This is a genomic window from Agrobacterium sp. SOY23, from assembly GCF_027212525.1.
In the GTDB taxonomy this organism is placed as follows: Bacteria; Pseudomonadota; Alphaproteobacteria; order Rhizobiales; family Rhizobiaceae; genus Agrobacterium; species Agrobacterium tumefaciens_I.
Genome location: NZ_JAPWDT010000009.1, coordinates 56413 through 113611, shown reverse-complemented (window position 1 = coordinate 113611; position 57199 = coordinate 56413). Strand labels below are relative to the sequence as shown.

The 57199-nt window shown below is 59.9% G+C and carries 56 protein-coding genes (2 of these 56 running past the window's edge); 18 read left to right on the top strand and 38 right to left on the bottom strand.

The window, feature by feature from the left end:
- From O3S81_RS22920 to O3S81_RS22910, 3 genes are all read left to right on the top strand, one after another.
- On the top strand, positions 1–440 hold the 3' portion of the coding sequence (locus O3S81_RS22920) for a translocation/assembly module TamB domain-containing protein (protein WP_269346978.1). 3721 nt of this gene lie to the left of the window's left edge; 440 of the gene's 4161 nt are visible here — the last part of the coding sequence; the start codon falls outside the window, past its left edge; the stop codon is at positions 438–440.
- Between the two features lie 168 nt (positions 441–608).
- A complete protein-coding gene (locus O3S81_RS22915; protein ID WP_003504949.1) occupies positions 609–1085 on the top strand; it encodes a chemotaxis protein CheW in 477 nt (158 codons plus the stop codon).
- 379 nt (positions 1086–1464) lie between these two features.
- The gene (locus tag O3S81_RS22910; RefSeq protein ID WP_442864983.1) at positions 1465–3201 is read left to right on the top strand and encodes a methyl-accepting chemotaxis protein; all 1737 of its coding nucleotides are present in this window, start codon (positions 1465–1467) and stop codon (positions 3199–3201) included.
- A 138-nt stretch (positions 3202–3339) separates the two neighbouring features.
- Here O3S81_RS22910 and fdhD read toward each other — a convergent pair whose 3' ends face one another.
- From fdhD to O3S81_RS22870, 8 genes are all read right to left on the bottom strand, one after another.
- Positions 3340–4155, bottom strand: coding sequence for a formate dehydrogenase accessory sulfurtransferase FdhD (gene fdhD, locus O3S81_RS22905; RefSeq protein ID WP_269346970.1), 816 nt, complete (start codon positions 4153–4155; stop codon positions 3340–3342).
- Between the two features lie 347 nt (positions 4156–4502).
- On the bottom strand, positions 4503–4913 hold the full coding sequence (locus tag O3S81_RS22900; RefSeq protein WP_269346969.1) for a F0F1 ATP synthase subunit epsilon: 411 nt from the start codon (positions 4911–4913) through the stop codon (positions 4503–4505).
- A gap of 130 nt (positions 4914–5043) precedes the next feature.
- Positions 5044–6498 (bottom strand): F0F1 ATP synthase subunit beta, encoded by a 1455-nt coding sequence (gene atpD, locus O3S81_RS22895; RefSeq protein WP_269346967.1) that lies wholly within the window; start codon positions 6496–6498, stop codon positions 5044–5046.
- A gap of 23 nt (positions 6499–6521) precedes the next feature.
- Complete coding sequence (locus tag O3S81_RS22890; RefSeq protein WP_269346965.1) at positions 6522–7400, bottom strand: F0F1 ATP synthase subunit gamma; 879 nt, start codon at positions 7398–7400, stop codon at positions 6522–6524.
- Between the two features lie 30 nt (positions 7401–7430).
- Complete coding sequence (atpA, locus tag O3S81_RS22885; RefSeq protein WP_004443771.1) at positions 7431–8960, bottom strand: F0F1 ATP synthase subunit alpha; 1530 nt, start codon at positions 8958–8960, stop codon at positions 7431–7433.
- Positions 8960–9526 (bottom strand): F0F1 ATP synthase subunit delta, encoded by a 567-nt coding sequence (locus O3S81_RS22880; RefSeq protein WP_269346960.1) that lies wholly within the window; start codon positions 9524–9526, stop codon positions 8960–8962. The genes atpA and O3S81_RS22880 overlap by 1 nt, the downstream gene beginning before the upstream one ends.
- Before the next feature lie 261 nt (positions 9527–9787).
- A complete protein-coding gene (locus O3S81_RS22875; protein WP_269346958.1) occupies positions 9788–10174 on the bottom strand; it encodes an AGROH133_08824 family phage infection protein in 387 nt (128 codons plus the stop codon).
- 80 nt (positions 10175–10254) lie between these two features.
- Positions 10255–12471, bottom strand: coding sequence for a primosomal protein N' (locus tag O3S81_RS22870; RefSeq protein WP_269346956.1), 2217 nt, complete (start codon positions 12469–12471; stop codon positions 10255–10257).
- A gap of 120 nt (positions 12472–12591) precedes the next feature.
- On the opposite strand from O3S81_RS22870, the gene O3S81_RS22865 reads away from it, so the two are divergent.
- Positions 12592–13539 carry a tyrosine recombinase XerC gene (locus tag O3S81_RS22865; RefSeq protein WP_269346955.1) on the top strand — a complete coding sequence of 316 codons (948 nt, stop codon included), beginning with the start codon at positions 12592–12594 and terminating at the stop codon, positions 13537–13539.
- An 80-nt stretch (positions 13540–13619) separates the two neighbouring features.
- On the top strand, positions 13620–14717 hold the full coding sequence (locus O3S81_RS22860; protein WP_269346953.1) for a TraB/GumN family protein: 1098 nt from the start codon (positions 13620–13622) through the stop codon (positions 14715–14717).
- 4 nt (positions 14718–14721) lie between these two features.
- On the opposite strand, the gene O3S81_RS22855 is transcribed toward O3S81_RS22860, so the two are convergent.
- From O3S81_RS22855 to sdhC, 16 genes are all read right to left on the bottom strand, one after another.
- Positions 14722–15189 carry a DUF2867 domain-containing protein gene (locus O3S81_RS22855; RefSeq protein ID WP_269347076.1) on the bottom strand — a complete coding sequence of 156 codons (468 nt, stop codon included), beginning with the start codon at positions 15187–15189 and terminating at the stop codon, positions 14722–14724.
- A gap of 87 nt (positions 15190–15276) precedes the next feature.
- Complete coding sequence (locus tag O3S81_RS22850; protein WP_269346950.1) at positions 15277–15777, bottom strand: cytochrome b; 501 nt, start codon at positions 15775–15777, stop codon at positions 15277–15279.
- A gap of 127 nt (positions 15778–15904) precedes the next feature.
- Complete coding sequence (gene lpdA / locus O3S81_RS22845) at positions 15905–17311, bottom strand: dihydrolipoyl dehydrogenase (protein ID WP_269346949.1); 1407 nt, start codon at positions 17309–17311, stop codon at positions 15905–15907.
- Between the two features lie 67 nt (positions 17312–17378).
- Positions 17379–18023 (bottom strand): LysE family translocator, encoded by a 645-nt coding sequence (locus O3S81_RS22840; protein ID WP_269346947.1) that lies wholly within the window; start codon positions 18021–18023, stop codon positions 17379–17381.
- 10 nt (positions 18024–18033) lie between these two features.
- The gene (locus O3S81_RS22835) at positions 18034–18444 is read right to left on the bottom strand and encodes an MAPEG family protein (protein WP_269346945.1); all 411 of its coding nucleotides are present in this window, start codon (positions 18442–18444) and stop codon (positions 18034–18036) included.
- A gap of 22 nt (positions 18445–18466) precedes the next feature.
- Positions 18467–19696 (bottom strand): 2-oxoglutarate dehydrogenase complex dihydrolipoyllysine-residue succinyltransferase, encoded by a 1230-nt coding sequence (gene odhB / locus O3S81_RS22830; RefSeq protein ID WP_080792490.1) that lies wholly within the window; start codon positions 19694–19696, stop codon positions 18467–18469.
- Between the two features lie 53 nt (positions 19697–19749).
- Entirely contained in the window at positions 19750–22746 is a 2997-nt protein-coding gene (locus O3S81_RS22825) for a 2-oxoglutarate dehydrogenase E1 component (RefSeq protein WP_269346942.1), read from the bottom strand.
- A 175-nt stretch (positions 22747–22921) separates the two neighbouring features.
- The gene (sucD, locus tag O3S81_RS22820) at positions 22922–23824 is read right to left on the bottom strand and encodes a succinate--CoA ligase subunit alpha (protein ID WP_269346940.1); all 903 of its coding nucleotides are present in this window, start codon (positions 23822–23824) and stop codon (positions 22922–22924) included.
- 17 nt (positions 23825–23841) lie between these two features.
- The gene (gene sucC, locus O3S81_RS22815; RefSeq protein WP_269346938.1) at positions 23842–25035 is read right to left on the bottom strand and encodes an ADP-forming succinate--CoA ligase subunit beta; all 1194 of its coding nucleotides are present in this window, start codon (positions 25033–25035) and stop codon (positions 23842–23844) included.
- A 33-nt stretch (positions 25036–25068) separates the two neighbouring features.
- Complete coding sequence (gene mdh, locus O3S81_RS22810) at positions 25069–26031, bottom strand: malate dehydrogenase (RefSeq protein ID WP_065114269.1); 963 nt, start codon at positions 26029–26031, stop codon at positions 25069–25071.
- Between the two features lie 178 nt (positions 26032–26209).
- Positions 26210–27373, bottom strand: coding sequence for a cell division protein ZapE (zapE, locus tag O3S81_RS22805; protein ID WP_269346935.1), 1164 nt, complete (start codon positions 27371–27373; stop codon positions 26210–26212).
- Between the two features lie 92 nt (positions 27374–27465).
- Positions 27466–28008, bottom strand: a complete 543-nt coding sequence (locus tag O3S81_RS22800; RefSeq protein ID WP_080853029.1) for a protease inhibitor Inh/omp19 family protein — start codon at positions 28006–28008, stop codon at positions 27466–27468.
- 205 nt (positions 28009–28213) lie between these two features.
- A complete protein-coding gene (locus O3S81_RS22795) occupies positions 28214–28993 on the bottom strand; it encodes a succinate dehydrogenase iron-sulfur subunit (protein ID WP_003523509.1) in 780 nt (259 codons plus the stop codon).
- A gap of 15 nt (positions 28994–29008) precedes the next feature.
- Positions 29009–30850 (bottom strand): succinate dehydrogenase flavoprotein subunit, encoded by a 1842-nt coding sequence (sdhA, locus tag O3S81_RS22790; RefSeq protein ID WP_149742089.1) that lies wholly within the window; start codon positions 30848–30850, stop codon positions 29009–29011.
- Between the two features lie 7 nt (positions 30851–30857).
- On the bottom strand, positions 30858–31238 hold the full coding sequence (gene sdhD, locus O3S81_RS22785) for a succinate dehydrogenase, hydrophobic membrane anchor protein (protein WP_003504989.1): 381 nt from the start codon (positions 31236–31238) through the stop codon (positions 30858–30860).
- Positions 31239–31249: 11 nt separating this feature from the next.
- A complete protein-coding gene (gene sdhC / locus O3S81_RS22780) occupies positions 31250–31642 on the bottom strand; it encodes a succinate dehydrogenase, cytochrome b556 subunit (RefSeq protein WP_006310797.1) in 393 nt (130 codons plus the stop codon).
- 304 nt (positions 31643–31946) lie between these two features.
- Between sdhC and O3S81_RS22775 the strand changes: the two genes are divergently transcribed.
- Positions 31947–32315 (top strand): hypothetical protein, encoded by a 369-nt coding sequence (locus O3S81_RS22775; RefSeq protein WP_269347075.1) that lies wholly within the window; start codon positions 31947–31949, stop codon positions 32313–32315.
- Here the strand turns inward: O3S81_RS22775 and O3S81_RS22770 are convergent, their stop codons facing one another.
- From O3S81_RS22770 to tsaD, 5 genes are all read right to left on the bottom strand, one after another.
- Entirely contained in the window at positions 32316–32960 is a 645-nt protein-coding gene (locus O3S81_RS22770; protein WP_269346925.1) for a class I SAM-dependent methyltransferase, read from the bottom strand.
- Between the two features lie 7 nt (positions 32961–32967).
- Positions 32968–33411, bottom strand: a complete 444-nt coding sequence (locus O3S81_RS22765; protein WP_269346923.1) for an EVE domain-containing protein — start codon at positions 33409–33411, stop codon at positions 32968–32970.
- A 6-nt stretch (positions 33412–33417) separates the two neighbouring features.
- Positions 33418–33711, bottom strand: coding sequence for a YciI-like protein (locus O3S81_RS22760; RefSeq protein ID WP_269346921.1), 294 nt, complete (start codon positions 33709–33711; stop codon positions 33418–33420).
- A gap of 89 nt (positions 33712–33800) precedes the next feature.
- Entirely contained in the window at positions 33801–34784 is a 984-nt protein-coding gene (locus O3S81_RS22755; protein ID WP_269346919.1) for an NAD(P)H-dependent glycerol-3-phosphate dehydrogenase, read from the bottom strand.
- The gene (gene tsaD / locus O3S81_RS22750; protein ID WP_269346917.1) at positions 34784–35881 is read right to left on the bottom strand and encodes a tRNA (adenosine(37)-N6)-threonylcarbamoyltransferase complex transferase subunit TsaD; all 1098 of its coding nucleotides are present in this window, start codon (positions 35879–35881) and stop codon (positions 34784–34786) included. The genes O3S81_RS22755 and tsaD overlap by 1 nt, the downstream gene beginning before the upstream one ends.
- Positions 35882–35954: 73 nt before the next feature.
- Here tsaD and hemC point away from each other — a divergent pair, with 73 nt between their 5' ends.
- The 6 genes from hemC (at position 35955) to O3S81_RS22720 (ending at position 42005) form a co-directional block, all read left to right on the top strand.
- Positions 35955–36884: a hydroxymethylbilane synthase gene (gene hemC, locus O3S81_RS22745; RefSeq protein WP_269346915.1), complete on the top strand. Its 930-nt coding sequence runs from the start codon at positions 35955–35957 to the stop codon at positions 36882–36884.
- Positions 36885–36888: 4 nt separating this feature from the next.
- On the top strand, positions 36889–37629 hold the full coding sequence (locus O3S81_RS22740) for a uroporphyrinogen-III synthase (protein WP_269346913.1): 741 nt from the start codon (positions 36889–36891) through the stop codon (positions 37627–37629).
- A 73-nt stretch (positions 37630–37702) separates the two neighbouring features.
- Complete coding sequence (locus O3S81_RS22735) at positions 37703–39160, top strand: COG4223 family protein (RefSeq protein WP_269346911.1); 1458 nt, start codon at positions 37703–37705, stop codon at positions 39158–39160.
- Between the two features lie 4 nt (positions 39161–39164).
- Positions 39165–40781, top strand: coding sequence for a heme biosynthesis protein HemY (locus O3S81_RS22730; RefSeq protein WP_269346909.1), 1617 nt, complete (start codon positions 39165–39167; stop codon positions 40779–40781).
- Between the two features lie 14 nt (positions 40782–40795).
- Entirely contained in the window at positions 40796–41284 is a 489-nt protein-coding gene (locus O3S81_RS22725; protein ID WP_269346907.1) for a tellurite resistance TerB family protein, read from the top strand.
- Complete coding sequence (locus tag O3S81_RS22720) at positions 41274–42005, top strand: glutamine amidotransferase (RefSeq protein WP_269346906.1); 732 nt, start codon at positions 41274–41276, stop codon at positions 42003–42005. Before O3S81_RS22725 ends, O3S81_RS22720 begins: the two co-directional genes overlap by 11 nt.
- Positions 42006–42017: 12 nt before the next feature.
- On the opposite strand, the gene O3S81_RS22715 is transcribed toward O3S81_RS22720, so the two are convergent.
- Complete coding sequence (locus O3S81_RS22715; RefSeq protein WP_269346904.1) at positions 42018–43250, bottom strand: MFS transporter; 1233 nt, start codon at positions 43248–43250, stop codon at positions 42018–42020.
- Between the two features lie 246 nt (positions 43251–43496).
- Here O3S81_RS22715 and O3S81_RS22710 point away from each other — a divergent pair, with 246 nt between their 5' ends.
- Complete coding sequence (locus tag O3S81_RS22710) at positions 43497–43787, top strand: YggT family protein (RefSeq protein WP_269346902.1); 291 nt, start codon at positions 43497–43499, stop codon at positions 43785–43787.
- Positions 43784–44089 carry a DUF167 domain-containing protein gene (locus tag O3S81_RS22705; protein ID WP_269346900.1) on the top strand — a complete coding sequence of 102 codons (306 nt, stop codon included), beginning with the start codon at positions 43784–43786 and terminating at the stop codon, positions 44087–44089. The genes O3S81_RS22710 and O3S81_RS22705 overlap by 4 nt, the downstream gene beginning before the upstream one ends.
- Positions 44090–44095: 6 nt before the next feature.
- Here the strand turns inward: O3S81_RS22705 and ppa are convergent, their stop codons facing one another.
- From ppa to O3S81_RS22685, 4 genes are all read right to left on the bottom strand, one after another.
- Entirely contained in the window at positions 44096–44629 is a 534-nt protein-coding gene (gene ppa, locus O3S81_RS22700) for an inorganic diphosphatase (protein WP_269346898.1), read from the bottom strand.
- 134 nt (positions 44630–44763) lie between these two features.
- Positions 44764–45270: a GNAT family N-acetyltransferase gene (locus tag O3S81_RS22695; RefSeq protein WP_269346896.1), complete on the bottom strand. Its 507-nt coding sequence runs from the start codon at positions 45268–45270 to the stop codon at positions 44764–44766.
- 214 nt (positions 45271–45484) lie between these two features.
- Positions 45485–47305, bottom strand: a complete 1821-nt coding sequence (gene typA / locus O3S81_RS22690) for a translational GTPase TypA (RefSeq protein ID WP_269346894.1) — start codon at positions 47303–47305, stop codon at positions 45485–45487.
- A 150-nt stretch (positions 47306–47455) separates the two neighbouring features.
- Entirely contained in the window at positions 47456–49516 is a 2061-nt protein-coding gene (locus O3S81_RS22685; protein ID WP_269346892.1) for a M3 family metallopeptidase, read from the bottom strand.
- A gap of 265 nt (positions 49517–49781) precedes the next feature.
- Between O3S81_RS22685 and O3S81_RS22680 the strand changes: the two genes are divergently transcribed.
- Together O3S81_RS22680 and O3S81_RS22675 are read left to right on the top strand one after the other, a co-directional pair.
- Entirely contained in the window at positions 49782–50240 is a 459-nt protein-coding gene (locus O3S81_RS22680) for a MarR family winged helix-turn-helix transcriptional regulator (protein WP_269346890.1), read from the top strand.
- A gap of 5 nt (positions 50241–50245) precedes the next feature.
- The gene (locus O3S81_RS22675; protein ID WP_269346888.1) at positions 50246–51442 is read left to right on the top strand and encodes a multidrug effflux MFS transporter; all 1197 of its coding nucleotides are present in this window, start codon (positions 50246–50248) and stop codon (positions 51440–51442) included.
- A 53-nt stretch (positions 51443–51495) separates the two neighbouring features.
- Here the strand turns inward: O3S81_RS22675 and O3S81_RS22670 are convergent, their stop codons facing one another.
- A complete protein-coding gene (locus O3S81_RS22670) occupies positions 51496–52719 on the bottom strand; it encodes an argininosuccinate synthase (RefSeq protein WP_269346887.1) in 1224 nt (407 codons plus the stop codon).
- Positions 52720–53034: 315 nt separating this feature from the next.
- On the opposite strand from O3S81_RS22670, the gene O3S81_RS22665 reads away from it, so the two are divergent.
- A complete protein-coding gene (locus O3S81_RS22665; RefSeq protein ID WP_269346885.1) occupies positions 53035–53889 on the top strand; it encodes an SDR family NAD(P)-dependent oxidoreductase in 855 nt (284 codons plus the stop codon).
- 131 nt (positions 53890–54020) lie between these two features.
- Entirely contained in the window at positions 54021–54668 is a 648-nt protein-coding gene (locus O3S81_RS22660; protein WP_269346883.1) for a LysE family translocator, read from the top strand.
- Positions 54669–54707: 39 nt separating this feature from the next.
- Here the strand turns inward: O3S81_RS22660 and O3S81_RS22655 are convergent, their stop codons facing one another.
- The 3 genes from O3S81_RS22655 to O3S81_RS22645 all read right to left on the bottom strand — a co-directional run.
- A complete protein-coding gene (locus O3S81_RS22655) occupies positions 54708–55502 on the bottom strand; it encodes an ABC transporter ATP-binding protein (protein ID WP_269346881.1) in 795 nt (264 codons plus the stop codon).
- Complete coding sequence (locus O3S81_RS22650) at positions 55499–56380, bottom strand: ABC transporter permease (protein WP_269346879.1); 882 nt, start codon at positions 56378–56380, stop codon at positions 55499–55501. Before O3S81_RS22650 ends, O3S81_RS22655 begins: the two co-directional genes overlap by 4 nt.
- A gap of 106 nt (positions 56381–56486) precedes the next feature.
- Positions 56487–57199, bottom strand: the 3' portion of a protein-coding gene (locus O3S81_RS22645; RefSeq protein WP_269346878.1) for an ABC transporter substrate-binding protein. The gene runs 241 nt beyond the window's last position; 713 of the gene's 954 nt are visible here — the last part of the coding sequence; its start codon lies beyond the right edge, outside the window; it ends in the stop codon at positions 56487–56489.

Genomic DNA, 57199 nt, shown 5'->3' with positions numbered 1-57199 from the left:
CGACGATCACCGTGTCCGTTTCCGGCAATGCCAACGACCCTACCTTCGCCTTCTCCTCCGCCCCGGCGCTGCCGCAGGATGAGGTTATGGCGCAGCTGATCTTCGGGCAATCCATGTCGAAACTCTCGGCCCTGCAGATCGCGCGGCTGGCCGATGCCGCCGCCCAACTGGCCGGCGGACGCTCCACCTCGTTGTTCGACAAGCTCAGAAGCAATCTCGGCGTCGACGATCTCGATATTTCGACCGATTCCGAAGGGCAGGCCCGCGTTTCCGCCGGCAAGTACCTCAATGAAAGAACCTATCTCGAGCTGCAGCAGAGCGGTGAATCCGGTGCAAAGGCGATCATCAACCTCGATGTCGGGCGTGGCGTGAAGCTGCGCGGCGAAGCGGGCGGCAATGGCGAAGGCGCAGCCGGCATATTTTACGAGAAGGAATATTGAGACGGCTTCGCATTTAGGTTTGCGAAACCATCTCATGTTACGAATCTTCCATTGAAGACGGAAATATTGTTTCCGGCTGTTCAGGCACCAGGCAGAACGCCAAATCCGCATATGCAAGTGTCGGTGCACTTGCGCCGGCCTCCACAGCGAGCATTGGGAAGAATTCTGATGGCAATGATTAACTCTACCAATTTTGGCGGTGAGACGCTCGAAATCATCGCATTCCGCCTGCATGATCAGGAGTTCTGCGTGAAGACGACCACCATCCGCGAAATTCGCGGCTGGGCGCCTTCCACGCCCATTCCCCACGCGCCGAAAGACGTCATCGGCGTCATGAACCTGCGCGGTTCGGTCATTCCGATCATCGATCTGGCTCACAAGCTTGGCATGAAGAGCACCGTCGCCAATGAAAGAAGCGCGATCGTGGTGGCCGAAGTGCACAACATGGTCATCGGCATGCTGGTCGACCGCGTGTCCGACATTCTGACGATCCCGGCAAATCAGGTCCAGCCGGTTCCGGAAATCTCGGCCTCCTTCGACAAATCCTATTCCGAAGGCATCATTGCCAACGAACATGGCATGATCTGCTTCCTGAACCTCGCGAAAATGTTCAAGGGAACCGAAGCGGAAGATCTCGCCGCTTAATCAGGCGTGTAACCTGAAGCGCCGATTGCATCCTGATGCAGGCTTTTCACGGCCCCTATCGAGAACTGAACCAGACCGCCGGAGCATCCGCCCGGCGGTTTTTATTTTGCGCCTGTTCCGCAAATGTAAATAAGAACATTTTAATATTATGAATATCTAATATTAAAAGCCGACGAATAGTATTCACCCGCATGAGGGCCCGATAGCTGACGGAGGCTTTAAAGTCGCAAGTGCCTGTACGCCGCCTTCGGTGGCAAACCTGTTCGTTGTTCAACATGATACGGCGCAGACTGCACCTTCCGTGCGACAAGCCGCGCCGTTGGCCGATATTTGGGGGACGTTAATGCTGGGGTTAGGGAAAAGCGCAGATAACCGAAATATGCTCGATGCGATATCCAGATCGCAGGCGGTCATAGAATTCGATCTCAAGGGTAATATTCTCACGGCAAACCGCAATTTCTGCACGGCGCTCGGTTATGAACTCGCCGAAATCGTCGGCAAGCACCACCGCATCTTCTGCGATGGCGACTTTGTCGCCTCGCGCGCCTATCAGGAATTCTGGGAATCTCTTGCCCGTGGTGAATTCCAGGCCAAGGAATATCGCCGCATCCGCAAAGACGGCTCGGTCATCTGGATCGAGGCCTCCTACAATCCCGTCTTCCGTTCGGGAAAACCCTATAAGGTGATCAAGATCGCCACCGATATCACCGCCAAGAAAATCAGAGCGGTGGAAGACGCCGGCAAGCTGGAGGCACTCTCCCGCTCGCAGGCCACCATCGAATTTTCTCCTGACGGCACGATCATCACCGCCAATCCGAATTTCTGCGCCGCAGTAAATTACGACCTCAAGGAAATCGAGGGCAGGCATCATCGCATGTTCTGCGATCCCGCCTATGCGGCGACATCCGACTACGCCAATTTCTGGCGGCGGCTGGCCTCCGGTGAATTCATCTCGGACGAATTTGTTCGTTACGGAAAGAACGGCAAGGAAATATGGATCCAGGCCGCTTACAACCCCGTGCTGGACGAGGCTGGCAAGGTGGTGAAAGTGGTGAAATTCGCCACCGACGTGACACCCCGCATGAGTGCCATCGCCGTTCTGGCCGAGGCCCTGCGGGCGCTGGCCGAAGGTGATCTCGTGCAGCGCCTCGATACCGGCTTCGTGCCGAGCATGGAGAAATTGCGACAGGACTTCAACGAAGTGGTCGGCAAGCTTCAGGCCACCATGCAGACCATCGCCCATAATGCCTCGACCATCGCTTCCGGCTCGGGTGAAATCCGCATAGCCGCCGATCAACTCTCACAGCGCACCGAACAGCAGGCCGCCTCGCTGGAAGAGACGGCCGCCGCACTGGAAGAAATCACCACCACCGTTACCGATGCCAGCCAGCGCGCCGGCGAGGCCGGGAAGCTGGTGCTGCGGACGCGGGAACATGCCGAACACTCCGGCGACATCGTTCAGCAGGCGATTTCCGCCATGGATGCGATTTCCCGATCCTCTGGAGAAATCACCAACATTATCGGCGTCATCGACGACATCGCCTTCCAGACCAATCTTCTGGCGCTGAATGCGGGCGTCGAAGCCGCCCGCGCCGGGGAGGCCGGCAAGGGCTTCGCCGTCGTGGCACAGGAGGTGCGGGAACTCGCGCAGCGGTCCGCCGTCGCGGCCAAGGAAATCAAGTCCCTCATCAACACATCCCGCGAACAGGTCGCCAATGGTGTCGACCTTGTCGGCAGAACCGGTGGCGCCCTTAAGGATATTCAGTCCCAGATGGGCGAAATCGACGCCAATGTCTCGGCCATCGTCGAGGCATCGCGCGAACAGGCGAACGGGCTCCGGGAAATCAATCAGGCCGTCAACGTCATGGACCAGGCGACCCAGAAAAACGCCGCCATGGTGGAAGAAACCACCGCCGCCAGCCATGGTCTCGCCAATGAAGCGGAGAACCTGCATGAATTGCTGCGGCAGTTCAGAATATCACACGAGGCTTCTGTATCCCCTACCCGGCCGGCTGACAAAAAGCCAGCGGTCGTGACCAGACTGCCGGTGCAGCAGCCACGATATGCCACGCCGAGATCTCACGGAAATGCTGCAGCCGAATGGGCGGAATTTTAGGCCGCATCTGAAACCGGAGGCCGCCGGAAAAACGGCGGCCACACCACCAGAGCGTTTTCGCTTTTTCCAAACGCGATAACGCTCTGACACATTTCACTTCCGGACGGAAAACAGAGGTCCGACCTTCCCGGCAATGCGCTATAGAATGATGCGCTCCGCGCGGGTGAAGATTTCAAACTCCTCACCCCGCACCAGCGCGACAAGGGTGACTCCCGCCTTCTCCGCCGTTTCGATGGCGAGAGCCGTGGGCGCCGAGATCGCCGCCAGAATGGGGCTGCCGAGAATGGCCGTCTTCTGGACCATCTCCACCGACAGGCGGCTGGTGACGGCCACAATGCCCGCATGGGAAGGCAGTTCCGCATTGATGACCGCACCCGCCAGCTTGTCCAGCGCATTATGGCGACCGACATCCTCTCGCGCCGCAAGCAGCCCCTTCCGCGCATCGTAGAAACCCGCGCCGTGAACAGCCCGCGTCTCGCGATTGAGACTCTGCGCCTCGTTCAGCGCTTTCATCGCGGCAACGATGTCATGACCGCCGACTGAGATTTTGACGTCGTTCAAATCCGGCACCACACGAACCGCTTGCTCTATGGATTCGATACCGCAAAGACCGCAACCGACCGGGCCGGCCATATGCCGCCGTCTTGCCCGCAGGGCATCGGCATTGGTATCCTGCAAATCCACCTGAACATCGTAGCCCTGCCCGGCCTCCACCACTTCGATGGCGCGGATGTCCGCCTTCACCGATATGATACCCTCAGTAAGGCTGAACCCCACCGCGAAATCGACCAGATCGGCTGGACTGGCCATCATCACGGCATGGGTGCTGCCACCATAAGAAAAGGCAACCGGCACCTCCTCAGGCACCGCCCGCTCGCCCTCGGTTACTCCCCCTTCCCGCAGAGCGGTTCTTGCGACCCTTCGGTAACTTGCCTTTGTCGACACGGCGATCATTCCTCCATGATGAAAAAACGCCTTGCTTCGCTTGCGATCGAAAGGCAGCGTTTCTTTCCGACATCACATCTAGCCTATAGCGCCGAGAAGCGGAATCGGTTTCCCCAAGCATGCTTCGCTAAAGCGGGACTGTTGGCCGCGCTCTACGTCGTCGTCCTTGCTCCGTTTGCCGACATGAGTCGCGACGCTCGGACCGACTGGGCCAGTTGACATGCAGCCACGTGGCGGCTGGTGTGTTTCACACATGTGAGGACAGGCAGCGCCAAAAACAAAAAAGCGACCGAAACGGCCGCTTTCTGTTTTAAGTTTTTTGTGGGCAGTCATTCTTTCGAACCCGCCCGGTGCTTTCAAGCAGCGACGAGAACCTCATGCAGGTTCGTCAGCTCATAGAGGTGCTTTTCAAGCTTGGTCAGATGTTCGTGGTGATGATTGCCCTCTTCGATTTCGGCCTTGGCCGCATCGATACGCTTCTGCAGCGTGTCGGGAGACATATCATCGGCCGAAATCGCGGATTCGGCGAGAAGCGTGCAGCCGGTCGGAAGAATATCGGCAAAACCGCCGAAAACCACATATTTATGGGTCTCGCCGGAAGCGAATTTCACCGTTACCAGACCCGGCTTGATCGTGGTCATCGTCGGCGCGTGATTGGCCAGAACGGTCATTTCACCCAGCGTAGCCGGGATGACGACTTCCGTAACCGTTTCGGAAACGAGCAGACGCTCCGGGGAAACGAGATCGAATTTGAAACTGTCAGCCATGGCTATTCACTTCTTTTCAATTACGCGGGCGTCACGGACTTGTCTTTTACACCGTAGGCGAAAGCCGTTCTGGTTTCGCCGTCATTGGTTGGAAGGCGCGCGGTAAAACCACGCGCCCGCCAATTCATAATCAGGCAGCCTCGGCAGCCAGCTTCTTCGCCTTTTCGATGGCTTCTTCCATCGAACCGACCATGTAGAAAGCAGCTTCCGGCAGGCTGTCGTATTCGCCGTTGACCAGGCCCTTGAAGCCCTTGATCGTGTCTTCGAGAGCAACGAGCTTGCCCGGCGAACCGGTGAAGACTTCGGCAACGAAGAACGGCTGCGACAGGAAGCGCTCGATCTTGCGGGCGCGTGCAACCGTCAGCTTGTCTTCTTCAGACAGTTCATCCATGCCGAGGATGGCGATGATGTCCTGGAGAGCCTTGTAACGCTGCAGGGTCGACTGAACCTTACGAGCCACTTCGTAGTGCTCTTCGCCGACGATCATCGGGTCAAGCATACGCGACGTGGAGTCGAGCGGGTCAACAGCCGGGTAAATACCCTTTTCGGCGATCGAACGCGACAGAACCGTCGTTGCATCAAGGTGTGCGAACGAGGTGGCCGGAGCCGGGTCGGTCAAGTCGTCGGCGGGAACGTAAATGGCCTGAACCGAGGTGATCGAACCCTTGGTCGTGGTGGTGATACGTTCCTGCATCTGGCCCATGTCGGTTGCGAGCGTCGGCTGATAGCCCACGGCCGAAGGAATACGGCCGAGCAGAGCCGACACTTCCGAACCAGCCTGCGTGAAGCGGAAGATGTTGTCCACGAAGAACAGAACGTCCTGACCTTCGTCACGGAAGTTTTCAGCGATCGTCAGACCGGTCAGAGCGACGCGGGCGCGGGCACCCGGCGGTTCGTTCATCTGGCCGTAAACCAGCGCGGCCTTGGAGCCTTCGCCACCACCGAGCTTGTTGACGTTCGACTCGATCATTTCGTGATAGAGGTCGTTACCTTCGCGGGTACGTTCACCCACGCCGGCGAATACCGAGTAACCACCATGCGCCTTGGCGACGTTGTTGATCAGTTCCATGATGAGAACGGTCTTGCCAACGCCGGCGCCGCCGAACAGGCCGATCTTGCCGCCCTTGGCGTAAGGAGCCAGAAGGTCGACGACCTTGATGCCGGTGACGAGGATCTGCGCTTCGGTCGACTGCTCGACGTAAGAAGGTGCATCCTGGTGGATGGCGCGCTTCTTGGCCGTGGTGATCGGACCGGCTTCGTCAACCGGTTCACCGATGACGTTCATGATGCGACCGAGCGTTTCCGGACCGACCGGAACTTCGATTGGCGCGCCGGTGTTGGTGACGGCCTGACCGCGGACCAGACCTTCGGTCGAGTCCATGGCGATCGTGCGAACGACGTTCTCACCGAGATGCTGCGCGACTTCCAGAACCAGGCGGTTGCCATTGTTCTCGGTTTCGAGCGCGTTCAGGATCGGAGGCAGTTCGCCTTCGAACGCCACGTCGACAACAGCGCCGATAACCTGGGTAACCTTGCCCGCGCCGTTCACCGCTGCGGTTTTCTTGGGGGTAGCTGCCTTAGCCATTATCCTTACCCTCTTTCCTTACCTCAGAGCGCTTCCGCGCCCGAAATGATTTCAATGAGTTCCTTGGTGATCTGAGCCTGACGCTGACGGTTGTAGGAAAGCGTCAGCTTGTTGATCATCTCACCGGCATTGCGCGTTGCATTGTCCATCGCGCTCATCTTGGCGCCCATTTCACCGGCAACGTTTTCGAGCAGAGCCCGGAAAACCTGAACCGAAATGTTGCGCGGAATAAGGTCTTCCAGAATAGAAGCCGCATCGGGCTCATATTCGTAGACGGCGTTCTGCGTCGCGGCATCCTCTTCCACAACGGGCGTTGCGGCCGGGATGAGCTGCAGGCCGGTCGGGATCTGGCTGATGACGGACTTGAATTCCGAATAGATCAGCGTGCAGACGTCAAACTCACCCGCGTTGAAGAGCGAGATCACCTTCTTGGCGATCTGGTCGGCGTTTTCAAAACCGACCTTCTTCACTTCGCGCAGTTCGACGCGCTCGATGATGTTGGCTGCAAATTCGCGGCGAAGGCTGTCGTAACCCTTCTTGCCAACCGTGATGATCTTGACCGTCTTGCCTTCCGAAATCAGCTTGCGGGCGTGATCGCGGGCAAAACGGGAAATCTGCGAGTTGAAACCGCCGCAAAGACCACGTTCAGCCGTGCAGACGACGAGCAGGTGCACGTCGTCCTTGCCGGTGCCGGTCATCAGCGCCGGAGCAACGTCCGCCTCGACCGCCGTGGCGATGTTGGCAAGAACGGCGCTCATGCGCTGAGAATAAGGCCGGGCGGCCTCCGCAGCTTCCTGGGCGCGCCGAAGCTTCGCCGCGGCGACCATTTTCATCGCCTTGGTAATCTTCTGCGTCGCCTTTACGGAGGCAATGCGGTTTTTCAGATCCTTTAGTGAAGGCATCCGTTATCCGTCCGAGTAAAAGAGCCCTGATTACGAAAAAGACTTGGCGAAGCTATCAAGAGCGCCCTTGAGCTTGCCCTTGGTATCGTCGCTGATAGCCTTTTCCGTGCGGATGGTGTCGAGGATCGCCTTGCCTTCCGACCGGAGGTAGGAGAGCAGGCCCTGCTCGAACTTGCCGACCTGTGCGACCGGAACCTTGTCGAGGTAACCGTTGACACCGGCGAAGATCACCGCAACCTGCTCTTCCGTCTTGAGCGGAGAGAACTGCGGCTGCTTCAGAAGCTCGGTCAGGCGTGCACCGCGGTTCAGCAGGCGCTGCGTGGAAGCGTCAAGGTCCGAGCCGAACTGGGCAAAAGCGGCCATCTCGCGATACTGGGCGAGTTCACCCTTGATCGAGCCGGCAACCTGCTTCATCGCCTTGATCTGGGCGGCAGAGCCAACGCGCGAAACCGACAGACCGACGTTAACAGCCGGGCGGATACCCTGATAGAACAGGTCGGTTTCAAGGAAGATCTGGCCGTCTGTGATCGAGATCACGTTGGTCGGAATGAAGGCCGAAACGTCGTTACCCTGGGTTTCGATGACCGGCAGAGCCGTCAGCGAACCGGCGCCCATTTCGTCGGAGAGCTTTGCAGCGCGCTCGAGAAGACGGGAATGCAGGTAGAAAACGTCGCCCGGATAAGCTTCACGGCCCGGAGGACGGCGCAGCAGAAGCGACATCTGACGATAGGCAACGGCCTGCTTGGAAAGGTCGTCGTAGCCGATGAGAGCGTGCTTGCCGTTGTCACGGAAGTATTCGCCCATGGCGCAGCCGGCAAACGGTGCCAGATACTGCATCGGAGCCGGATCGGAGGCGGTTGCAGCAACGATGATCGAATACTGCAGCGCGCCGCGCTCTTCGAGAACCTTCACGAACTGGGCAACGGTCGAACGCTTCTGACCGATAGCGACGTAGACGCAATAAAGCTTGTCGCCGTCGGGACCATTGTCGTGAATGGCCTTCTGGTTCAGGATCGTGTCGAGAATGATCGCGGTCTTGCCGGTCTGGCGGTCGCCGATGACGAGCTCGCGCTGGCCGCGGCCAACCGGGATGAGGGCATCGATGGCCTTGAGGCCGGTCGACATCGGCTCATGAACCGACTTGCGCGGAATGATGCCGGGAGCCTTGACGTCAACGCGCGAACGCTTGGCGGCATTGATCGGGCCCTTACCGTCGATCGGGTTGCCGAGCGCGTCAACGACGCGGCCGAGCAGTTCCGGACCAACGGGAACGTCAACGATAGCGCCAGTCCGCTTTACGGTGTCGCCTTCCTTGATGTCACGGTCCGAACCGAAGATAACCACACCGACGTTGTCGGCTTCGAGGTTGAGCGCCATGCCACGGATGCCGCCCGGGAACTCGACCATTTCGCCGGCCTGAACATTGTCAAGGCCATAGACGCGGGCGATACCGTCACCGACGGAAAGCACCTGACCGACTTCCGAGACTTCCGCCTCGTTGCCGAAATTTTTGATTTGATCTTTCAGAATTGCGGAAATTTCCGCGGCGCGGATATCCATCAGCCAACCTCTTTCAGTGCAAGCTTAAGGGTGGAAAGTTTGGTGCGAAGAGACGTATCGATCTGGCGGGAGCCGACCTTGACGATCAGGCCACCGAGGATCGAGGGATCGACGGTAACGGAAACCGCCACATCCTTGCCAGTAACGCTCTTCAGCGCCGCCTTCAGTTCAGTTTCCTGCGCCTCGTCGAGCGCATGTGCCGAGGTGACCTCGGCGGTGATTTCGCCGCGGTGGGCGGCGGCAATGGTGCGGTAGGCGCGGATCATGCCGGGAACGGCAAAGAGACGGCGGTTATTCGCAACAACCTTGAGGAAATTGAGTGCGAGACCGCCGATGCCGGCCTTTTCGCAGATCGCGGTGATTGCCTTGAACTGATCCTCGGCGGAAAACACCGGGCTCGCAACCAGACGCTTCAAATCGTCGCTTTCGTCGAGAAGTGCGCCAAACTTGTCCAGTTCGGCCTGAACCGCTTCGACCGTACCCGCTTCCAAAGCAAGCTCGAAAAGCGACGACGCATACCTTTCCGCTACACCGGATGTTCCCTGGGAGGTCTCTGCCACGGGCACTTTTTCCCTGCTAATCGTCCAAGACCATCAGCGATGGGGCTCCACCGCATCAAATTCTTGAAATCGTTTCAATTTCCCCGAAAAAGACCGGAATTCCCCCCTGCCTTTTCCCAATTTCGCGGTCCGTCTAGCATAGGACGCCGGGACTCGCAACACGCGTAATAGCGGAAAGCGCCGTTTGGGCAAGGGGGAATGCGTTTAAATTTTCCGATTTCGCTCAGGATGCGGCGCATGTGCGGCACAAAAGCCAAAAAGCCCGCCTCAGACCAGCCCGAAGACGTAGCTCAACGCAAGTGCGGACAGCAGAAAGTGTACAACCAGAAGTAAGAAATTCCGCATGGTTGCGCCACCGTCCGACAATATGGAGAGAATGCCGCCGAAGACGCTGAGGCCGAATGCGGCACCAAAGGCGAGATAGACCATCGGCTGGGCGAGAAGCAGGGCGGCGGCACCGAGGCCGAGATAAAACCCGGCAAGCGACGAGCGCACGAGCGCGTAACCATCCCTGCGCTCACCGGCCGGCTGCAGACCGAAGGCACGAAGCGTCAGCCCCGGTGCAAACATGAAAAACAGGCCGATGACCGCCGATACGACCGCTGCACCGAAGGCCAGTTGCTCGCCAAACTCGGCCGGAAAATAAAACTCCATCTCGTTCCCCAAATCATTGTGTTGTTCGCTCGCGTTATGACACGGTCATGACAACGGGAAAACGCCCTCTTTGGCAAAGTTCAAAGGAAACTTTGCGGATCGATATCGAGCTGCACATGCACGCTGCCCCGCTCCTTCGGACCATTGGCCAGCAATGTACGGAGAAAAGACTGCATGTCGGAATTGCGCCGCCCGTGCACCAGGAGACGAAAACGGTGGCGGCCGCGGATGAGCGCGAGCGGCGCTTCCGCCGGGCCGAGCAGCATGATGCCGGTGACCTGCGGGGCTGCGGCCCTTAAACCACGCGCATGGGTTTCCGCTTCCCCGCGCGTATCGGCGGAAACGATGATCGAGGCAAGGCGGCCGAAGGGTGGCAGCACGGCCTTTTCCCGCTCCACGATCTCCCTTTCGTAAAAGGCCGAGGCATCACCCGAAACGATCGCCTGCATCACAGGGTGCTGCGGCTGGTAGGTCTGCAGCAGGCCATGGCTCTTCAACCCCGTTCGTCCGGCGCGGCCGGTCACCTGCGAGAGCAGCTGGAAGGTTCGCTCCGCCGCGCGCGGATCGCCATTGGCAAGGCCGAGATCGGCATCGACGATGCCGACGAGCGTCATCAGGGGGAAGTTATGCCCCTTGGCAACGAGCTGCGTGCCGATGACGATATCCGCCTCACCCTTGACGATGGCCTCCAGCTCCAGCCGCAGCCGCTTGACACCCATGAGATCGGAAGAGAGCACGATGGTGCGGGCCTCGGGAAAATGTTTCTCCACCTCCTCGGCAATGCGCTCCACCCCCGGCCCGCAGGCCACCAGATGATCGAAGGTTCCGCATTCCGGGCAATGGTCGGGTGTCGGCTCGTTATGGCCGCATTGATGGCATTGCAATTGATTGCGGAAACGGTGCTCCACCAGCCAGCTGGAACATTGCGGGCACTGGAAACGATGGCCGCAGACCCGGCAAAGCGTCAGTGGCGCATATCCGCGACGATTAAGGAAGAGGAGAGACTGCTCCCCCTTCTCGATCGTCTTGCCGATGCCCCGCAGCAGGACGGGTGAGAGAAATCCTCCCCTTTCCGGCGGATGGCGGCGCATATCGACAAGATGCAGGTCCGGCATCGCCGCATCACCGAAACGCGTATGCAGGTGAATGGTATTGTATCGCCCCGAACTGCCGTTGACCTGGCTTTCCACCGACGGCGTGGCCGAGACCAGCACGACAGGGAATTCGGCGATACGCGCCCTCACCACAGCCATGTCGCGGGCATTATAAAAGACGCGATCTTCCTGCTTGTAGGCAGGGTCATGCTCTTCATCGACGATGATGAGACCGAGATTATCGAAGGGGAGGAAAAGTGCCGAGCGCGCGCCGGCCACCACCTTCACCTCACCCGTCACCGCCTGCCGCCAGACCTTTTCGCGCATGCGCGGCGACAGATCCGAATGCCATTCCGCCGGTTTCGCGCCGAAACGATCCTGAAAGCGCTCGAGAAACGCCGCCGTCAGGGCGATTTCCGGCAGCAGGATAAGGACCTGCTTGCCCTGCCTCAGCGTTTCGGCCACCGCCTCGAAATAGACCTCGGTCTTGCCGGAGCCGGTGACGCCGTCGATCAGCGAGACATGAAAACCGCCCTTGCGCACATCTTCAAGTATCTCCGATGCTGCCTGCCGCTGCGGACCCTCCAGACGCGGCTCGACATAGTCAGGGTCGGGCTCGGGCACCACTGGCGGCGCGGGCAGGAAAACCGTCTCGAACACGCCCTGCTTCACGAGACCGTCGATGACGCTGGTCGAGACGCCGGCGGCATGGGCAAGCCCGCTTTTCGTCCAGCCGTGGCCTTCGGCCGCCAATTCCATCACCCGCTCGCGGGCGGGGGTCAGGCGCTCCGGCCTGCCTTCGGTCAGCCGCAGCCCCTCGATCATCGGCTCGGGATCGAAGGCGGCGGGCGCGCGCAGCGCCATGCGTGCCACGAGGCCGGGCGGAGAAAGCGTATAGGCCGCAACCCAGTCCACGAAGCGGCGCATCTCCGCCTTCAACGGCGGGCACTCGAAACTCTTGGTGATGGGCCGCAGCTTCTTCGGATCGACGCCCTTCTCACCAGCATCGTCCCACACCACACCGAAGACCTGCCGGGGGCCAAGCGGCACCTGCACGACGGAACCGGTCTCGACCACCATATCCTCCGGCACGGCATAGCTGTAAGGCCCGGGCGCCGGCATGGGCACCAGAACGGGCACCGTGCGCGTGGGCGACGGCGGGTCGAACAGAGCCCCAAACAGATCGGACGAATCTTTTGCCATGATGTGGCGACCATGCCCCGGCGACAGGAAAAAGGAAACCGCCCGGATGTAGTGGGCGCGCCCGGCAAAGTCTACCTCTTAACCAAATACTGACCATAAGCGCATAGTTTCGGGTATGGAATGGAGCGCCGCGTGACCGAAATCCTGACATTTGCCGAACCCGATCTCCTGAACGAGCGCCAGTCCTGGCTCGTCGCCCTTGCCGGCGAGCGCCGCCTTGCCGACAATACCGTCGAGGCTTATGAGCGCGACACGCGCCAGTTCCTGACATTCCTCACCGGCTATAATGGCAAGCCAGCCGCCATAAGCGATATAACCGATCTGCGCCCCGTCGATCTTCGCGCCTTCCTGGCCAACCGGCGCAAGGAGGGGGCCGGCGCGCGGTCGCTCGGACGGCATCTGGCCGGCCTGCGCTCGCTGTTGCACCACCTGCAGAAAAAAGGTCTCGTCAACGCGGCGGGCGCCACCGCCATGCGCGCACCAAAACAACCAAAATCCCTGCCGAAACCGCTGACCGACCGGCAGGCGCTGAAAATCACCACGGCCGAAGCGCAACTGAACGAAGAACCGTGGATTGCCGCCCGCAACGCCGCGGTCCTTTCACTGCTTTATGGCTGCGGCCTGCGTATTTCCGAGGCGCTCAGTCTCACGCCCACCGATTTCCCGCCCGGCACCCGCAGTCTGCGTATCACCGGCAAGGGCAACAAGACGCGGATCGTGCCGTTGCTGGCAGTGGTCACGGAAGCAGTCGATGCCTACAGGAAGCTCTGCCCCTATGCTCTGGCGGCGAATGAACCGATGTTCCTTGGCGCGCGCGGCGGCAAGCTGCAACCCGCCATCATCCAGCGGGAAATGCAGAAGCTGCGTGGCGCTTTCGGCCTGCCGGAAAACGCCACCCCGCATGCGCTGCGCCATTCCTTCGCCACCCATCTTCTGGCCGGCGGTGGGGATCTGCGCACCATTCAGGAACTGCTCGGCCATGCGAGCCTCTCCACCACACAGGTCTATACCGGCGTCGATACCGCGAGACTGCTGGAAATCTACGACAACGCCCATCCGCGCGCATGAAGCAGGAAATGGTTAACCATAAACATTAACCAGACGTCCAAGCCACCGTTCTATAAGCGAACAAGAACCGGATTGGACCGATGCACAGCCTGATAAAACCTCAAAATCTCACCGCCACCCTGATGGGCAAAACCGGCGACGCCCTGCTCTGGCTGCTGGCGGCCCTGCATGTCACCGCCGTTGCCATCCTGCTCATGACCTTGCTGTCGCTGGGTCAAGCGGAAGCCGCGGAGCAGAATATCACCTGCACGGGCAGCGACATTCTCGTGGAGATGCGCAAGACCGATCCGGAAGCTTTCGCAAAGATCGAGCAGGAAGCGGTCGCCATCCCGAACGGCAAGGGCAATTTCTGGCGCATCGAAAAGGCAGGCACGGCCCCATCCTATCTTCTCGGCACCATGCATGTTACCGATCCGCGTGTTCTGGAAATGCCGGCCGCCGCCAGCCCCGCCTTCGAAAAGGCCGCAACGGTGATCGTGGAGTCGGACGAGATCGTCGACGACAGGAAGGTCGCGGCATCGCTGCTGGGCAAGCCCGAACTCACCATGTTTCTGGATGGCAAATCGATCACCGACATCCTGTCGGCCGAAAATGTCGCCCGCCTGGAAAAGGGTCTCAAGGAACGCGGCATTCCGCTGAATGCGGTTTCGCGGATGAAGCCCTGGATGCTGTCGAGCTTCGTCGCCCTGCCCGCCTGCGAATTCGCCCGCAAGGCGACCGGCCTCTCCTTTCTCGACAAGAAGCTGGCCGAAGACGCGATTGCGGATGGAAAACGGCTTGTTGGCCTTGAGACCATGGTCGAGCAGCTGACGGCCATGTCCGAACTGCCGATGGAGTTTCATCTTCAGGCGCTGATCGAAACGCTGGAACTCGGCGACCGCATGGACGACGTGATGACGACCATGACCGATCTCTATGTCACCGGCGATATCGGCATGACCATGCCCATGCTGAAAAGCCTGGACCCAAAGAAGGCCGCAGCGGAAAGCGAGCAGGGCTACGCCGCCTTCGAACAACGCATCATCACCGATCGCAATCACGTCATGGCCGACAGGGCCACCCCCGAGCTTGCCAAGGGCAATGTCTTCATGGCCGTCGGTGCATTACATCTGCCGGGTGAAGAAGGCCTTGTCGAACTGCTGCGCGCAAAGGGTTTCACACTCACGCGGGTTGACTGAACGACTAGGTCCCGCTGTTGGCAGGTCGGACATCGCTGCAGAACGGCCGCATCGTCGCCGGCACGATACGGCGGTGAAACGGCCCGACGGCAAGAAGATAAAGCCGCCCGAACAGGTTCTTGCACCGAACGATGGTGGTGACACTCACCAGCTGGCGGCTTCCCTTTTCTTCGAGGTCAACGACGATCCTGAAATCCAGATGGCGGTCATCGAAGCCCAGCACGGTCCGTTCCGGTGTGGAAAACAGGACCGGAAATCCGCCCGCCGAAGCGTCAGCCACCAACTCGACCGTTTTTAAGCCGAAAAGCGAAACGATACGGTTTCGAAGTGCCATCAGCCCGCTAATCCATGCCGGAGGATGATCGAGAAGAAGCCTGCTCACATCGAGCGAGGTCACTCCCGGCGTCATCATCTCTCCCTGAAAGCGATCTCGCCAGTCGGCGCCCGGCAATATGTCTTCGCTGTTTCGCATCTCTGTACCCCAGCCGCCCGGTGCGGCAAGGACCACCATCGTCTTTTTCCAACGGGGCGGAAACGCGACAAACCGCCGCTCGGACCCCTAGCCGTGCGTCATGCGCTTCAGGAGGTTGGTGCGCCAGTAGAACTGGTGAACCAGAACGGCGGCGACATGGCCGGCGATCAGCACCCACATCAGCACCTTGAACGGGCCGGAATGCAGTTGCCCGGCCGGCTGCGCGCCGAAGTAATAAGCGGCGATGCCGGATAGCGGCAGAACGAAGAACAGGGCGTAGAAGGTGAAATGCGCTACCTTCGCGGCGATCTGAAACGGCCGCGGCTCTTCGGCCGGATGCGGCGGCACGCCCTGGAAAAAGCGCAGACTGAGACGCAGGACCGCAAGCAACAGGATGGCGAAGCCGACATAGGCATGGATATTGGCCGAAGAAATCTGATCCGGCGTCAATGTTTCGCCCCGTCGCATCAGCCGGTAGGCATGGGCCATGGCGTCGGGAAACAGCAGATTGAAGAGGATCAGAAGCGCCATTGCCCAATGAATGGCACGCTGCGGAACGGAAAAGGAAACTTGACTGGAAGATGCCATTTTATTGCCTTTTATCAAAAGGTTAGACAGGCTATGGCACATAGTATGAAAAACCCCGGCCTGCATGGCAAGCCGGGGTTCAACAGATGACTGAAATTTAATATTCGAACGTTGGGCTCAACGCCGATCACATGTGGATCGGCTTGAAGAACGTCGCAAGTGCTGCTTCCTTGACGGCTTCCGACATGGTCGGGTGCGCATGGCAGGTGCGGCCGAGATCTTCCGAAGAACCGCCGAACTCCATCAGCACGGTGATCTCGTGGATCATTTCGCCAGCACCGAAACCGACGATGTGGCCGCCGAGAACCCGATCAGTTTCCTTGTCGGCAAGGATTTTCACGAAACCATCCGTCACCTGCATGGCGCGAGCGCGGCCATTGGCGGTGAAGGGGAACTTGCCGACCTTGTAGGCGATGCCAGCGGCCTTCAGTTCCTCCTCGGTCTTGCCGACGGAAGCGATTTCCGGCTGCGTGTAAACGACTGCCGGAATGACGTCGTAGTTCACGTGGCCACGCTGGCCGGCGAGAATTTCGGCAAGCGCAACGCCCTCGTCTTCGGCCTTGTGCGCCAGCATCGGGCCCTTCACCACGTCGCCGATCGCATAGATGCCATCGACATTGGTCTTGAAATGGCTATCGATTTCGACGCGACCGCGGCTGTCCAGCACAACGCCTGCTTCCGCAAGGCCGAGACCTTCGGTGTAGGGCTTGCGGCCAGTGGAGATCAGCACGACATTCGCTTCCAGCGTTTCGGCAGCGCCGCCCTTAACCGGCTCGAACACCACCTTTGCACCGGCGGCGGTCTTTTCAACGGCCGTCACCTTGGCGCCGAGCTTGAAATCGAGACCCTGCTTGGCGAGCAGACGCTGCGACTGCTTGGAAACTTCGCCATCCATGCCGCCGAGAATGTTGTCGAGATATTCGACGACGGTGACCTTCGCGCCAAGGCGCGACCAGACCGAACCGAGCTCGAGGCCGATGACGCCACCGCCAACGACGATCAGCTTTTCCGGAACCTTGGAAAGGGCGATTGCGCCGGTGGAGGACACGATGACGGTTTCATCGATATCGACCTTGACACCGGGAATGCCGGCAACGTCAGAACCGGTGGCGATGACGATGTTCTTCGCCTCGATTTCCTGTGTCTCACCCTTGTCGTTGGTGACGGAAACCTTGCCGGCGGAAACCACCTTGCCGGTGCCCTGGAAGGCATCGATCTTGTTCTTCTTGAACAGGAAGGACACGCCGTCGACATTGGCCTTCACCACGCCGTCCTTGTGCGCCATCATCTTTTCAAGATTCAGCTTCGGTGCTGCAACTTCGATGCCGAGCGAATCGACGCCGTGGGCGACATGGGCGAAGGTTTCGGACGCATGCAGCAGCGCCTTGGACGGGATGCAGCCGACATTGAGGCAGGTACCGCCATAGGTCGCGCGCTTTTCGATGACGGCGACCTTGAGGCCGAGCTGTGCCGCCTTGACCGCGCAAACATAACCGCCGGGGCCTGTGCCGATTACAACTACATCATATGCCATGTTCGTTTTCCTGATTGATGTCGGGCAAGATGCGGGATCATTGCCCTGCTTGCGTTTGACCTGAAACTCAGGCCGCTTTTTCCGTTGCGAGTTTTATACCGAGTGCGATGAAGACCACACCGCTGGTGCGGTCGATCCATTGGCTGGCGCGCTGAAATGCGGCGCGCATGCGTGGCGTCGTCATGAACAGGCTGACACCGACGAACCACAGGATGAGGCAGCTTGCCATAACGAGACCGTAGCCGAATTTGATGGCGACCGGCGTGTGGGCGTGAACCACCGTCGAAAAGATCGACAGGAAGAAAAATACCGGCTTGGGGTTGAGCGCATTGGCGGCGAAGCCGAGCGTGAAAGCCTTCAGGGCGGTCTGGCTGCTCTTCATCTGAACGCCTGCCTCATCTTCCGCGGCAGGCAACTCGGTCTTGCCGGCGCGCAACGCCTTGATACCGATGTAGATGAGATAGGCAACGCCGAGCCATTTGACGATATTGAAGAGATAGATCGACTGGGAAATGATGAGGCCAAGTCCGAGGATCGTATAGGTGACATGGAACATCAACGACGTTCCCACACCGAAGCTGGTGATGATGGCCTGTTTGCGCCCATGCACCATGGCCTGACGCATCACCATCGCAAGATCAGCCCCGGGGGAGACGATCGCGAAGGAGAAGATCGCCATCAGGGATGCGAGTTCGATGAGATATTGATGCATAGGCTCAACCTCAGATCAGCGCGACAAGCATGAGGACCAGACCGCCAAGGGAAACGACCCACGCGATCGACCGCACATAGGGAACGCCTGCAAGATAAAGCGGGATGTAGACGAGGCGCGCCACGGTCCATATCCAGCCGCCCGTCAGCCCCCAGCCTGAGGCATCGCCGACGATCGCAAGAGCGAGAACCAGACCGACGAAAGCCGGATAGGTCTCCCGAAAATTATCCGAGGCGCGCTGCGCGCGTCCCGCAAAAACCCCTTTGAAATCCAGACGCACATCACGCGCGCCCGCATTCCAGGCAAGGCCAACTTCCCGCGTGGCGGACATGGCCTGAAGGCAGATATGCAGGAGAAGAAGAATAACGCTGAGCGCCAGCAGGAACACGAAAGGTCCATTCCCGCCGGCCAGGTTTTCCATCCCTCTTCTCCCCTATCCAGTCTTAGAGATCGAGAACCAGACGTTCCGGATCTTCTAGGCTCTCCTTGACGCGAACGAGGAAGGTCACGGCTTCCTTGCCGTCAACGATACGGTGATCGTAGGAGAGCGCAAGATACATCATCGGACGGATGACGACCTGACCGCCGATAGCGACCGGGCGCTCCTGGATCTTGTGCATGCCGAGGATACCCGACTGCGGTGCATTGAGGATCGGCGAAGACATCAGCGAGCCGTAGACGCCACCATTGGTGATGGTGAAGGTGCCGCCCTGCATGTCGGCCATGCCGAGCGAACCGTCGCGGGCTGCCTTGGCGAGGCGGCCGAGTTCCTTTTCGACGCCGGCGATGGAGAGCTGGTCGGCATCGCGGATGACGGGAACGACGAGACCCTTGTCGGTGCCGACAGCCATGCCGACGTGACAATAGTTCTTGTAGATGATGTCCGTGCCGTCGATTTCAGCGTTGACGGCCGGCAGTTCCTTCAGCGCGTGGGTGACGGCCTTGGTGAAGAAGCCCATGAAGCCGAGCTTGACGCCATGTTTCTTCTCGAACACGTCCTTGTAACGGTTACGCAGGTCCATGACCGCACTCATGTCCACTTCGTTGTAAGTGGTGAGCATGGCGGCGGTGTTCTGCGCATCCTTCAGGCGACGTGCGATCGTCTGGCGCAGACGGGTCATCTTCACGCGCTCTTCGCGAACCTGATCCTGCTCGGCCGAAACCGGACGGGGAGCAGCAACCGGTGCCGGGGCGGCGGCAGGCGCCGAAACACCCTTGGCGACGGCGGCAAGAACATCGCCCTTCAGAACCTGGCCACGCTTGCCGGAACCGTCGACCTGATCGGCAGACAGGTTGTTTTCAGCAAGCAGCTTGCCAGCGGCGGGTGCCGGCGGCATGGCGCTGGCAGCCGAAGCAGCAGGTGCCGGTGCGGCAGCGGCCGCAGCGGCAGGCTTTGCCGGTTCTGCTGCCGGTGCGGAGGTCGCAGCGCCGGCGGCACCTTCGGCGATCTGGCCGAGAAGCGCGTCGAGACCGACGGTCTCGCCGTTCTGCGCAACGATTTCGGTGAGAACGCCGGACGCAGGCGCCGGGACTTCTACGGTAACCTTGTCGGTTTCCAGTTCAACGAGCGGTTCGTCGGCCTTGACGGTATCGCCGACCTTCTTGAACCAGGTGCCGACGGTCGCTTCGCTGACGGATTCGCCGAGGGTTGGTACGCGGATTTCAGTGGCCATGATCTAGTTCCGTTATTCAGGTGTCTTTTTTGCGGGGCGATGCGGGAGAGTTCTCACTCTCCCAGCGCGTCTTCCAGGAACGCAGCAAGCTGCGCCAGATGCTTGGACATCAGGCCGGTCGCCGGAGAGGCGGCAGCCGGACGGCCCGTGTAACGGACCTTCTGGTACTTGGCGTCGATATGCGCCAGAACCCACTCCAGGTAAGGATCGATGAACGACCACGCACCCATGTTCTTCGGCTCTTCCTGGCACCAGACCATCTCCGCATTGCGGAAGCGCGACAGCTCGTTGATGAGAGCCTTGGCCGGGAACGGGTAAAGCTGTTCGACGCGCAGCAGGTAGATATCGTCGATGCCACGCTTTTCGCGTTCCTCGAGCAGATCGTAATAGACCTTGCCCGTGCACATGACGACGCGGCGGATCTTCGAATCCTTCTGCAGCTTGATCGGACCGTCCTTGATGACCTCCGCATCGTCCCACAGGAGACGGTGGAAGGAGGACTCGCCCGCCAGTTCGGCCAGCGAAGAGGTGGCGCGCTTGTGACGCAGCAGCGACTTCGGCGTCATCAGGATCAGCGGCTTGCGGAAGTCACGCTTCACCTGGCGGCGCAGGATATGGAAGTAGTTTGCCGGCGTCGTGCAGTTGGCAACCTGCATGTTGTCTTCAGCGCACATCTGCAGCCAGCGCTCCAGACGGGCGGACGAATGTTCCGGACCCTGACCTTCGTAACCATGCGGCAGAAGGCAGACGAGACCGGACATGCGCAGCCACTTGCGTTCACCCGAAGAGATGAACTGGTCGAACACCACCTGCGCGCCGTTGGCGAAGTCGCCGAACTGGGCTTCCCAAAGGGTCAGCGCATTCGGACGGGCCAGCGAATAGCCATATTCGAAACCAAGAACGGCTTCTTCCGAAAGCATCGAGTTGATGACTTCGTAACGGGCCTGGGTCGGCGAAAGGTTGGCGAGCGGAATATAACGCTCTTCGGTTTCCTGATCGTAGAGAACCGAATGACGCTGCGAGAAGGTGCCGCGTTCGCAATCCTGACCGGAAAGACGAATCTTGTGGCCGTCGGCAACGAGCGAACCGAAGGCAAGCGCTTCCGCCATTGCCCAGTCGATGCCTTCACCCGTCTCGATCATCTGCGAGCGGTTTTCCATGAAGCGCTGGATGGTGCGGTGGGCGCTGAAACCTTCCGGAATGGTCGACAGCTTCTTGCCGATTTCCTTGAGCTGCTTCATCGGCACGCCGGTCTTGCCACGACGCTGCTCATCGGCATTGTCGGCGGCGCGCAGACCCGACCACTGACCATCAAGCCAGTCGGCCTTGTTCGGCTTGTAGGACTGGCCTGCCTCGAACTCCTGCTCAAGATGAGCGCGCCAGTCGGCCTTCATCTTCTCGAATTCGCCTTCGCTGATCAGACCTTCGGCGATCAGACGGTCGGCATAGATGCGAGCGACCGTCTTGTGAGCGCGGATGACCTTGTACATCTTCGGCTGCGTGAACGCCGGCTCATCGCCTTCGTTATGGCCGAAGCGGCGGTAGCAGAACATGTCGATGACGACAGGCTTGTGGAACTTCATGCGGTATTCGGTGGCAACCTTGGCCGCATAGGTCACCGCTTCCGGATCATCGCCGTTAACATGGAAGATCGGCGCTTCGATCATCTTGGCAACGTCGGACGGATAGGGCGACGAACGCGAGAAGGCCGGGTTCGTCGTGAAACCGATCTGGTTGTTGATGATGAAGTGCATGGTGCCGGCAACGCGGTGACCGCGCAGGCCGGAAAGGCCGAGAATTTCAGCAACCACGCCCTGACCCGCAAAAGCGGCGTCGCCGTGCAGAAGCAGCGGCAGCACCTTGGCGCGTTCGGAAAGCGGAATGATATCGCCGTCCCAAACCTTGGCCAGCTGGTCCTGCTTGGCGCGGGCCTTGCCCATGACGACAGGGTTGACGATTTCAAGGTGCGACGGGTTAGCCGTCAGCGACAGGTGAACCTTGTTGCCGTCGAATTCGCGGTCGGAAGACGCACCGAGGTGGTACTTCACGTCGCCCGAACCTTCAACGTCGTCAGGCTTGAACGAACCGCCCTTGAATTCGTGGAACACGGCGCGGTGCGGCTTGCCCATGACGTTGGTCAGAACGTTCAGGCGGCCACGGTGGGCCATGCCGAGAACGACTTCTTCCAGGCCTTCCTGGCCGCCGCGCTTGATGATCTGCTCGAGCGCCGGGATCAGCGATTCACCGCCATCGAGGCCGAAACGCTTGGTGCCCTTGAAACGCACGTCGAGGAACTGCTCGTAACCTTCGGCTTCGACCAGCTTGGACAGAATGGCCTTCTTGCCTTCAGCCGTGAAGGCAACGCCCTTGTCCGGACCTTCGATGCGCTCCTGAATCCAGCCTTTTTCTTCCGGGCTGGACATGTGCATGAATTCGACGCCGATGGTGGAGCAGTAGGTGCGCTCCAGAATATCGATCATCTCGCGCACCGTCGCATATTCGAGGCCGAGCACGTTATCGATGAAAATCTTGCGGTCGTAGTCGCTTTCCTCGAAGCCATAGGACTTCGGAGACAGCTCGTTGTAATCTTCAACCGCGACCGCGATGCCGAGCGGATCGAGCTTGGCGTGCAGGTGGCCGCGCATGCGGTAGGCGCGGATCATCATGATGGCGCGAACGCTATCACGGGTCGCCTGCAGCACTTCGGCTTCGCTGACCGGCTTGCCGGTGTCGGCGCTCTTGGCCTCAGCCTTCGCCTGAACCTTCTTTTCGATGGCCTTTTCGACCGTGGCCCAGTTGCCGTCGAGTGCGGAAACCAGTTCGCCATTTGCCGGGATAGGCCAGTTGGCGCGCTTCCAGGAGGCGCCCTTGGCCGCCTTCTTCACGTCTTCCGGGTTATCGGACAACGCCTTGAAGAAGCTCTGCCACTCCGGCGACACGGAAGAGGGGTCCTCTTCGTACCGGGCATAGAGCTGCTCGATATAGGCTGCATTCGCGCCGTCCAGAAACGACGTGATCTGAAACTGCTCGTTCGCTTCTTGCCTTGCCATTGTGTTCTTGCGGACTTGTCCGTCCGCCTCCTCGATGCCGTTAGGGCCGTTCGCCGGCCTGCCGCTTTGATTATTGCTGTCTGCCGCCGGAGCGGTATGCCGTCTGTCTGTCTTCTTGCGGCATCGGGCAGCGCAGCGTTGAAGCCGCGCCGCCCGTTACCGGTCTCATGTGGTCTCAGCCCTTGAGGACTTCAACCAGCGTCTTGCCGAGGCGCGCCGGGGAAGGCGAAACCTTGATGCCGGCTGCTTCCATGGCTGCGATCTTGGACTCTGCGTCGCCCTTGCCGCCGGAAACGACAGCACCGGCGTGGCCCATGGTGCGGCCCTTCGGAGCGGTGCGGCCTGCGATGAAGCCGGCCATCGGCTTCTTGCGACCCTTCTTGGCTTCGTCGATCAGGAACTGTGCCGCATCTTCTTCAGCCGAGCCGCCGATTTCGCCGATCATGATGATCGACTGCGTGGCTGCGTCAGCGAGGAACATTTCCAGCACGTCGATGAACTCGGTGCCCTTGACCGGGTCGCCGCCGATGCCGACAGCCGTCGTCTGGCCGAGGCCTTCGTTGGAGGTCTGGAACACGGCTTCATAGGTGAGCGTGCCGGAGCGCGAAACGATACCGACCGAACCCTTGCGGAAGATGGAGCCCGGCATGATGCCGATCTTGCATTCTTCCGGCGTCAGGATGCCGGGGCAGTTCGGGCCAAGCAGGCGCGACTTGGAACGGTCGAGGCGAGCCTTGACGCGAACCATGTCCATGACCGGGATACCTTCGGTGATGCAGGTGATGAACGGAATTTCCGCATCGATGGCTTCGATGATGGCATCTGCTGCACCTGCCGGCGGAACATAGATCACGGATGCGTCTGCACCGGTCTTTTCCTTGGCTTCGGCAACCGTTGCGAAGATCGGCAGGCTTTCGCCCTTCGATCCGGTCCAGGTTTCGCCACCCTTCTTCGGGTGAATACCGCCAACCATCTGCGTGCCGTAGTAGGCAAGCGCCTGTTCGGTGTGGAAGGTACCGGTCTTGCCGGTCAGACCCTGAACGAGGATCTTGGTGTCTTTATTAACGAGAATAGACATTATTTCCGGTCCCTCAATTAGCCGTTGATCGCCGCGACGATCTTCTTGGCTGCGTCGTCCAGATCGTCAGCAGCCGTAATCGCAAGGCCCGATTCGTTCAGGAGCTTCTTGCCAAGTTCGACGTTGGTGCCTTCGAGGCGAACAACGAGCGGAACCTGCAAACCGACTTCCTTCACCGCGGCGATAACGCCTTCGGCGATGACGTCGCACTTCATGATGCCGCCGAAGATGTTGACGAGGATACCCTCGACCTTCGGGTCAGCCGTGATGATCTTGAAGGCTGCAGCAACCTTCTCCTTGCCGGCGCCGCCGCCGACGTCGCAGAAGTTAGCCGGCTCTTTGCCGTAAAGCTTGATGATGTCCATCGTCGCCATGGCAAGACCTGCACCATTGACCATGCAGCCGATGTTGCCGTCGAGCGCCACATAAGCGAGGTCCCACTTGGAGGCTTCGATTTCCTTGGCGTCTTCTTCGGTCTCGTCGCGCAGCGCCTTGACGTCGTCGTGACGGAACAGCGCGTTGCCGTCGAAGGACATCTTGGCGTCGAGAACGCGCAGATGGCCATTTTCCATGACGATCAGCGGGTTGACTTCGAGGAGCGCCATGTCCTTCTCGTTGAAGGCCTTGTAGAGGATCGGGAAGAGCGACTTGGCATCTTCCGCGGCAACACCCTCAAGCTCGAGAGCCTTGGAGATCGCAGCAACGTCGGCGTCGGTTACGCCCTTTTCCGGGTTGATGGCGATGGTGTGGATCTTTTCGGGCGTGTCGTGGGCGACAGCCTCGATGTCCATGCCGCCTTCGGTGGAAACCACGAATGCGACCTGGCCGACGGAACGGTCAACCAGCAGCGAGCAGTAAAGTTCGCGGGCAATGTCGGCGCCGTCTTCGATGTAGAGACGGTTGACCTGCTTGCCGGCGTCGCCCGTCTGGGCCGTTACCAGCGTGTTGCCGAGCATGTCCTTGGCATGGGAAACGACTTCGTCGATCGACTTCGCCAGACGAACGCCGCCCTTGGCGTCGGGGCCGAGTTCCTTGAACTTGCCCTTGCCGCGACCGCCAGCGTGAATCTGGCTCTTGACGACGTAAAGCGGGCCGGGAAGCTGCTTTGCAGCAGCTTCGGCTTCTTCGACCTTGAGGATGGCGACGCCTTCAGCAACCGGCGCGCCGTAGCCCTTCAGAAGAGCCTTGGCCTGATATTCGTGAATATTCATGGAATAATCCCTGTTTGGAGCCGCTTGGAGCTATTACTTCAGCGACGGAGCGATGTTGACGCAGGCTTCGCAAAGACCAGCGACAGCGCCGACGGATTTCTGGAAGGCGGCCTCTTCTTCCTTGTTCAGTTCGATCTCGATGATGCGCTCGATACCGCCGGCACCGATGATGGTGGGAACGCCGACATACATATCGTCAACGCCATACTGGCCCGACAGATGGGCAGCGGCGGGCAGAACGCGCTTCTTGTCCTTGAGGTAGGATTCAGCCATTTCGATCGCCGAAGCAGCCGGAGCGTAATAGGCGGAACCGGTCTTCAGCAGGCCGACGATTTCCGCGCCACCGTCACGGGTGCGCTGGATGATCTGCTCGAGGCGCTCGGCGGTCAGCCAGCCCATCTTGACGAGATCGGTCAGCGGAATGCCGCCAACGGTGGAATAACGTGCAAGCGGTACCATCGTGTCGCCGTGACCGCCGAGAACGAAGGCAGTGACGTCCTGAACCGAAACGTTGAATTCTTCAGCCAGGAACAGGCGGAAACGGGCGCTGTCGAGAACGCCGGCCATGCCGACGACCTTGTTCTTCGGCAGGCCGGAGAACTTCTGCAGGGCCCAGACCATGGCGTCGAGCGGGTTGGTGATGCAGATCACGAAAGCGTTCGGGGCATATTTCTTGATGCCGGCGCCGACCTGTTCCATGACCTTGAGGTTGATGCCGAGCAGATCGTCGCGGCTCATGCCGGGCTTGCGGGCAACACCGGCGGTGACGATGCAGACGTCTGCGCCTTCGATGGCGGCGTAATCGGAAGCGCCGGAGAGCTTTGCATTGAAGCCTTCAACCGGGCCGGACTGGGCAATATCCAGACCCTTGCCCTGCGGGATGCCGTCGGCGATGTCGAAGAGGACGATATCGCCCAGTTCCTTCAGGCTGGCGAGATGCGCCAGCGTGCCGCCGATCATGCCAGAACCAATAAGTGCAATTTTTTTGCGAGCCATCGAATGCTTCCTCTTGAGCTTCAATTCAATTTCACCGCGCCAAACCGGCAGCCAAATTGTCGCACTTCGATTAACCCCATTGGCCAAAATTGGCAACAGATTCTTTTGTGGTGAATATTTTCAATCGTTTAGATCATTATTTTCTTACGTAAACGTAAGAAAATACGTCACGAAAGTGTCAAACTTTCTGCCGTTTCTCGTGGTGTAGCGCCAGATAATCAGCACTGCGCATTTCAAACAGGCGCGAGGCAGTGCGATCGAATTCGAAACCTTCCGTCCCCTTGCGCTTGCCGAGCAGGTCTTCCGGCATGGCCGCGGCAGAAGCAAAAAGCCTGACGCTGTGATCGTAAAGCGCATCGATGAGGATGATGAAGCGCTTGGTCTCGTTACGCTTGTCCGCGTTCAGGAGCGGGATATGGTCAACGAAGACCGTATCGAAACGGTTGGCGATGGCAAGGAAGTCGGAAGCGCCGAGCGGCTTTTCGCAAAGGTCGGAAAAGGAAAAACGGGCAATCCGGCCGCTGGCGCGCGGCACCAGAATGGAACGGCCCTTCATGGGGATCTCGGTTGGCGCAACGAGGTGACCGGCAATCATGTGCCGCCAGGCCATGTCCATCGCCTGATCCGCTGAGCCGTCAAGCGGCGTGACGTAGACCGGCAGGCTTTCCAGCTTCTCCATCCGGTAGTCTGTCGGGCTATCCAGCGTTACCACTTCGACATGCTTCTTCAGCAGATCGACGAAGGGCAGGAACAGGCCGCGATTGAGACCGTCCTTGTAGAGATTATCCGGCACGACGTTGGAGGTCGTCACCAATGTACAGCCATTGGCAAATAGCTCGCTGAACAGGCGCGCGAGGATCATCGCATCGGCAATATCCGTGACGGTGAACTCATCGAAGCACAGAAGTTCGGCTTCCGCCAGAAGCTGGGCGGCGACGGGCGGAATGGGATCGGCCTGTTTGGTTTCGCCATTCTTCAGTTTCTGCCGGTGTGCATGCACGCGATTATGCACATCCGCCATGAATTCATGAAAATGGCAGCGCCGCTTGGAAGAGACGGGCGCCATCTCGTAAAACATGTCCATCAACATCGTCTTGCCACGGCCGACGCTGCCATAGACATACAATCCCTTGACCGTCGTTGCCGGGCCGGACTTGCGGGCGAACATCCAGCCGAGCGCGCTCTTTTTCTTGGCGGGCTTGCGTGCCTTCAGATCGGCAAGAATGCGGTCGAGATGCGCCGCTACGCCAAGCTGGGCAGCATCGGCCTGCAAGGTGCCAGCTGCCGTCAATGCGTTGAGCTGTTCAACGACACTATGATTGTAATCAGGCAATGGCTTCATGAAAAAGCGCCTCGGTCGCGGGCGCAACAAAGCACCCGCGAGGAATGGAATGGCTCACAACAAGGAAGGCGATCCGGCTGCACCGGAAATGCTCATCGGCTGAGGCTGAGTGGCTGGCCACTATTGGTCGTGCCGTCAAAACGCGCATCGGCGCTCTTGTAGACACGGCCGATCGTATCACCGGAACGGTTCTTGAAGAGGACCATCTTGCCGGACACTTCCCAGGAGCCCATCGCCGTCAACTCGCCCGAGCAACCGCGCGTGCCGCCACGCGAACCGCTGCCCAGGTTGGTGAGCGTCAGGAACATGTCGCAATTGGCGCCGCCATTGGAGACACGCCAGTTGCCGACCATGGATTCCTTGGTGACATCAAGTGCGGCTGCCGGCGGAGCGGCGGAAGCAACATTGGTGCCGCCGGGAGCTGCCGAGGCAGGCGCCGACGGGAACTGGCCGCCGGTGGCACCACCGGGCGGCGGCAGGGCGCCGGACTGAACGGAGGGAACCGGCTGCGCCTGCAATGGCGGCGTATAACCGGGATTGTTGCTGCCGTTGTTGTTGTAATCGTAGGAGGTACGTTGGCAACCGGCGAGAGTCATCACAACCGCAAGGCCCGTCACCACATATCTGAATTGCATATCAAGCTCCCGATTCTCTCGCTTCAGGAAAGACCATGATCAAACAAGAAGGCTGAATTATTACCAAAGCCTTATCTTGCGCAAGCGATGGCCGGGATAATTACCATTTCGGTCGATTTTTACCGAATTTTCCCAGGCCCGGTTGTAAAAAGAGCCGCGGCAGAGACCGCGGCCCGGATTGATTGCCGTTACCAGCGAATCGCCTTTAGACGCGACGCTCGACCATCATCTTCTTGATTTCGGCGATCGCCTTGGCCGGGTTCAAGCCCTTCGGGCAGGCCTGCGCGCAGTTCATGATGGTATGGCAGCGATAAAGGCGGAACGGATCCTCGAGATTGTCGAGACGCTCACCCGTTGCTTCGTCGCGGCTGTCGATCAGCCAGCGATAGGCCTGCAGCAGAACGGCGGGACCGAGGTAGCGGTCGCCATTCCACCAGTAGCTGGGACAGGAGGTGGAGCAGCAGGCGCACAGGATGCACTCGTAAAGACCATCCAGCTTCAGACGGTCCTCATGGCTCTGCTTCCATTCCTTGGCGGGCGTCGGCGAAACCGTCTTCAGCCAGGGCTCGATGGAGCGGTGCTGGGCGTAGAAGTTCGACAGGTCAGGAACGAGGTCCTTCACAACCGGCATGTGCGGCAGCGGATAAACCTTCACCGTGCCGTTAATCTCTTCCATGCCCTTGGTGCAGGCGAGCGTATTGGTGCCGTCGATGTTCATCGCGCACGAACCGCAAATGCCTTCGCGGCAGGAGCGGCGCAGCGTCAGCGTCGGGTCGATATTGTTCTTGATGTAAAGCAGTGCATCGAGAACCATCGGCCCGCAATCATCGACATCGATGTAATAGGTATCGATGCGCGGGTTCTGGCCGTCATCCGGGTTCCAGCGATAGATGCGGTATTCGCGCACATTCTTGGCACCATCCGGCTTCGGCCAGACCTTGCCTTCGCTGATCTGGGAATTCTTGGGGAGAGCGAGTTCAACCATATCCAGTTCCTCAAATCAGTAGACGCGCGCCTTCGGCTCGATCTTTTTCGGATCGATGCCGTCGGCGATCAGGTCGGTGTGGACCGGGCGGTAGTCGAGCTTCACGTCGCCTTCCGGGCTGACCCAGGCAAGCGTGTGCTTGCGCCAGTTCACATCGTCGCGACCGGCGAACGGACCGTCGACGAAATCCTCGCGGGCGTGCGAACCGCGGCTTTCCTTGCGTGCTTCCGCGCCATAGACCGTGGTGATCGCATTGGCCATGAGGTTATGCAGCTCGAGCGTCTCGACCAGATCGGAGTTCCAGACCATCGAACGGTCGGTGACCTTGACGTCGGGCAGTTCCTTCCAGATGGCCGAAAGACGCTTGCAGCCGCTTTCCAGCGATTCCTGCGTGCGGAACACGGCCGCATCGTCCTGCATGGCGCGCTGCATCTTGTCGCGCAGCACCGCCGTCGGCGTCGAGCCATTGGCGTAACGCAGGCCGTTGAAGCGGTCCATGATCCTGTCGCAGGCGGCCGTATCGAGCGCGGGCACCGGCTCGTTGCGGTCGATGATCTGCGCAGCGCGGATCGCAGCGGCGCGGCCGAAGACCACGAGGTCGATCAGCGAGTTGGAACCGAGGCGGTTGGCACCATGAACCGAGGCGCAACCGGCTTCGCCGACAGCCATCAGGCCGGGCGCGATGCGTTCCGGGTTGTTGGCATCGGCATTCAGCACTTCACCCCAATAGTTGGTCGGAATGCCGCCCATATTGTAGTGAACCGTCGGCAGAACCGGGATCGGCTCGCGCGTCACGTCGACGCCGGCGAAAATCTTCGCGCTTTCGGAAATACCCGGAAGACGCTCATGCAGGATCGCCGGATCGAGGTGATCGAGATGCAGGAAGATGTGATCCTTGTTCTTGCCGACGCCGCGGCCTTCACGGATTTCCATCGTCATGCAGCGCGAGACAACGTCACGCGAGGCAAGATCCTTCGCCGATGGCGCATAACGCTCCATGAAGCGCTCGCCTTCGGAGTTGACGAGATAACCGCCTTCACCGCGTGCGCCTTCGGTGATCAGGCAGCCTGCGCCATAAATGCCGGTCGGGTGGAACTGGACGAATTCCATGTCCTGGAGCGGCAGGCCGGCGCGGGCAATCATGCCGCCGCCGTCGCCGGTGCAGGTGTGGGCAGAGGTCGCCGAGAAATAGGCGCGGCCGTAACCGCCGGTCGCCAGAACCACCATCTTGGCGGCAAAGCGATGGATCGTGCCATCATCGAGGTTCCAGGCGACGACGCCCGTGCAGCGGCCGTCTGCCGACATGATGAGGTCGAGCGCGAAATATTCGATGAAGAATTCCGCATTGTTGCGCAGCGACTGGCCATAAAGCGTGTGCAGAATGGCGTGGCCGGTACGGTCGGCGGCGGCGCAGGTGCGCTGCACCGGCGGGCCTTCGCCGTAATTCTGCATGTGACCGCCGAACGGGCGCTGGTAAATCTTGCCCTCGGCATTGCGCGAGAAGGGCACGCCGTAGTGCTCCAGCTCATAGACCGCCTTCGGCGCTTCCATGGCAAGATATTGCATCGCATCGACGTCGCCCAGCCAGTCGGAGCCCTTTACGGTGTCGTAAAGGTGCCACTGCCAACAGTCGGGCGTCATATTGGTGAGCGATGCGGCGATGCCGCCCTGCGCCGCGACCGTATGGGAGCGCGTCGGGAAAACCTTGGTGATGCAGGCCGTGCGGAAACCCTGTTCCGCCATGCCGAGCGTTGCGCGCAGACCCGCGCCACCGGCGCCCACCACGATCACGTCATAGGAGTGATCGACATAGGTGTAGGCCTTGCCATTCTGGGAAGGTGAACTGATCGATGCCATGGCGGACTTATCCTGCGAATGCGATTTTCAGAATGGCGAAGATGGAAAGACCGCCAATCAGGATCGCGAAAAACGTATTGAGCATCAGAAGAACGAGCTTCGAAACCTCGGCGTGAACGTAGTCTTCGATGATGACCTGCATGCCGAGCTTCATATGGATGAGGCCGGAGACCAGCACCAGAGCCATGATGACCGCAACGAGCGGGTTCGACAGCGCGGCGACGACTTCCGGATAGGGCGCACCGGCATATTTGATGAGGAAGATTACGAAGAAGATCAGCAGCGGAACGTTGGCGACCGCTGTGACGCGCTGGCGCAGGAAATGGTCGGTGCCTTCCTTGGCGGAGCCGAGGCCGCGAACCTTTCCGAGGGGTGTACGCATATCCATGAAAAATCTCCTCAGCGCACGATCAGGACGATGACCCAGATCAGCGCGGTCAGACAGATCGACGCGACCCACGAGGCCTTTGCCAGCTTGGTGGTAAAGTGCTTGTCGAAGCCATGCCCCAGATCCCACATGAAGTGGCGAAGGCCGCCCAGCATGTGGTGGACCAGAGCCCAGGTATATCCGATCAGGATAAGCCTGCCGATGATCGTGCCCATCGCCCAGTTGACCCAGTCGTAATAGGCAGGGCCCGAAGCGAGCGCGATCAGCCACCAGGCAACCAGAAGCGTTCCGAAATAAAGTGCACCGCCCGTGATGCGGTGCACGATGGATGCAACCATCGTCGGAATCGGCTTGTAAATTTGAAGATGCGGCGACAGAGGCCGGTTATTTGTCACATTCGCCATCAGAACCTCGCGGCGTTTTCCCGTGCGCCCGTAAGATCGGACGCCCCCAAGCAACAGCACATGACGAAAGAATGTGCATTGCACCAACCGCGACGTTTAATCACATGGGGGCGTCACCACAAGCATATTTCATGACCGATTCGAATTTAATCGATTGGTTCACGAATTTTTTTTGGATTTTTTCATGTCAAAATAAAAAATCGAGCGTTTCCAAGATTTACGCCCTCAAAATATTTACCTTTACGTAATTCAGAAAAGGTGTAATTTACGATTGGTTAACCTCGAAAACCGGAGCATGAAGCTCATGTTACAGCGCCGAATCGCCGCCCTGACCATGATGGTCGCAGGCGCTATTTTTACCTTCGTGCCGCCGGTAGCGGCAGAGGATTTTTATGGCCGCCACCAATATCGTCACCATCAATCCGAGGTAAGCTTCTCCACCGATGGATTGCCATCCGCCCTCCCCGGCGGCACCTATGTTGGCGGCATATCGGCGCTGCGGGTGCGCGGAAACGGCAATTATTTCGCGATCAGCAGCGGATTTTCGCGAAGAAGTGTAACGGATAGAGCGGGCGTACAACTAGCCCCCAAGGCGAAAATCATCTCTGTCCATGCCGAAAACGCAGACGATGCCTGCGCATACGAACATGGCGTCTGCATCATCAGGCCCTGATCAAATAAAACGCCACACCGTGGTCTTCTTCACTTCGCTGTCTTCAAGCGCCCGCGTCACCGGCACCTGATAGGTCGCCTCGGGGTGAAGCCGCTCCTTGGGCAGATAGGCCCGGCCCGGATCGCCGACGAGCACACTCACGCCCTTTTCCGTCAATTCCAGAAACCATGGCACGAGACGGTCGGCGAAGGCACGGTCGTAAAACACGTCCCCCGCCAGCAGAACATCCGCCTCGACCGGCTTTCCGACCAGGTCGAGCCCCGTAAAGCCGATATCCACGCCATTGAGCGCCGCATTCAACCGAATGGCCGTTTCCGTCCACGGATCGATATCGGCGGCCAGAACTTCACGGGCGCCGGCCTTCGACGCCGCGATGGCGACCAGTCCGGAGCCGCTGGCGAAATCCAGCACGCGCTTGCCGCAAACGCTTTCAGGATGATCGAGAACATAGCGGGCAAGCCCCTGCCCACCAGCCCAGGCAAAGGCCCAGAAGGGCGGCGGCAGGCCGACCGCCTCCAGCTCCTCCTCCGTCTTCAGCCACAGCCCATGGGCTTCGGTGGCGAGATAAAGACGTAATTCCGGCACATGCGGCGGGCGCATGATGGCGGCATTGTCGAGAATGAAGCGTTCGGGATCGGTCCTCACCGAAGCATCAATCCGGCGATTTCGGCGGATTGGCAAGACCGCCCATGCGGCAGACCTCGAGATATTCCTCTTCCGTCACCGGCTGCACGGAAAGGCGCATGGACGTCACCAGCGACATCTTCGCCAGCTTCGGATTGGCCTTCACATCCTTCAGAGAGACCGGCTGCGGCACATCGCAGACGGCGCGGATATCAACGCAATCCCATTTCAGATCGCCTTCGGCGGTCGAATCCGGATGCGACAATGCGCAGACTTCGACGATGCCGACGACATCAAGCCCCTCATTGGAGTGATAGAAGAAACCCTTGTCGCCGATTTTCATGGCGCGCATGTTGTTGCGGGCCTGATAGTTGCGCACGCCGGTCCATTCTTCGCCCGCCTCGCCCTTGGCCTTCTGCATTTCCCAGGACCATTTGAACGGCTCGGACTTGTAAAGCCAGTAATTTGCCATGTCCGGTCACGCCCCCGGATTGTTGAAGACCCAATTATAGGGCTTCACATCCACGCTTTCGAACAGACCGGCCTTGGCATAGGGATCGGCATCGGCGATAGCCTTCGCCGCGTCGATATCAGCCGCTTCCACGATGACGAGGCTGCCATTCGGTTTGCCTTCGGCATCGAGAAACGGGCCGGCAATCTTCAATTTACCCTCGGCGTTCAGCGTGTTCAGGTGCTCCAGATGGGCCGGACGCGTCTCCATGCGCACGTTCAGATGGCCGGGCTTGTCCTTGCAGATAAAGGCAAACAGCATTTTCGTCTCCTCGTTAAAGCATGTCTCCCAAAAGTGTCAGCGGTTTTGGGACCAGGACATGCGTAGAATATTATTCGACCGCCCCACCCTCATTCGGTGGTGATCGGCCGTGTCATCAATTGTTGCATGGCGCTCGCCACATCCAGATTGCCATCGATGATGGCGGCCACCGCCTGCGTCACCGGCATGTCGACAGCGTGCTGTTCGCCAAGCCTGGCGGCGACGGTTGCCGCAAAGGCGCCTTCCACCAGCCCGCCGGACATGTCCTTGCCCTCACCCCGACCAAGCGCGATGCCGAAACGCAGGTTGCGCGACTGGTGGCTGGTTGCGGTCAGCACCAGATCGCCGAGGCCGGAAAGTCCGCGCACCGTATCAGCCTTGCCACCCATGGCGACGATGAGGCGCGACATTTCCGCGAGCCCGCGCGAAATCAGCGCCGCCCGGGCGGAATCGCCAAGGCCAGCGCCTTCGACGATGCCGGCGGCAATGGCGAGAACATTCTTGAGTGCGCCACCAAGCTGCACGCCGATGCGGTCGGTCGAGGCATAAAGCCGGAAGGTTCTGCCGGAAATCGTGGTTGCCAGCCGTTCGGCAACCGCTGCATCTTCCGCCGCAATAGCCATGGCCGTCGGCAATCCGCGCGCTATATCGGCAGCAAACCCCGGACCGGACAGAACCGCGATCGGATGATGCGGCAGTTCCAATTCCAGAAGTTCCGTCAGCAGACGGCCGGAATTGCGGTCAATACCCTTGGCACAGGTGACGACGATAGAGTCATTAGCCAGATAAGGACCGTAATGGCGGGCGGCATCGGCATGGGCCTGCGAAGGCATGGCGAAGAGGACGATATCGGCACCGGTCAGCACATCCGGCTCGGCGGAAAATTCAAGCGCATCCGGCAGGTCCACGCCTGGGAGTGCCGCCTCGTGTACCCGGTCGCTCCTGAGATCGGCCATCAAGGCCGGATCGCGGCCGAGCAGGGTTACATCATGCCGGTTCTCCAGCGCGATAACGACGGCGAGCGCAGTTCCGAAGGCGCCGGCGCCTACGACGACGATTTTTTCCCGCTGCATCAGGCCTTGGCTCCCCTTTTACCGAAACCGATCAATGTCTCGGCGCTGCCATCAAGCGGCCAGCGCGAGCGCGGCGGAATTTCCAGCGGATCGGCTTGCCTGCCATCCGCCATGCGCTCCAGCCCGGCCCAGGCGATCATCGCGGCATTATCGGTGCAGAGCCGATGCGGCGGTGCGACGAAACGAAAGCCATGGGTGTCGCAAAGCGACTGCAGGGTCTGGCGGATTTCCTGGTTGGCCGCGACGCCGCCGGCCACGACCAGTGCAGGCGTGGTCTCCAACTGCGGAAACTCTCGGCTGAACCGCGCAAGGCCACGGCCGATACGGTCTTTCAGGGTGCGTGACACCGCCTTCTGGAAGGAGGCGCAGATATCGGCGATATCCTGCTCCGAAAGTGGTGCGATAGCGGTCGCGGCCTGCCGCACTGCTGTCTTCAAGCCCGAGAAGGAAAAGTCGAGCCGTGTTTCACCCACCATCGGGCGGGGAAGCGTAAAACGGTCCGGGTCACCTTTCGCCGCCGCTTTCTCCACGGCAGGCCCACCGGGATAGGGCAGGCCCAGAAGCTTCGCAGTCTTGTCGAAGGCCTCGCCCAAAGCGTCATCGATGGTGGTTCCCCAGCGCTCGTAGTCGCCCACCCCGCGCACCAGCACCAGCTGGGTGTGGCCACCGGACACCAGCAACATCAGATAGGGAAAAGACAGACCGTCGGTCAGCCGCGCCGTCAGCGCATGGCCTTCCAGATGGTTGATGGCGTAAAGCGGCTTGCCGGCCGCCTTGGCGATGGCCTTGCCCGTCATCAGCCCCACCAGCAGGCCGCCGATGAGACCGGGGCCGGAGGTGGCGGCGACGGCATCGACATCCGCAAGGGTCACACCCGCCTGCTCCAGCGCTTCCTCCACCAGCGTATCCAGCGCCTCGACATGGGCACGGGCAGCAATTTCCGGCACCACACCGCCATAGGCGCTGTGTTCCTCAAGCTGCGACAAAACGACGTCGGAGACGATCTCGCCGCGCCCGTCCGCATGCCGAACCACTATGGATGCAGCGGTTTCGTCACAGCTGGTCTCTATGCCGAGGATACGAAGAAAGGGAGTCATCAAATCTGTTCGTTCATTGCGATCATGCGCTGAGTTGGTCTAAGACAACTCCGGTAACAATGGATAGACGCGGATGCAAACAAAACCTTTCCGAATCGGCACGCGCGGCAGCCCGCTGGCGCTTGCACAGGCTTACGAGACCCGCAGCCGGCTGATGGCGGCGCATGGTCTGCCGGAAGAAATGTTCGAGATCGTCGTGCTGTCCACCAAGGGCGACCGGATCACCGACCGCGCCCTTTCGGAAATCGGCGGCAAGGGCCTGTTCACGGAGGAACTGGAGAACCAGCTTCTGTCCGGCGAGCTCGATATTGCCGTACACTCCTCCAAGGACATGCCAACGGTTTTGCCTGACGGCCTCCATCTTTCCGCTTTCCTACCACGTGAGGACGTGCGCGACGCCTTCATCGGCCGCACTGCACCGAAGCTTCTGGAGCTACCACAGGGCGCCGTCGTGGGTTCCGCATCTCTGCGCCGCCAAGCACTGATCCGCCGCCTGCGCCCGGATCTCAGCGTCATCGTTTTCCGCGGCCTGGTCGACACGCGTCTGCGCAAGCTCGAAGAAGGCCAGGCGGATGCGACGCTACTTGCCTTTGCCGGACTAAAGCGGCTCGGCAAGGACAACGTCCCGACGGAAATTCTTGATCCGAAAGAATTTCCCCCCGCTCCCGCTCAAGGCGCAATCGGGATCGAGAGCCGCATCGGCGACGCTCGCATGGACGAGTTGCTCGCTCCCATAAACCACAGGCCCACCCATGATGCCGTAACCTGCGAGCGCGCCTTTCTGGCGGCACTTGACGGTTCCTGTCGCACCCCCATTGCCGGTTACGCCACCTGCGACGGCGAAGCGCTGCATTTTTCCGGTCTGATCCTCACGCCGGATGGCCAGACAAGCCACGGCATCGAAATCTCCGGCAACCGCAGGGATGCGGCGAAGCTCGGCCGACAGGCCGGCGAAGAGGTGCGCGCCAAGGCGGGCAGCAATTTCTTCGAAGGCTGGAGCTGAACCGATGCGGATCGTCGTCACCCGGCCACAGCGTTCGGGAGAAAGGACGGCCGCAAAGCTTGAAGCGCTCGGCCATGAGCCTGTGCTTCTGCCGCTGTTTCATCCCGTCCATCATGGGGAACGCGCCGTGGCGGCACTGTCCGACCCGGCCGGAGCCATCGCGGTGACGAGCGCCGAAGCCCTGCATGCGCTGGCAACCTCCGGAGAGCGGCTCGCCCCGCATCTGTCAAAACCGCTTTTTGCCGTCGGCGAGGCGACGGCGGAAGCGGCGGAAAAAACCGGCTTCGAGCAGATATTCACCGCCTCCGGTGATGCCGTGAGCCTGACCGCTCTGGTAACGCAGCACCGCGCTTTTCTGACTGAAGAAGACCCCCTGCTCTATCTCGCCGGCAGGCCACGCGGCACCGTCTTCGAAGAGGGTCTCGCCGCGGCTGTAATCCCCTTCAGAGCGATCGACTGTTACGAGATGCTGCCCTCGCCAATCTCCGAACCCATGCTGAAAACAACGCTTGCCGAACCCGCTGCCGATGTCGTTCTGCTCTATTCCTCGGAAGCGGCGCGGGCCTTTTTCCGGCATGCATCGGCAGAAAAATACGGGGCAGCGCTGGCGGCGACAAAATTCATCTGCATCAGCCGCAACGTGCTTTCTCTGGTTCCGGAAATCTTTCGTGCAAACGCCAGAGCCGCCGAAGAGCCGAGCGAGGCGGCCATGTTCAAACTTCTGCGCCGCGACTCTGGAACCTAATTCAAGCTCGCCTCTTTCCTTTGCCGCCGTCACTGACTAGGTTTAGATTACTGCAGGCAGAAATGAGGTTGTCATGGTATCGGGAAAGCCGCCACGCCACTCCAAGTCCAAAGCCGAACCGGTCACCATCGACCTGGACGCGAAAGACGTGAAAGCAATTTCTGCCGACGGAGATGCTGCCAGAACGGACGAAAAGCCCGGTGACAAAACGCCGGCAGCGACCGAGCCGGGCGCAGCAGAAACAAAGCCCGCAGCAGCTGCAGCGGGCAATCCTGCCCCCGTCTGGGACCAGCCGCACAAAACCCCTCTCGAACCTGAGCCGAATGTCGGCAAGACGGAATCGGCGACTGCCGAGCAGAAGGCGGAAAGCCCTGCGGACAAGCCGAAGGAGCCCGTTTCGCCAGCTGCTGTCCCGCCAAAAGCCGATGCAGGGCCAGCGACAGGCGCCGCCGGAACGAGCGCCGCTTCGGCTGCCTCAGCGGCTTCGAAGCCGACCTTCGGCTCCCCGGCCTCCTCCAGCACATCCGGCAGCGCCGCTGCTTCGGCTGCTGCAAAATCCTCGACCGCCACCTCCTCGTCGGGGCCGACGAAGCCCTCCACGCCGCAGCAGGCGGAGCGCAAACAGGCGGCCGCCTCAGGATTGGTTGCGGCCGGTATCGTCGGCGGCCTTGTGGCGCTCGCCGCCGCCGGCAGTATGCAATATGCCGGTATCCTGCCATCCTTTAATGCAGGCCGGGCCGGAAGCGATGAAATCGCCACACTGAAATCCGATCTCGGCAGCCTGCGGCAACAGCTCGCCAACGCTCCGGCGGCAGACAGCTCGGCGCTGGAACAGCGCATTGCAGCGCTCGAAGGGGCAAAGGGTGAAGCCCCGCAAGTGGATGGGCTTTCGGAAAAAATCACGGCGCTAGAGGCCACCCTTCAGTCCGAGCGTTCCGCGCAGGCCTCCGCTACGGCCGAATTGACGCGCCGCCTGGCCGATGCGGAAGCCAAGATCAACGAGCCGCGCGACGATATCGAGGTCGCCCGCGCCATAGCCTCGGCCGCGCTGAAAGCCGCGATCGATCGCGGCGGGCCGTTCCTCACCGAACTCGACACGCTCTCCAAGGTCACGCCTGACGATCCGGCCATCGCATCGCTGCAATCTTTCGCCGCCACCGGCGTGCCGTCACGTTCGGAACTGATGCAGAAATTCCCTGATGTCGCCAATGCGATGCTATCGGCCATCAACCAGCCCGATCCCAATCAGGGCATCATGGAACGCCTGACCGAAAGCGCCTTTTCGCTGGTGAAGGTTCGCCCCGTCGGAAATATCGAGGGTGAGACCCCCGACGCGGTGATCGCGCGCATGGAAAACAAGCTGCGCAACGGCGATCTGCAGGGCGCGGCGCTTGAATGGAACGGGCTTCCCGAGGCGGCCAAGGCGGCATCCGCCGATTACAAGAAATCTCTGGATGCGCGTATCGAGGTCGAAAACCTGGTGGGCGGCACGTTGAACCGTGCCATCACCAGCACCGGCAGGCAGGGGTAAGGGCATGACCAGAATTCTGACTTTCGCCGTTATCGTTCTGGCGCTCGGTTTCGGTTTCTCCTGGCTGGCGGACAGGCCGGGCGTGCTCTCCATCGTCTGGCAGGGCCAGCTGATCGAAATGAGCCTGATGGTTGCCGCCTCCATCATCGCGGCGCTGGTTGCCGCCGTCATGCTGGTCTGGTGGGTCGTCAACGCCATCTGGACCTCGCCCAATGCCGCCCGCCGTTATTTTCGCGCCCGCAAGCGTGACCGCGGTTATCAGGCCCTGTCCACCGGCCTCATCGCCGCCGGCGCCGGCAATGCCATCCTCGCCCGCAAGATGACGGCCCGCACGCAGGGACTGCTGAGTGCCGATCAGGAACCGCTGATCCATCTGCTCGATGCACAGGCCGATCTGATCGAAGGCAAATATGACGAGGCGCGGCGCAAATTCGAAGCCATGGCCCGAGATCCGGAAACCCGCGAGCTGGGGCTTCGTGGCCTTTATATAGAGGCGCGCCGACAGGGAGCTTATGAGGCCGCGCAGCAATATGCCGAGGATGCAGCGGAAAAAGCCCCCTATCTGCCCTGGGCAGCACAGGCAACGCTGGAAAACCGCTGCCGCAATGGGCAATGGGATGATGCCATCCGCCTGCTCGACCAGCAGAAGGCGGCAAGCGTGATCGAGCGTGGTGAAGCGGAACGGCTGAAAGCCGTGCTTCTCACCGCCAAGGCAGGCGAGAAGCTGGAAAGCGATCCGGTCGGTGCACGCGAGGATGCCAAGCAGGCTCTCAAGCTCGCCAAAGGCCTCGTGCCGGCGGCGCTGATCGCGGCGAAATCCTATCTGCGTGAAGACAATCTGCGCAAGGCGGCAACGGTTCTGGAACCGGTGTGGAAGAACGATCCACATCCGCAGATCGCCGAGCTTTATGTCCGCGCCCGCAGTGGCGACACCGCCATCGACCGGCTGAAACGCGCCGAGCGGCTGGAAAGCCTGAAACCCAACAATATCGAATCCCTGTTCGCCGTGGCGCAGGCAGCACTCGATGCCAAGGAATTCGCCAAGGCGCGGGCCAAGGCCGAGGCCGCCGCCCGGATCGAACCGCGTGAAAGCATCTTCCTGCTGATGGCCGATATCGAGGAGGCCGAAACCGGCGATCAGGGCCGGGTGCGCTACTGGATGGCGCAGGCGCTGCGCGCGCCGCGAGACCCCGCCTGGGTTGCCGATGGCATCGTCTCTGAAAAATGGCTGCCCGTTTCGCCCGTCACCGGTCGTCTCGACGCCTTCGAATGGAAAGCGCCCTTCGGCCAACTCGAAGGTCCCGTCGAGGATCTTGCGATCGAAAACGCGATTGCCGCAGCACCAGCACGGGCCGAACCGGCTGCAAAGACGATCATTGTCGAAGCCGCGCCCGAGACCCGCGCGGAACCGAAACCCGCCCCGGCTGCGCCGATCGAGGTGAAGCCGATCGTATCGGCCCCGAAGGAAAAGAAGCCCGTCACAATCGAAGCGCCGGCGGAAGCCGATCAATCGGATGAGAAGGCGGAAGCCGTGCCGTTTTTCGGCGGCGCACCGGATGATCCGGGCGTCAAGAAACCCGCCGCGGAAGCCGACCCCAAGACCCGGCTCAAACTCTTTTGACGAACAGGCGATCAATGTTCCATCAAATACAGTCGTTTCTTCAAAACCTCGTCGGTCCGCATGCGGGTGATTTCAGCCCGGACGATCTGAGGGTGGCAGTCGCCGCCCTTTGTTTCCAGGTGATGGAAGCGGATGGCACCGTCTCGAAAAGCGAACGTGACCGCCTGCGCGAAATCCTGCAGGATTATTATCATCTCGACAGCGGCAAACTCGATGCCCTTCTCGCCGCCGGCCAGGAGGCTGGCAAGGAAGCCGTCGATTATTACCGTTTCACCACCGATATCCGCCGCCATCTCGATGAAGATCAGCGCGTGGAGCTTATTGGCATATTATGGGATATTGTTTACGCTGACGGCGAACGAAGCGAAATGGAAGATCATGTGATCTGGCGAGTCGCCGATCTGCTTGGTGTTTCCGTGCGCGACAGGGTTCTGCAACGTCAGCAGGCCGCCACGAGGTCCGGGCCCGCTGAAGAAAGCGAAAACGAAGACGATGCTGTTTGACCCCTCCAGGCAACAGAAAGAACAACCTTCGCTGCTTGTCGTCCTGCATCAGGAACGTTCCACGCCCGGTCGCGTCGGCCAGATGCTGGTGGAAAAGGGGTATCGCCTCGATATAAGGCGCCCGGCGCTCGGCGATGACCTGCCGCAAACGTTAGAAAAACACGCCGGCGCCATCATCTTCGGCGGCCCGATGAGCGCCAACGACCCGCATGATTATGTCAAAGCCGAAATCGACTGGCTGAAGGTGCCGCTGAAGGAAAACAAGCCCTTTCTTGGCATCTGTCTCGGCGCGCAGATGCTGTCCAAACATCTGGGCGGCAGGGTCGAGGCCGACAGGGATGGCAAGGTGGAAATCGGCTGGTATCCGCTTCACGCCACCGAACATGGGCGGCTTTTGATGCCGCATTGGCCAAAGATGGTCTATCATTTCCACAAGGAAGGCTTTGAACTGCCGCGAGGAGCGGAGCTTCTGGCCTCCGGTGAGACCTATCCCAACCAGGCCTATCGTTATGGAAAAAATGCCTGGGGCCTGCAGTTTCACGCAGAACTGACCCGCGCCATGATGCATAGCTGGGTGGTGCGCGGCGCGCAGCGTTTCGGCATGCCCAATGCGCAGGTCGGCAGCCAGCATCTGGAAGGCCGCATGCTGTTCGACACACCGCTCAGGGCATGGCTCGGCAATTTTCTCGATCTGGTCTTCGAAGGCAAGGCGCAGCGCTGAGACCTTGTGCCCTCAATGCGGCGCGTCCAGATTGTCGATCTTGCGCAGCTTGGAAAAACCGAGCGCCCAGATGACCGCCACAGCAAGCGTGCCTGCCCCGCCGATGACGACGGCCGGAACCGCCCCGACGACATGGGCCATGGTGCCGGCGCGGAACTCACCCAATTCGTTTGATGCCCCCACGAACACCATGTTCACCGCATTCACGCGCCCGCGCACCTCATCCGGCGTCCAGAGCGCGATCAGTGTTTCACGCACATAAACCGACACCATGTCCGATGCGCCCATGACCACCAGCGCGGCGATGGACAGCCACGCGGTTTGCGAAAGCCCGAAGATCACGGTGGAAACGCCGAAGACACCGACACCGACAAACATCAGCAGGCCCGCATGGTGCCGGATGGGTTTGAACGCCAGAATGACCGCAACCGTGATGGCCCCGATGCCGGGAGCCGCACGCAAAAGCCCGAGGCCCCATGGCCCGAGTGTCAGCACTTCTTTGGCAAAGATCGGCATCAGCGCGACAGCACCGCCCAGCAGGACAGCGAAAAGGTCGAGCGAGATCGCTCCGAGGACGATCTTCTCCTGCGAGATGAATTTGAACCCTGCCAGCATGGTTTCAAGGCTGATGGCTTTTGCCGGCCCACGTTGTTCCGGTTTGCGGATAGCGACCGCAAGCGTTGCCGATACGATGAACAGCACGAACGCCACGCTATAGGCAACGGACGCACCAAGGCCATAAAGCAGACCACCGGCAACCGGTCCAAGAATCGATGCCATCTGCCAGGAAGACGAATTCCAGGCGATGGCATTCGGCAAGTCCTCGACCGGCACGAGATTGGGCGCCAGCGACTGGACCGCCGGCCCCATAAAGGCCCGCTCAATGCCGAAGACGACGAGAATGGCAAAGACCGGCCAGGGGGAAAAACTATGCGTCAGCGTGAGACCGAGGAGCGCCGCAGCACAGAGCGCCGCCATCAGCAGGCATATGGCCATGATGCGGCGGCGATTGTGCCGGTCGGCAACCGTTCCTGTCACCAGGATCAGGAGCAACGATGGCAGAAACTGGAAAAGACCGATCAGGCCGAGATAAAAGGCGTTGCCTGTTACCTCATACATCTGCCAGCCGACGGAGACGCTGACGATCTGGATGGCGAAGGCCGAGAAAAACCGGGCGCTGAAGAAGCGGCGATAGGAACTATGCCGGAATGCGCCAAAGCGGTTTTCGGCAGAAGGCAGGGACATCGGCTGGGTGCTCGCGAGACAATATGAGAGCTTTGCAATAGAGCGATATGACAAGAATCGCTAGCCCTCGCCAGCGGGATGGCGAAAAGTGTGAGCGGTTTTCGCCTGAAATCCCGCTGCCAGGCCATGGACCAGATCGTGATGATCGCCGGTCGATCCGACCAAAGATCATTACGATCTGGCGGAACACTTGCCGGTTCACGCGTCAATGTCTAAATGTCTTGCAACCAAGATACGGAGATATTGATGCTTGCCCTGTTTCAGACCATCGATCTGGCCTTGAACCTCTATACGTGGGTGCTGATCGCCAGCGCTATTTTTTCCTGGCTTTACGCCTTCAACGTCATCAATTCCCGCAACCAATTCGTGAACGCCATCGGGAGTTTCCTGGTCAATGTCACGGAACCGGTTCTGCGCCCCATCCGCCGCATTCTGCCCAATCTCGGCGGCATCGACATTTCGCCGATCATCGTGCTGTTGATTATCTTCTTCATCCGCTCCTTCATGTGGAACACGCTTTACCCGATGTTCGCTTGAGCAGCTGCTGGCTAAAACACGGCGATCATATCCGCCTGTCCGTCCGCCTCACCCCGAATGGCGGGCGGGATGCCATCGACGGCGTGGAGCAGGATGCGGATGGACACGCGCATCTGAAGGCCCGCGTCAGCGCCGTGCCGGAAGACGGCAAGGCCAACAAGGCGCTGATTATTTTGCTGGCGAAAAAACTCGGCCTGCCCAAATCTTCCATCAGCTTCGTTTCAGGCGAAACAGCGCGCAAAAAAATCCTCCGGATCGATACCGAACCGGAGGATTTCGAAGAGCGTTTTAAAAAGCTTTAGACCGAATCAGCCCTGCGCCTTGTAGCGCTCGATGGCTTCGACGATCAGCTTCTTGGCGACGTCGACATTCTGCCAGCCGCCCATCTTCACCCACTTGCCGGGCTCCAGATCCTTGTAGTGTTCGAAGAAGTGCTCGATCTGCTTCAGGGTGATTTCCGGCAGGTCGGTGTAATTGTGGACCTTGTCGTAACGGCGCGTCAGCTTCGGAACCGGTACGGCGAGGATCTTCTCGTCCTTGCCGCCATCATCTTCCATGATCATTACGCCGATGGGGCGAACATTGATGACGCAGCCGGGAACCAGCGGGCGGGTGTTGCAGATAAGAACGTCGATCGGGTCGCCGTCATCGGACAGGGTGTGCGGCACGAAGCCATAGTTACCCGGATAGGTCATCGGCGTGTAGAGGAAGCGATCGACGATCAGCGCACCGGCATCCTTGTCCATCTCGTACTTGATCGGCTGGCCGCCAACCGGCACTTCAACGATAACATTCACGTCTTCCGGCGGATTTTTGCCTACGGAAATTGCATCGATACGCATTCGCTTCCCTCATTCGACGGGTTGGATTTGGTTTTCGATACTGGGAAAGTCGCCGCATTGCAACATGGGTTTGGGCTGATAAGGCAGAATGCCGGATTTGAGGCCATCGCAATTGCCTATCGCCGGCGTCTTCGTCAGTTCCAGACGAAGCCGACCTTGCGCAGCGAGGTGCCGTCGAAATCTTCCATGCCTTCGGCAATATCGCGGCCGCCATGCGACCGGAAAAAGCGATTGGCGACATCGCTGTCCTCGAGGCACCAGACGACGATGCCGTTGCAGCCGAGTGAGGTCAGCAGTCTGCGGGCCTCCGTGAACAGCAGCGAGCCGAGCCCGATACCCTGATATTCCGGACGGAGATAAATTTCGTAAATCTCGCCATCATGCGGCAGCCCGCGCGCGCGGCTGAGACCCAGCGTCGCATATCCGGCAACCACACCTGCCACTTCCACCACCAGCATGGTCGCGGAGCCCTTGGTTGCCTTCCTCCACCAGATTTCGCCGCGACGCTCCAGCATCTGCGTCAACGGCCTGTGCGGGATCAGCCCCGCATAGGCCTGTTGCCACGACAGACGGTGCGCCTCGGAGATGGCGCGCGCATCATGCGGCTCGGCACGGCGAACATCGATGGATAACGTTTTCATAACGCGATTCTGGCCCCGGCCACGGAAACTTGCCAGTCATAAAGGTTAACGCCGGCAGGCTTACCCACAGCCTATTCATGTGGACGACCAGAAAAAATTAACGCATCCTTAACCTTCGACACAAGCGCCTTTCGACTCATGCACACATAAAAACGAATGCATAAAAAAACCCGGCTCAAGGCCGGGTTTTTGCATTCGTGACGACCAACCGCAATCAGATTGCGAGCTTGGCCTTTTCAAAACGCTTGCGGTCATTTGCGTCGAGGAACATCTTGCGCAGACGGATCGACTTCGGCGTCACTTCCATCAACTCGTCTTCCTGGATCCAGGAAAGAGCGCGGTCGAGCGTCATGCGGATCGGCGGCGTCAGCTTGACGGCTTCATCCTTGCCGGCGGCGCGGATGTTGGTCAGCTGCTTGCCTTTCAGCACGTTCACTTCGAGATCGTTGTCGCGCGTGTGAATACCGATGATCATACCGGCATAAACCTTTTCACCCGGCTCGATGATCATCGGGCCGCGATCTTCCAGGTTGAACATGGCGTAGGCAACAGCCTCGCCCGAACCGTTGGACAGCAGAACGCCGTTGACGCGACCGGCAATCTGGCCCTTGAAGGGCTGATAGTCGTGGAACAGACGGTTCATGATGGCCGTACCGCGCGTGTCGGTCAGCAGTTCCGACTGGTAGCCGATCAGGCCACGGGTCGGAGCGTAGAACTTCAGACGAACGCGATTGCCGCCGGAAGGACGGAGCTCGGCCATTTCAGCCTTGCGCTCGGACATCTTCTGAACGACGACACCGGAATGCTCTTCGTCAACGTCGATCACGACTTCTTCGATCGGCTCCAGCAGGGTGCCGTTCTCGTCCTTGTGCATCACAACGCGCGGACGCGAAACGGCAAGCTCGAAGCCTTCGCGACGCATGGTTTCGATCAGAACCGCCAGCTGCAATTCGCCACGGCCGGAAACGAAGAACGAATCCTTGCCTTCGGCCTCTTCGATCTTCAGCGCAACGTTGCCTTCGGCTTCCTTGAACAGACGGTCGCGGATAACGCGGCTCGTAACCTTGTCGCCTTCGGTGCCGGCAAGCGGGCTGTCGTTAACGATGAACGACATGGTGACGGTCGGCGGATCGATCGGCTGCGCGGTCATCGCCTCGGTGACGGACGGATCACAGAAGGTATCGGCGACCGTGCCCTTGGAGAGACCGGCAATGGCGACGATGTCGCCAGCATGGGCTTCATCGATGGCCGTGCGCTCGATACCACGGAATGCGAGAATCTTGGAAATACGACCGGTTTCGATCGTCTTGCCATCCTGGCCAAGCACCTTCACAGCCTGGTTCGGCTTGATCGAACCGGAAGCGATGCGGCCGGTGATGATACGACCGAGGAAGGGGTTGGCTTCGAGGATCGTGCCGATCAGACGGAACGGACCTTCTTCGACCTTGGGCTCCGGAACATGTTCGAGAACCAGATCGAGCAAGGGCGCGAGACCCTGATCCTTCGGGCCTTCCGGGTTGACGTTCATCCAGCCGTCACGGCCAGAACCGTAGAGGATCGGGAAGTCGAGCTGCTCGTCGGTCGCATCGAGGTTTGCGAAGAGGTCGAAGACTTCGTTGATGACTTCTTCATGACGGCCATCCGGACGGTCGATCTTGTTGATCGCGACGATCGGGCGCAGACCAACCTTCAGCGCCTTGCTGACCACGAACTTGGTCTGCGGCATCGGACCTTCGGAACTATCGACCAGAACGATCGCGCCATCCACCATCGACAGGATACGCTCAACTTCGCCGCCGAAATCGGCGTGGCCGGGGGTGTCGACGATGTTGATGCGAACACCCTTCCACTCCACCGAGGTCGCCTTGGCGAGAATGGTGATACCACGTTCCTTTTCGAGGTCGTTGCTGTCCATCACGCGCTCTGCAACGCGCTGGTTATCGCGGAACGAGCCGGACTGCTTCAGAAGCTCGTCAACAAGCGTCGTTTTTCCATGGTCAACGTGCGCGATGATCGCGATGTTGCGAAGTGCCATTGTTCAAAATCTCTGAGGTTGGGCGCTATATTGATGAGAAACGCCAATTTAGTTTGGCGCGCTCATAACCTTTTTTTTGCAAATGCGAAAGGGGGGCTCATATCATAAGCCCCCTGCGCTCAGCTTCTAGCTGAGAATTATGACAGTCTCTTATAGGAGACCGCGCTTCGAAAGCATCGCATCCGGGCTTGGCATCTTGCCACGGAAGGCGAGATAGGCCTCCTCGGGGTCGATCGATCCACCAACGGAATAGATATTGTCCTTCAGCCGGCGCGCCATCTCGCCATCAAAGGCATTGCCGGTTTCCTCGAAGGCGGCAAAGGCATCGGCATCGAGAACTTCCGACCACATGTAGGAATAATAGCCAGCGGAATAACCATCGCCCGAGAACACATGCTGGAAATGCGGCGTCGCGTGCCGCATGACGATGGATTTCGGCATATTGAGGCTGGAGAGCACCTCACCCTGCACGGCCATCGGATCGACAACGCTGTCGCGGGTGTGAAAGGCCATGTCGACAATCGCCGAAGAGGTGAATTCCACCGTGCTGAAACCGGCATTAAAGGTCTGGGCGGCCAAAACCTTGTCCAGCAGCGCCTTCGGCATCGGCGCGCCGGTCTCATAATGCAGGGCGTATTTTTCCAGAATTTCCGGCACCGTCAACCAATGTTCGTAAAGCTGCGACGGCAATTCGACGAAATCGCGCGAGACGCCCGTTCCGGATACGGAAGGATAAGTGACATCGGACAACATGCCATGTAAGGCGTGGCCGAATTCGTGGAACAGCGTTCGCGCATCATCGAGCGAAAGCAGCGCCGGTTTTCCCTCGGCCGGTTTGGCAAAATTGCAGACATTGTAGATGATCGGGATTTCACCGACCGTGCCATTCTTCAGCGGCAACTTATGCTGCGACTGGAAGGAGCTCATCCATGCGCCGGACCGCTTGGAGGGGCGGGCGAAATAATCGCCGAGGAACATGGCCTTCAGATCACCCTTGCCGTCGTGGATTTCGAAAATCCGCACATCCGGGTGGTAAGCGGCAATGCCTTTGACCTCGACCGCGTGGATCCCGAACAACCGCCCGGCCACATCGAAACAGGCTTCGATGATCTTTTCCAGTTGCAGGTAGGGCTTCAGTTCCGCCTCGGAGAAATTGAATTTCTGCGCCCGGAGCTTTTCGGCATAATGCCGCCAGTCCCATGGCAGCACCTCGTGGTTCTTGCCTTCCTTAGCGATGATGGCTGCAAGTTCAGCCTCTTCCTCACCGGCGCGACGAACAGCCTTTTCCCAGACCTGGCCGAGAAGACCGTTTACCGCATCCGGCGTCTTCGCCATCGTGTCATCGAGCTTGTAAGCAGCAAAATTCGCATAACCGAGAAGTTTCGCCTTTTCCTCGCGCAGTTCAAGCGTGCGGTGGACGGTTTCGCGATTATCGGTCTCGCCGCCATTTTCACCGCGCGCCACCCAGGCCTTGAAGGCCTGTTCGCGCAGGTCGCGGCGCTCGGAAAATGTCAGGAAGGGCTCGATGATCGAGCGGGAAAGCGTAACGGCAAATTTGCCGTCCTCACCATGCTCGCGGGCAGCCCCTGCCATCGCATCGCGCAGGAAACCGGGAATGCCGGCCAGTTCCTCCTCGTTGACAAGCAGGAGCTTCCAGTTCTTTTCATCCGCCAGCACGTTCTGCCCGAACCTGGCGCCGAGACCGGCGAGTTCCTCGTTGATTGCGGCCAGCCGCTCCTGCCGGTCTTTGGGCAATTTTGCGCCGGAACGCACGAAACCCTTCCAGTGCCGCTCGAGAACCCGCTTTTCCTCACCCGTGAGCCCCAGCGTCTCGCGCTTTTCCCACAATGTGTCGATGCGTTTGAACAGCGCCTCGTTCATGCCGATCTTGGAATAATGCCGCGACATTTTCGGAGCGATCTCCCGCTCCAGCGCCTGAATCACACCATTGGTATTGGCGCCTGCCCTGTTCCAGAACAGCGACGAAATGCGCGAAAGATCATCGCCGGCGATTTCGAGTGCGGTCACCGTGTTTGCGAAACTCGGCGCTTCCAGGTTGCCGGCAATCGCATCGATTTCCTGCTCGTGGGACAGAAGGGCGGCATCGAAGGCCGGCGCGAAATCCTCATCCTTGACCGCATCGAATTTTGGCAGACCATTATGGCCGTTCCAGTGGACGAGTGCGGGATAAAGCGCGGTCTTCAATGGCATTTCGTCTTCCTTGTGCAATTCCGATTCAAAACCCATATGGGCACGCCTCCACCGCCAATTCAATATGCCGGGCGCAGATGACAGGCGATGTGAAAAAAACACAGAAACTCCGGTCTTTTTGCTTCGGCGTAACAATTGTCGACTATATTACGGGCCATCCAATAACCGAATTGACGCATACTTTACTCGATTTTCGACAATATGATTTGTGCACCATTGATTATCGCCCGGAATTTAGTAAGGCTGACTTACGAAAAGGCGAAGCATGGGCACGAAACGCGAAAAAGACTCACTGGCATTTTTGCTGAACAGCGGCGCACGCCTGCTGAACAGTGCTTTTGAGCGCCGAATTTCTGAAGCCGGTCTGGGCCTGACGCCCGGCGAAGCGCGCGCATTGCTGACGGTTGCCGCCGTCGATGGCAGCAAGCAGTCGGATATTGCCGCCCGCCTCGGCATCGAGCCCATGACCATCTGCGCCTATCTCGACAAGCTGCAATCCCTCGACCTCATCGAGCGCCAGCAGGACCCGCAGGACAGGCGTTCCAAGCGCATCGTGCTGACGAAAAACTCAACCGAGATGCTGGAAGCCGTGCGCCAGGAAATCGATGAACTGGTGCGTCACGCCACGCGGGGCCTGAACGAAGAAGAAGTCGCGCTTTTCCGCGACTTCCTGCAGACACTTCGCAACAATCTCCAGCCGGAACAGCCGGGCCAGAGCTGCTGACCACAATGCCACCAGAACCGATCATGTCGACAAAACGCACGGCGCTGCTCGGCGCGTTGCTGACGGCGCTGGCGCCGATTTCCATGGCGATCTATACGCCGGCCATGCCGGAACTGACACGGGTTTTCGCCACGAACGAATCCGCGATAAAACTCAGCCTCTCGCTTTATTTTGCCGGTTTTGCCATGGCACAGCTGCTCGCCGGGCCGGCTTCCGACGCCTTCGGGCGACGCAGGGCGAGCCTCGCTTTCCTTTCGATCTTTCTGGGCGGCGGGCTGCTGGCGATTTTTGCCCCGACGATTGAAGTGCTGCTTTTCGCCCGGCTCATTCAGGGCATCGGCGCCTCCGTCGGCATGACGGTGGCGCGCGCCATCGTCCGCGACCAATTCACGGGCGCGGAGGCCTCCAGCATCATGAACCTCATCGGCATCATGCTGGCCGTCGGCCCCGCCATGGGACCGACGATCGGCGGACTTTCGCTTGCGGCTTTCGGCTGGAAATCCGTGTTTTTCCTGATGGCCGGCCTCGGTGCCGTCGCCATTTTCGCCGTCGTGGTTTTCCTGCGCGAAACGACGGTCCCCGACAAAGGCCTGATCCGCCCCCGCCGGCTCCTGTCGGCCTACGGCACCTTGCTGACCGAGCCGCGTTTTCTTCTGGCCGCACTGGTGCTTGGCGGCTCCATCGGCGCGCTTTATGCGCAGGCCACCATGCTGACCTTCATTCTCATCAACACAGTCGGCCTGACGCCCACCGCTTTCGGCATCGGCATGTTGATGCAGACCGGCGCTTATTTTTTCGGCTCCATCGCCCTGCGCTACATCGCACCGCGACTGGGTGATCGCCGTTCCGTCATGCTCGGCCTCTGCTTTTCAGGAGCGGGCGGTCTGCTCATCCTGCTGTCGGTCTTCCTGATACCGCCGTCCTTCCTCTCCATCATGGGGCCTGTGGCGGTTGCAACGGTCGGTATCGCCTTGCTGACACCCTCGATGGTGACGGCGGCGCTTGCACCCTTCCCGCATATCGCCGGTTCGGCCTCGGCGATGATGGGTTTCATCCAGATGGGATCGGGTTTTGCGGGCGGCGCTGCCGCCTCGCTCATCGGTTCGCCCTTGACCGGTTTCGGCATCATCATCCCGGTGATGGAATTCACGGCCGTCGCGAGCTATATCGGCTTCCGTATCATCTCCAGAAAAGAGACATAAAAAACCCGCCGACGTCGCCGTCAGCGGGTTTCATCATCTTCACGTGAGCAGAATTACTTGCTGAGATTGCGCTTGGCCAGCGTGCGCAGGCGCAGCGCGTTGAGCTTGATGAAGCCCGCAGCATCCTTCTGGTCGTAAGCGCCGTGGTCGTCTTCGAAGGTCACCAGCGCGTCGGAATAAAGCGACTTGGCGCTTTCGCGGCCGGTCACCATGACATTGCCCTTGTAGAGCTTCAGCGTCACTTCGCCTTCCACATGTTCCTGGCTCTTGTCGATCAGGGCCTGCAGCATCTCGCGCTCCGGCGAGAACCAGAAGCCGTAATAGATCAGCTCGGCATAACGCGGCATCAGTTCGTCCTTGAGGTGCGCTGCACCCCGGTCGAGCGTGATGGATTCGATGGCGCGATGCGCGGCAAGCAGGATGGTGCCGCCGGGTGTTTCGTAAACGCCGCGCGACTTCATGCCAACGAAGCGGTTCTCAACCAGATCGAGACGACCGATGCCGTTTTCGCGGCCGTAATTATTGAGCGTGGCAAGAAGCGTCGCAGGCGACATTTCAACGCCGTTGATGGAGCAGGCATCACCCTTGCGGAAACCGACCTTGATGACGGTTGCCTTGTCCGGAGCCGCTTCCGGCGAGATGGTGCGCATATGCACATATTCCGGCGCTTCCTGTGCCGGATCTTCCAGAACCTTGCCCTCGGAAGAGGAGTGCAACAGGTTGGCGTCGACGGAGAAAGGCGCTTCGCCCTTCTTGTCCTTGGCAACCGGAATCTGGTGCTGTTCGGCGAAGTTCAGGAGGTCGGTACGGCTCTTGAACGTCCAGTCGCGCCAGGGAGCGATGATCTTGATGTCTGGGTTCAGCGCATAGGCCGAAAGCTCGAAACGAACCTGGTCGTTGCCCTTGCCGGTGGCGCCATGGGCGATGGCGTCGGCGCCGGTCTTCTTGGCGATCTCGATCAGGTGCTTGGAAATCAGCGGACGGGCAATCGACGTGCCGAGCAGATAGACGCCTTCATAAACGGCGTTGGCGCGGAACATCGGGAAGACGAAATCACGCACGAATTCTTCGCGGACGTCCTCGATGAAGATTTCCTTGATGCCCAGCATCTCGGCCTTCTTGCGCGCCGGCTCAAGCTCTTCGCCCTGGCCGAGATCGGCGGTGAAGGTCACGACTTCAGCGCCGAGTTCCGTCTGAAGCCATTTCAGGATGATCGAGGTGTCGAGGCCGCCGGAATAGGCGAGAACGACTTTCTTAACGTCTTTCGGAAGTGCCATAGTGATGTCCATCTGCATGATGACGGCATCAGGGCACCGCCATTTCCTTGGGATTTCGGCACTTTTACAGTGCAACCCGAAATGTGTGAAGCGCTTTTCCGTGAGATAAGCGACAAAACAATTGATGGGCGCGCATGACGACAGGTGATCACCGGCCGCACCGATGGGAACGAAGCAATTGTCACATGCATTTAGAAAATTCGCGCTTTATCATAAAGCGGCGCGATCGACTTGAAGACCGTGAATGAAGCCACTCAGGTTCAGGCAACGTTGCAAACCGCTGGAAACAGCAGAAACGACGCGAAGGAGAAACCTATGACGACCATCCACCCCGCATTCAAGGAAGATAATGTCGCTGTCATCACCGGTGCGGCATCCGGCATCGGACTCGCCGCCGCCCGCAAATTCGCCGGTTTCGGCATGAGCGTCGTGCTCGTCGATCTCGATGGCGAAAAGCTCGCCGCAGCCCATGCGGATATTCTTGCCGTCGCCAAGGACGGCGAAGCGCAGATCGTCACAATCCCAACCGACGTATCGAAACTCGATGAGCTGGAGGCGCTGGAACGCGCCGTGATCCAGCGTTTCGGGCGCGTCCACGTCCTCATGAACAATGCCGGCATTCAGCCGGGCAGCGCCATCTTCGGACCGCAGGCCAATTGGGAAAAGATTATCGGCGTCAATCTGATGGGCGTGGTGAACGGCAGCCGCGTTTTCGGTCAAGGCATGATCGCCCATGGCGAGCCAGCGCTCATCATCAACACCGGCTCGAAACAGGGCATCACCACGCCTCCGGGTGATCCGGCTTACAACGTCTCGAAGTCCGGCGTCAAAACCTTCACGGAAGCGCTTCAGCATGAATTGCGCAATATTCCGAATGGTGCGGTTTCCGCCCATCTCCTGATACCCGGTTTCGTTTTCACGGGCCTCACCGCCCATGGCAGGACGGAAAAGCCGGAGGGCGCCTGGACCGGCGAACAAACCGTCGATTTCATGATCGAGAGCATCGGCCGGGGCGATTTCTACATTCTCTGCCCGGATGGCGAGGTGGATCGCCCGACGGATGAAAAGCGCATTCTCTGGGCTGCCTATGATATCGTCCAGAACCGCCCGCCGCTTTCGCGCTGGCACACGGAATATTCCGCCGCCTTCACCAGCTTCCTGAAAAACTGAATTCCCAGTCGCCGTGCTTGGAAGGGTGCGGCGGCTATCCTCCCCGACAGGCGCATTGTCGCGCAAAAACATTGGCAGAAACGCGAAACCGCGTTAAGCAACGGCAATCTCCAAATTTTACGGGTGCCGCGATGGATTTCGTTCCGAGCCTGCCAACACTGATCGCCTTCACCATTGCCATTCTGCTTCTGGCGGTGACGCCGGGGCCCGACATGACGCTCTGGATCAGCCGCTCCTTGCGTGAAGGCCGCGCAGCAGGTTTCATGACGCTGGTGGGAACCAATATCGGCATCACCGTGCACACAATGCTGGTCGCTTTCGGCGTCGCCGCCCTCATCGTCGCATCGCCGACCGCCTTCATGATCCTGAAAACCGGTGGCGCTGCCTATCTGGTCTGGCTCGCCATTCAGGCCATCCGCAAGGGCTCGGATTTCGTGATGGTGAAAAGCACCGGTGAAAAAGCGCAGGCCTCGCTGAAATCGGCCTTGCTGAACGGCATCTGGGTCAATCTGCTGAACCCCAAGGTCATCATCTTTTTCATGACCTTCCTGCCACAATTCGTCAGCGCCTCCGATCCGCATGTCACCGGCAAGCTGATCTTCCTTGGCATCTGGTCCATCATCGTGGCGCTGCCGATCGGCATCGGCATCGTGATTGCCGCCGATGTTCTCTCCGCCTGGCTGCAGCGCAACCGGAAAGTTCTGCGCGGGCTGGATTATACGATCGCCGGCGTCTTCTCGCTTTTCGCGGTCAAGATTTTCTTCACGCAAACGCGCTGAGGGCAAATAAAAAGGCGCCGGAAGGCGCCTTTTCTACAATCAACCGATAAGCAACTCGTCATCGTCAAGCGTCTGGCCGCGTATCTTGCGGAACATCTCGATCAGGTCTTCGACCTCGAGATCCTTGCGGCTGTCACCGGATACGTCGAGCACAATTTCACCGGCATGCAGCATGATCGTGCGGGTGCCGTAATCCAGCGCCTGACGCATGGAATGGGTGACCATCAGGGTCGTCAGCTTGCGCTCCGACACCACCTTGCGGGTCAGCTCCATCACAAATTCCGCCATGCCGGGATCGAGCGCTGCCGTATGTTCATCCAGCAGCAGCACGTCCGAACCAGAAAGCGTCGCCATCACAAGCGACACGGCCTGCCTCTGCCCGCCGGACAGAAGGTCCATACGGTCCTTCAAACGGTTTTCGAGACCGAGATTGAGCGAAGCAATCCGTTCCTTGAAGAACTCCCGGCGGCCGCGCCCGAGCGCCGGCAGAAGGCCGCGGCGTTCACCACGCGATGCCGCCAGTGCCAGGTTCTCCTCGATGGTCAGCGCACCACAGCTGCCCGCCAGCGGGTCCTGAAACACGCGCGCCACCCGTCCCGCCCGGCTGGCGGTCGGCTTGCGGGTGACATCGGCGCCGCCGATCATCACCTTGCCCGCCGTTGGCAGGACATCACCGGCCAGAACACCGAGAAGCGTGGATTTGCCGGCGCCATTGGAGCCTATGACGGTGACGAAGGAGCCATCCTCGATGGTGAGATCGATCTTGGCCAGCGCCTGCTTTTGCAGCGGCGTACCACGTCCAAAAACGACCTGGATATCGGAAAGCGAAATCACGATGTTGCTCCCCCACGGCGCAGTCGCGGCAGGATCAATGCGATGGCCACCAATACTGCCGTTACGAAATTGAGATCGGACGCCTTGAGACCCAGCACATCGCTCGACAAAGCGAGCTGAATGGCGAGACGATAGGCGATGGAGCCGAAGACACAGCCGATCAGCGCGATCAGGATGCCGCGTGCACCAAATAGCGTCTCACCGATGATGACGGCCGCAAGCCCGACAACGATGGTACCGACACCGGAGGTCACATCCGCAAAACCATTGGTCTGCGCAAACAGCGCACCACCAAGAGCCACCAGCGCGTTTGAGAGCGCCATGCCGAGATAGATCTGGTTGCCGGTCTTCACGCCCTGCGCCCGCGCCATCCGCGCATTGGCACCCGTCGCCCGCATGGCGAGGCCCGCATCGCTTTCAAGGAAACGCCAGACGAGAATGACCACGATCAGCACCAGCGCACCAACGAAGAGCGGCCGTACCAGATATTCGGAGAGGCCGAGGCCATAAAACGGCGAAATCATCGTGTCCTGATTGAGCAGCGCCACATTCGGCTTTCCCATCACCCGAAGATTGACGGAAAACAGCGCGATCATCGTCAGGATCGAGGCAAGCAGGTTCAGGATCTTGAAACGAACATTGAGGGTGGCGGTCACGATGCCCGCGGCAGCGCCGGCAACCATGGCAATCGCCGTCGCGACCCAGGCATTCAGACCGGCGATGATCAGCACGGCAGCAACGGCGGCGCCAAGCGGAAACGAACCGTCCACGGTCAGGTCAGGAAAATCGAGTACGCGGAAAGCGAGATAGACGCCGATCGCCACGAAAGCGAAGACCAGTCCCAGCTCCACGGCACCCCAGAAGGCGATTTGGCTCACGGTAATGTCCTTGTTATTGCCGCCATCAGACGGAGACGGGCACCGTCTCGTGCCACGTAAAACGGGCGGCGAAATGCCGCCGCCCGCAATTCAGTCAGGTTTCGGTTCAGTCGATGACCTTGGTGGCGCGCTTCGTCACGCTTTCAGGGAAGGTGACGCCAACTTTTTCGGCAACCTTCTTGTTGATCACGAGATCGGTGCCGACAGCCACGGTGGCCGGAATGTCGCCCGGCTTTTCACCTTTGAGGATGCGGACAACGACGGCGCCTGTCTGCTTGCCAACGTCGAAATAGTTGAAGCCGAGGGCTGCAACCGCGCCACGCGCGACGGAATCCGTGTCAGCAGCGTAAAGCGGGATCTTCGCTTCGGAGGCAACACCGGCTGCCGCCTCGAAAGCAGAAACGATGGTGTTGTCGGTCGGAACGTAGATCACGTCGGCCTTGCCGACCAGTGCGCGGGTTGCGCCCTGAACTTCAGCGGACTTGGTGGCGACGGATTCAACAACCTTCAGGCCCGCCTTGTCGGCTTCGGCCTTCAGCAGGGCGAGCGTCGAGGCGGAATTGGCTTCGGCCGAGTTGTAGATGAAGCCGATGGACTTGGCGTTCGGGGAGATTTCCTTGATGAGCGCCAGGTGCTCGCCAACCGGCAGCATGTCGGAAAGGCCGGTCACGTTGCCGCCGGGCTTTTCCATGCTCTTGATAAGCTGTGCGCCGACAGGATCAGAAACCGCCGTGAAGACGACCGGAATATCGCGCGTGGCCGCAACGACAGCCTGAGCCGACGGCGTGGAGATCGGCACGATGACCGAAGGAGCGTCGC

Bases quoted from the DNA above. Each gene is read 5' to 3' on its own strand.
- O3S81_RS22915 (WP_003504949.1), top strand. From the start codon at position 609: ATGGCAATGATTAACTCTACCAATTTTGGCGGTGAGACGCTCGAAATC.
- O3S81_RS22910 (WP_442864983.1), top strand. From the start codon at position 1,465: ATGCTCGATGCGATATCCAGATCGCAGGCGGTCATAGAATTCGATCTC.
- fdhD (WP_269346970.1), bottom strand. From the start codon at position 4,155: ATGATCGCCGTGTCGACAAAGGCAAGTTACCGAAGGGTCGCAAGAACC.
- O3S81_RS22900 (WP_269346969.1), bottom strand. From the start codon at position 4,913: ATGGCTGACAGTTTCAAATTCGATCTCGTTTCCCCGGAGCGTCTGCTC.
- atpD (WP_269346967.1), bottom strand. From the start codon at position 6,498: ATGGCTAAGGCAGCTACCCCCAAGAAAACCGCAGCGGTGAACGGCGCG.
- O3S81_RS22890 (WP_269346965.1), bottom strand. From the start codon at position 7,400: ATGCCTTCACTAAAGGATCTGAAAAACCGCATTGCCTCCGTAAAGGCG.
- atpA (WP_004443771.1), bottom strand. From the start codon at position 8,960: ATGGATATCCGCGCCGCGGAAATTTCCGCAATTCTGAAAGATCAAATC.
- O3S81_RS22875 (WP_269346958.1), bottom strand. From the start codon at position 10,174: ATGGAGTTTTATTTTCCGGCCGAGTTTGGCGAGCAACTGGCCTTCGGT.
- O3S81_RS22870 (WP_269346956.1), bottom strand. From the start codon at position 12,471: ATGGCAAAAGATTCGTCCGATCTGTTTGGGGCTCTGTTCGACCCGCCG.
- O3S81_RS22865 (WP_269346955.1), top strand. From the start codon at position 12,592: ATGGAGCGCCGCGTGACCGAAATCCTGACATTTGCCGAACCCGATCTC.
- O3S81_RS22860 (WP_269346953.1), top strand. From the start codon at position 13,620: ATGCACAGCCTGATAAAACCTCAAAATCTCACCGCCACCCTGATGGGC.
- O3S81_RS22855 (WP_269347076.1), bottom strand. From the start codon at position 15,189: ATGCGAAACAGCGAAGACATATTGCCGGGCGCCGACTGGCGAGATCGC.
- O3S81_RS22850 (WP_269346950.1), bottom strand. From the start codon at position 15,777: ATGGCATCTTCCAGTCAAGTTTCCTTTTCCGTTCCGCAGCGTGCCATT.
- lpdA (WP_269346949.1), bottom strand. From the start codon at position 17,311: ATGGCATATGATGTAGTTGTAATCGGCACAGGCCCCGGCGGTTATGTT.
- O3S81_RS22840 (WP_269346947.1), bottom strand. From the start codon at position 18,023: ATGCATCAATATCTCATCGAACTCGCATCCCTGATGGCGATCTTCTCC.
- O3S81_RS22835 (WP_269346945.1), bottom strand. From the start codon at position 18,444: ATGGAAAACCTGGCCGGCGGGAATGGACCTTTCGTGTTCCTGCTGGCG.
- odhB (WP_080792490.1), bottom strand. From the start codon at position 19,696: ATGGCCACTGAAATCCGCGTACCAACCCTCGGCGAATCCGTCAGCGAA.
- O3S81_RS22825 (WP_269346942.1), bottom strand. From the start codon at position 22,746: ATGGCAAGGCAAGAAGCGAACGAGCAGTTTCAGATCACGTCGTTTCTG.
- sucD (WP_269346940.1), bottom strand. From the start codon at position 23,824: ATGTCTATTCTCGTTAATAAAGACACCAAGATCCTCGTTCAGGGTCTG.
- sucC (WP_269346938.1), bottom strand. From the start codon at position 25,035: ATGAATATTCACGAATATCAGGCCAAGGCTCTTCTGAAGGGCTACGGC.
- mdh (WP_065114269.1), bottom strand. From the start codon at position 26,031: ATGGCTCGCAAAAAAATTGCACTTATTGGTTCTGGCATGATCGGCGGC.
- zapE (WP_269346935.1), bottom strand. From the start codon at position 27,373: ATGAAGCCATTGCCTGATTACAATCATAGTGTCGTTGAACAGCTCAAC.
- O3S81_RS22800 (WP_080853029.1), bottom strand. From the start codon at position 28,008: ATGCAATTCAGATATGTGGTGACGGGCCTTGCGGTTGTGATGACTCTC.
- O3S81_RS22795 (WP_003523509.1), bottom strand. From the start codon at position 28,993: ATGGTTGAACTCGCTCTCCCCAAGAATTCCCAGATCAGCGAAGGCAAG.
- sdhA (WP_149742089.1), bottom strand. From the start codon at position 30,850: ATGGCATCGATCAGTTCACCTTCCCAGAATGGCAAGGCCTACACCTAT.
- sdhD (WP_003504989.1), bottom strand. From the start codon at position 31,238: ATGGATATGCGTACACCCCTCGGAAAGGTTCGCGGCCTCGGCTCCGCC.
- sdhC (WP_006310797.1), bottom strand. From the start codon at position 31,642: ATGGCGAATGTGACAAATAACCGGCCTCTGTCGCCGCATCTTCAAATT.
- O3S81_RS22775 (WP_269347075.1), top strand. From the start codon at position 31,947: ATGTTACAGCGCCGAATCGCCGCCCTGACCATGATGGTCGCAGGCGCT.
- O3S81_RS22765 (WP_269346923.1), bottom strand. From the start codon at position 33,411: ATGGCAAATTACTGGCTTTACAAGTCCGAGCCGTTCAAATGGTCCTGG.
- O3S81_RS22760 (WP_269346921.1), bottom strand. From the start codon at position 33,711: ATGCTGTTTGCCTTTATCTGCAAGGACAAGCCCGGCCATCTGAACGTG.
- O3S81_RS22755 (WP_269346919.1), bottom strand. From the start codon at position 34,784: ATGCAGCGGGAAAAAATCGTCGTCGTAGGCGCCGGCGCCTTCGGAACT.
- tsaD (WP_269346917.1), bottom strand. From the start codon at position 35,881: ATGACTCCCTTTCTTCGTATCCTCGGCATAGAGACCAGCTGTGACGAA.
- hemC (WP_269346915.1), top strand. From the start codon at position 35,955: ATGCAAACAAAACCTTTCCGAATCGGCACGCGCGGCAGCCCGCTGGCG.
- O3S81_RS22740 (WP_269346913.1), top strand. From the start codon at position 36,889: ATGCGGATCGTCGTCACCCGGCCACAGCGTTCGGGAGAAAGGACGGCC.
- O3S81_RS22735 (WP_269346911.1), top strand. From the start codon at position 37,703: ATGGTATCGGGAAAGCCGCCACGCCACTCCAAGTCCAAAGCCGAACCG.
- O3S81_RS22730 (WP_269346909.1), top strand. From the start codon at position 39,165: ATGACCAGAATTCTGACTTTCGCCGTTATCGTTCTGGCGCTCGGTTTC.
- O3S81_RS22725 (WP_269346907.1), top strand. From the start codon at position 40,796: ATGTTCCATCAAATACAGTCGTTTCTTCAAAACCTCGTCGGTCCGCAT.
- O3S81_RS22720 (WP_269346906.1), top strand. From the start codon at position 41,274: ATGCTGTTTGACCCCTCCAGGCAACAGAAAGAACAACCTTCGCTGCTT.
- O3S81_RS22715 (WP_269346904.1), bottom strand. From the start codon at position 43,250: ATGTCCCTGCCTTCTGCCGAAAACCGCTTTGGCGCATTCCGGCATAGT.
- O3S81_RS22710 (WP_269346902.1), top strand. From the start codon at position 43,497: ATGCTTGCCCTGTTTCAGACCATCGATCTGGCCTTGAACCTCTATACG.
- ppa (WP_269346898.1), bottom strand. From the start codon at position 44,629: ATGCGTATCGATGCAATTTCCGTAGGCAAAAATCCGCCGGAAGACGTG.
- O3S81_RS22695 (WP_269346896.1), bottom strand. From the start codon at position 45,270: ATGAAAACGTTATCCATCGATGTTCGCCGTGCCGAGCCGCATGATGCG.
- typA (WP_269346894.1), bottom strand. From the start codon at position 47,305: ATGGCACTTCGCAACATCGCGATCATCGCGCACGTTGACCATGGAAAA.
- O3S81_RS22685 (WP_269346892.1), bottom strand. From the start codon at position 49,516: ATGCCATTGAAGACCGCGCTTTATCCCGCACTCGTCCACTGGAACGGC.
- O3S81_RS22680 (WP_269346890.1), top strand. From the start codon at position 49,782: ATGGGCACGAAACGCGAAAAAGACTCACTGGCATTTTTGCTGAACAGC.
- O3S81_RS22675 (WP_269346888.1), top strand. From the start codon at position 50,246: ATGCCACCAGAACCGATCATGTCGACAAAACGCACGGCGCTGCTCGGC.
- O3S81_RS22670 (WP_269346887.1), bottom strand. From the start codon at position 52,719: ATGGCACTTCCGAAAGACGTTAAGAAAGTCGTTCTCGCCTATTCCGGC.
- O3S81_RS22665 (WP_269346885.1), top strand. From the start codon at position 53,035: ATGACGACCATCCACCCCGCATTCAAGGAAGATAATGTCGCTGTCATC.
- O3S81_RS22660 (WP_269346883.1), top strand. From the start codon at position 54,021: ATGGATTTCGTTCCGAGCCTGCCAACACTGATCGCCTTCACCATTGCC.